The 57,671-nt window shown below is 40.2% G+C and carries 50 protein-coding genes, 6 tRNA genes, 1 other RNA gene and 1 pseudogene (1 of these 58 running past the window's edge); 28 read left to right on the forward strand and 30 right to left on the reverse strand.

Features of this window, described 5'->3' with window-relative positions; genetic code table 11:
- Positions 1-198: 198 nt before the first annotated feature.
- The 3 genes from FTV27_RS13750 (at position 199) to FTV27_RS13760 (ending at position 1,979) form a co-directional block, all read left to right on the forward strand.
- Positions 199-945: a hypothetical protein gene (locus tag FTV27_RS13750; RefSeq protein ID WP_180079016.1), complete on the forward strand. Its 747-nt coding sequence runs from the start codon at positions 199-201 to the stop codon at positions 943-945.
- Positions 946-1,162: 217 nt separating this feature from the next.
- Positions 1,163-1,519 carry a hypothetical protein gene (locus FTV27_RS13755; protein WP_180079017.1) on the forward strand — a complete coding sequence of 119 codons (357 nt, stop codon included), beginning with the start codon at positions 1,163-1,165 and terminating at the stop codon, positions 1,517-1,519.
- A 166-nt stretch (positions 1,520-1,685) separates the two neighbouring features.
- Positions 1,686-1,979 (forward strand): hypothetical protein, encoded by a 294-nt coding sequence (locus FTV27_RS13760; RefSeq protein WP_180079018.1) that lies wholly within the window; start codon positions 1,686-1,688, stop codon positions 1,977-1,979.
- A 59-nt stretch (positions 1,980-2,038) separates the two neighbouring features.
- Here FTV27_RS13760 and FTV27_RS13765 read toward each other — a convergent pair whose 3' ends face one another.
- The 7 genes from FTV27_RS13765 to lldP form a co-directional block, all read right to left on the reverse strand.
- The gene (locus tag FTV27_RS13765) at positions 2,039-2,251 is read right to left on the reverse strand and encodes a hypothetical protein (protein ID WP_111885766.1); all 213 of its coding nucleotides are present in this window, start codon (positions 2,249-2,251) and stop codon (positions 2,039-2,041) included.
- A 702-nt stretch (positions 2,252-2,953) separates the two neighbouring features.
- A tRNA-Ser gene (locus FTV27_RS13770) sits at positions 2,954-3,043 on the reverse strand.
- A gap of 87 nt (positions 3,044-3,130) precedes the next feature.
- The gene (locus tag FTV27_RS13775; protein WP_180079019.1) at positions 3,131-5,167 is read right to left on the reverse strand and encodes an NADPH-dependent 2,4-dienoyl-CoA reductase; all 2,037 of its coding nucleotides are present in this window, start codon (positions 5,165-5,167) and stop codon (positions 3,131-3,133) included.
- Positions 5,168-5,349: 182 nt separating this feature from the next.
- Positions 5,350-7,041 (reverse strand): D-lactate dehydrogenase, encoded by a 1,692-nt coding sequence (gene dld, locus FTV27_RS13780; protein ID WP_180079072.1) that lies wholly within the window; start codon positions 7,039-7,041, stop codon positions 5,350-5,352.
- A 320-nt stretch (positions 7,042-7,361) separates the two neighbouring features.
- Positions 7,362-8,516: an FMN-dependent L-lactate dehydrogenase LldD gene (lldD, locus tag FTV27_RS13785; protein WP_078192909.1), complete on the reverse strand. Its 1,155-nt coding sequence runs from the start codon at positions 8,514-8,516 to the stop codon at positions 7,362-7,364.
- 2 nt (positions 8,517-8,518) lie between these two features.
- Entirely contained in the window at positions 8,519-9,262 is a 744-nt protein-coding gene (lldR, locus tag FTV27_RS13790; RefSeq protein WP_078189144.1) for a transcriptional regulator LldR, read from the reverse strand.
- Positions 9,263-9,294: 32 nt separating this feature from the next.
- Positions 9,295-10,962 carry an L-lactate permease gene (lldP, locus tag FTV27_RS13795; protein WP_180079020.1) on the reverse strand — a complete coding sequence of 556 codons (1,668 nt, stop codon included), beginning with the start codon at positions 10,960-10,962 and terminating at the stop codon, positions 9,295-9,297.
- Between the two features lie 618 nt (positions 10,963-11,580).
- Here lldP and argG point away from each other — a divergent pair.
- A complete protein-coding gene (argG, locus tag FTV27_RS13800) occupies positions 11,581-12,924 on the forward strand; it encodes an argininosuccinate synthase (RefSeq protein WP_078192912.1) in 1,344 nt (447 codons plus the stop codon).
- 84 nt (positions 12,925-13,008) lie between these two features.
- Here the strand turns inward: argG and FTV27_RS13805 are convergent, their stop codons facing one another.
- Positions 13,009-14,265 carry a diguanylate cyclase gene (locus FTV27_RS13805; protein ID WP_180079021.1) on the reverse strand — a complete coding sequence of 419 codons (1,257 nt, stop codon included), beginning with the start codon at positions 14,263-14,265 and terminating at the stop codon, positions 13,009-13,011.
- 151 nt (positions 14,266-14,416) lie between these two features.
- Between FTV27_RS13805 and pyrC the strand changes: the two genes are divergently transcribed.
- The 9 genes from pyrC to FTV27_RS13850 all read left to right on the forward strand — a co-directional run bounded on the left by pyrC (position 14,417) and on the right by FTV27_RS13850 (position 22,364).
- Positions 14,417-15,451 (forward strand): dihydroorotase, encoded by a 1,035-nt coding sequence (gene pyrC / locus FTV27_RS13810; RefSeq protein ID WP_111885770.1) that lies wholly within the window; start codon positions 14,417-14,419, stop codon positions 15,449-15,451.
- The gene (gene rnt / locus FTV27_RS13815; RefSeq protein ID WP_078192915.1) at positions 15,436-16,095 is read left to right on the forward strand and encodes a ribonuclease T; all 660 of its coding nucleotides are present in this window, start codon (positions 15,436-15,438) and stop codon (positions 16,093-16,095) included. Before pyrC ends, rnt begins: the two co-directional genes overlap by 16 nt.
- A 20-nt stretch (positions 16,096-16,115) precedes the next feature.
- Positions 16,116-16,191, forward strand: a tRNA-Glu gene (locus FTV27_RS13820).
- A gap of 201 nt (positions 16,192-16,392) precedes the next feature.
- Positions 16,393-18,930 (forward strand): TonB-dependent receptor plug domain-containing protein, encoded by a 2,538-nt coding sequence (locus tag FTV27_RS13825; RefSeq protein WP_180079022.1) that lies wholly within the window; start codon positions 16,393-16,395, stop codon positions 18,928-18,930.
- Between the two features lie 59 nt (positions 18,931-18,989).
- On the forward strand, positions 18,990-19,184 hold the full coding sequence (locus FTV27_RS13830; protein WP_180079023.1) for a hypothetical protein: 195 nt from the start codon (positions 18,990-18,992) through the stop codon (positions 19,182-19,184).
- Between the two features lie 24 nt (positions 19,185-19,208).
- Positions 19,209-19,826 carry a hypothetical protein gene (locus tag FTV27_RS13835; RefSeq protein ID WP_180079024.1) on the forward strand — a complete coding sequence of 206 codons (618 nt, stop codon included), beginning with the start codon at positions 19,209-19,211 and terminating at the stop codon, positions 19,824-19,826.
- The gene (locus FTV27_RS13840) at positions 19,823-20,590 is read left to right on the forward strand and encodes a hypothetical protein (RefSeq protein WP_180079025.1); all 768 of its coding nucleotides are present in this window, start codon (positions 19,823-19,825) and stop codon (positions 20,588-20,590) included. Before FTV27_RS13835 ends, FTV27_RS13840 begins: the two co-directional genes overlap by 4 nt.
- A 65-nt stretch (positions 20,591-20,655) precedes the next feature.
- Positions 20,656-20,808: a hypothetical protein gene (locus FTV27_RS13845; protein ID WP_168379378.1), complete on the forward strand. Its 153-nt coding sequence runs from the start codon at positions 20,656-20,658 to the stop codon at positions 20,806-20,808.
- 128 nt (positions 20,809-20,936) lie between these two features.
- A complete protein-coding gene (locus FTV27_RS13850; protein WP_078192919.1) occupies positions 20,937-22,364 on the forward strand; it encodes an amino acid permease in 1,428 nt (475 codons plus the stop codon).
- Positions 22,365-22,520: 156 nt separating this feature from the next.
- Here FTV27_RS13850 and FTV27_RS13855 read toward each other — a convergent pair whose 3' ends face one another.
- Positions 22,521-23,213 (reverse strand): hypothetical protein, encoded by a 693-nt coding sequence (locus FTV27_RS13855; protein ID WP_180079026.1) that lies wholly within the window; start codon positions 23,211-23,213, stop codon positions 22,521-22,523.
- 106 nt (positions 23,214-23,319) lie between these two features.
- Between FTV27_RS13855 and FTV27_RS13860 the strand changes: the two genes are divergently transcribed.
- The 6 genes from FTV27_RS13860 to FTV27_RS13885 all read left to right on the forward strand — a co-directional run bounded on the left by FTV27_RS13860 (position 23,320) and on the right by FTV27_RS13885 (position 26,394).
- Positions 23,320-23,395 (forward strand) — tRNA-Glu (locus FTV27_RS13860).
- A gap of 123 nt (positions 23,396-23,518) precedes the next feature.
- Positions 23,519-24,937, forward strand: a complete 1,419-nt coding sequence (locus tag FTV27_RS13865) for an amino acid permease (RefSeq protein ID WP_180024170.1) — start codon at positions 23,519-23,521, stop codon at positions 24,935-24,937.
- Positions 24,938-25,046: 109 nt separating this feature from the next.
- Positions 25,047-25,952, forward strand: coding sequence for an alpha/beta fold hydrolase (locus tag FTV27_RS13870; RefSeq protein WP_111885776.1), 906 nt, complete (start codon positions 25,047-25,049; stop codon positions 25,950-25,952).
- 132 nt (positions 25,953-26,084) lie between these two features.
- Positions 26,085-26,160, forward strand: a tRNA-Glu gene (locus tag FTV27_RS13875).
- 24 nt (positions 26,161-26,184) lie between these two features.
- Positions 26,185-26,260, forward strand: a tRNA-Glu gene (locus tag FTV27_RS13880).
- Positions 26,261-26,318: 58 nt separating this feature from the next.
- A tRNA-Glu gene (locus FTV27_RS13885) sits at positions 26,319-26,394 on the forward strand.
- Between the two features lie 66 nt (positions 26,395-26,460).
- On the opposite strand, the gene FTV27_RS13890 is transcribed toward FTV27_RS13885, so the two are convergent.
- From FTV27_RS13890 to FTV27_RS13920, 7 genes are all read right to left on the reverse strand, one after another.
- Entirely contained in the window at positions 26,461-27,105 is a 645-nt protein-coding gene (locus FTV27_RS13890; protein WP_306669975.1) for a YiiX family permuted papain-like enzyme, read from the reverse strand.
- A gap of 43 nt (positions 27,106-27,148) precedes the next feature.
- On the reverse strand, positions 27,149-28,393 hold the full coding sequence (locus FTV27_RS13895) for an NADH:flavin oxidoreductase/NADH oxidase family protein (RefSeq protein ID WP_111885862.1): 1,245 nt from the start codon (positions 28,391-28,393) through the stop codon (positions 27,149-27,151).
- 112 nt (positions 28,394-28,505) lie between these two features.
- The gene (locus FTV27_RS13900) at positions 28,506-30,107 is read right to left on the reverse strand and encodes an ABC transporter ATP-binding protein (protein WP_180024209.1); all 1,602 of its coding nucleotides are present in this window, start codon (positions 30,105-30,107) and stop codon (positions 28,506-28,508) included.
- Complete coding sequence (locus FTV27_RS13905) at positions 30,082-31,095, reverse strand: ABC transporter permease (RefSeq protein ID WP_180079028.1); 1,014 nt, start codon at positions 31,093-31,095, stop codon at positions 30,082-30,084. Before FTV27_RS13905 ends, FTV27_RS13900 begins: the two co-directional genes overlap by 26 nt.
- Positions 31,095-32,162, reverse strand: coding sequence for a microcin C ABC transporter permease YejB (locus FTV27_RS13910; RefSeq protein ID WP_180079029.1), 1,068 nt, complete (start codon positions 32,160-32,162; stop codon positions 31,095-31,097). The genes FTV27_RS13905 and FTV27_RS13910 overlap by 1 nt, the downstream gene beginning before the upstream one ends.
- A 33-nt stretch (positions 32,163-32,195) precedes the next feature.
- The gene (locus tag FTV27_RS13915; RefSeq protein WP_180079030.1) at positions 32,196-34,034 is read right to left on the reverse strand and encodes an extracellular solute-binding protein; all 1,839 of its coding nucleotides are present in this window, start codon (positions 34,032-34,034) and stop codon (positions 32,196-32,198) included.
- Between the two features lie 26 nt (positions 34,035-34,060).
- A complete protein-coding gene (locus tag FTV27_RS13920) occupies positions 34,061-37,387 on the reverse strand; it encodes a LysM peptidoglycan-binding domain-containing protein (RefSeq protein ID WP_180079031.1) in 3,327 nt (1,108 codons plus the stop codon).
- 206 nt (positions 37,388-37,593) lie between these two features.
- On the opposite strand from FTV27_RS13920, the gene dnaQ reads away from it, so the two are divergent.
- The 3 genes from dnaQ to nudC all read left to right on the forward strand — a co-directional run bounded on the left by dnaQ (position 37,594) and on the right by nudC (position 41,545).
- Positions 37,594-38,997: a DNA polymerase III subunit epsilon gene (dnaQ, locus tag FTV27_RS13925; RefSeq protein ID WP_180024163.1), complete on the forward strand. Its 1,404-nt coding sequence runs from the start codon at positions 37,594-37,596 to the stop codon at positions 38,995-38,997.
- Positions 38,998-39,125: 128 nt separating this feature from the next.
- Positions 39,126-40,772, forward strand: a complete 1,647-nt coding sequence (locus tag FTV27_RS13930) for a chemotaxis protein (protein ID WP_180079032.1) — start codon at positions 39,126-39,128, stop codon at positions 40,770-40,772.
- A complete protein-coding gene (gene nudC, locus FTV27_RS13935) occupies positions 40,772-41,545 on the forward strand; it encodes an NAD(+) diphosphatase (RefSeq protein WP_180011997.1) in 774 nt (257 codons plus the stop codon). Before FTV27_RS13930 ends, nudC begins: the two co-directional genes overlap by 1 nt.
- Before the next feature lie 85 nt (positions 41,546-41,630).
- Here the strand turns inward: nudC and FTV27_RS13940 are convergent, their stop codons facing one another.
- The 4 genes from FTV27_RS13940 to FTV27_RS13955 are packed head-to-tail and all read right to left on the reverse strand — an operon-like array spanning position 41,631 to position 44,686.
- Positions 41,631-42,503 carry an alpha/beta hydrolase gene (locus FTV27_RS13940; protein WP_180024161.1) on the reverse strand — a complete coding sequence of 291 codons (873 nt, stop codon included), beginning with the start codon at positions 42,501-42,503 and terminating at the stop codon, positions 41,631-41,633.
- Positions 42,504-42,528: 25 nt separating this feature from the next.
- A complete protein-coding gene (locus FTV27_RS13945; protein WP_180079033.1) occupies positions 42,529-43,227 on the reverse strand; it encodes a BON domain-containing protein in 699 nt (232 codons plus the stop codon).
- A gap of 60 nt (positions 43,228-43,287) precedes the next feature.
- On the reverse strand, positions 43,288-43,695 hold the full coding sequence (locus FTV27_RS13950; RefSeq protein ID WP_180079073.1) for a YraN family protein: 408 nt from the start codon (positions 43,693-43,695) through the stop codon (positions 43,288-43,290).
- A 46-nt stretch (positions 43,696-43,741) separates the two neighbouring features.
- On the reverse strand, positions 43,742-44,686 hold the full coding sequence (locus tag FTV27_RS13955) for a penicillin-binding protein activator (protein WP_180079034.1): 945 nt from the start codon (positions 44,684-44,686) through the stop codon (positions 43,742-43,744).
- Between the two features lie 10 nt (positions 44,687-44,696).
- On the opposite strand from FTV27_RS13955, the gene rsmI reads away from it, so the two are divergent.
- Both rsmI and FTV27_RS13965 read left to right on the forward strand, forming a co-directional pair.
- Complete coding sequence (rsmI, locus tag FTV27_RS13960; protein WP_078189168.1) at positions 44,697-45,539, forward strand: 16S rRNA (cytidine(1402)-2'-O)-methyltransferase; 843 nt, start codon at positions 44,697-44,699, stop codon at positions 45,537-45,539.
- 105 nt (positions 45,540-45,644) lie between these two features.
- A complete protein-coding gene (locus tag FTV27_RS13965) occupies positions 45,645-46,067 on the forward strand; it encodes a hypothetical protein (RefSeq protein ID WP_180079035.1) in 423 nt (140 codons plus the stop codon).
- Between the two features lie 133 nt (positions 46,068-46,200).
- Here the strand turns inward: FTV27_RS13965 and FTV27_RS13970 are convergent, their stop codons facing one another.
- From FTV27_RS13970 to FTV27_RS13980, 3 genes are all read right to left on the reverse strand, one after another.
- Positions 46,201-46,449: a hypothetical protein gene (locus FTV27_RS13970; protein ID WP_180079036.1), complete on the reverse strand. Its 249-nt coding sequence runs from the start codon at positions 46,447-46,449 to the stop codon at positions 46,201-46,203.
- A 174-nt stretch (positions 46,450-46,623) separates the two neighbouring features.
- On the reverse strand, positions 46,624-47,868 hold the full coding sequence (locus tag FTV27_RS13975) for an FAD-dependent monooxygenase (RefSeq protein ID WP_180079037.1): 1,245 nt from the start codon (positions 47,866-47,868) through the stop codon (positions 46,624-46,626).
- Positions 47,865-49,073: an FAD-dependent oxidoreductase gene (locus FTV27_RS13980; RefSeq protein ID WP_180079038.1), complete on the reverse strand. Its 1,209-nt coding sequence runs from the start codon at positions 49,071-49,073 to the stop codon at positions 47,865-47,867. Before FTV27_RS13980 ends, FTV27_RS13975 begins: the two co-directional genes overlap by 4 nt.
- Before the next feature lie 348 nt (positions 49,074-49,421).
- On the opposite strand from FTV27_RS13980, the gene FTV27_RS13985 reads away from it, so the two are divergent.
- Complete coding sequence (locus FTV27_RS13985; protein WP_180079039.1) at positions 49,422-49,586, forward strand: hypothetical protein; 165 nt, start codon at positions 49,422-49,424, stop codon at positions 49,584-49,586.
- Positions 49,587-50,152: 566 nt separating this feature from the next.
- Here the strand turns inward: FTV27_RS13985 and FTV27_RS13990 are convergent.
- From FTV27_RS13990 to FTV27_RS14000, 3 genes are all read right to left on the reverse strand, one after another.
- Entirely contained in the window at positions 50,153-51,328 is a 1,176-nt protein-coding gene (locus tag FTV27_RS13990) for a tetratricopeptide repeat protein (protein WP_180079040.1), read from the reverse strand.
- Positions 51,329-51,514: 186 nt separating this feature from the next.
- Positions 51,515-52,837 (reverse strand): Xaa-Pro aminopeptidase, encoded by a 1,323-nt coding sequence (gene pepP / locus FTV27_RS13995; RefSeq protein ID WP_180079041.1) that lies wholly within the window; start codon positions 52,835-52,837, stop codon positions 51,515-51,517.
- Positions 52,838-52,968: 131 nt separating this feature from the next.
- Entirely contained in the window at positions 52,969-53,586 is a 618-nt protein-coding gene (locus FTV27_RS14000) for a UPF0149 family protein (protein ID WP_111885849.1), read from the reverse strand.
- A 64-nt stretch (positions 53,587-53,650) separates the two neighbouring features.
- Between FTV27_RS14000 and FTV27_RS14005 the strand changes: the two genes are divergently transcribed.
- The 3 genes from FTV27_RS14005 (at position 53,651) to ssrS (ending at position 54,774) form a co-directional block, all read left to right on the forward strand.
- Entirely contained in the window at positions 53,651-54,202 is a 552-nt protein-coding gene (locus FTV27_RS14005; protein WP_111885848.1) for a hypothetical protein, read from the forward strand.
- A 2-nt stretch (positions 54,203-54,204) separates the two neighbouring features.
- The gene (locus FTV27_RS14010) at positions 54,205-54,492 is read left to right on the forward strand and encodes a cell division protein ZapA (RefSeq protein WP_168378082.1); all 288 of its coding nucleotides are present in this window, start codon (positions 54,205-54,207) and stop codon (positions 54,490-54,492) included.
- A 99-nt stretch (positions 54,493-54,591) separates the two neighbouring features.
- Positions 54,592-54,774: non-coding RNA, 6S RNA (gene ssrS / locus FTV27_RS14015), on the forward strand.
- A 154-nt stretch (positions 54,775-54,928) separates the two neighbouring features.
- On the opposite strand, the gene FTV27_RS14020 is transcribed toward ssrS, so the two are convergent.
- The 4 genes and pseudogenes from FTV27_RS14020 to FTV27_RS14035 all read right to left on the reverse strand — a co-directional run.
- Positions 54,929-55,393 carry a hypothetical protein gene (locus FTV27_RS14020; protein WP_180079042.1) on the reverse strand — a complete coding sequence of 155 codons (465 nt, stop codon included), beginning with the start codon at positions 55,391-55,393 and terminating at the stop codon, positions 54,929-54,931.
- Positions 55,394-55,479: 86 nt separating this feature from the next.
- Positions 55,480-56,712 (reverse strand): YncE family protein, encoded by a 1,233-nt coding sequence (locus tag FTV27_RS14025; RefSeq protein WP_180079043.1) that lies wholly within the window; start codon positions 56,710-56,712, stop codon positions 55,480-55,482.
- Positions 56,713-56,937: 225 nt separating this feature from the next.
- Positions 56,938-57,303 (reverse strand): type I secretion C-terminal target domain-containing protein, encoded by a 366-nt coding sequence (locus tag FTV27_RS14030; protein ID WP_180079044.1) that lies wholly within the window; start codon positions 57,301-57,303, stop codon positions 56,938-56,940.
- A gap of 66 nt (positions 57,304-57,369) precedes the next feature.
- Positions 57,370-57,671 (reverse strand): annotated as a pseudogene (locus FTV27_RS14035) (IS3 family transposase); it runs 917 nt beyond the window's last position.

Here is a 57,671-nt window from a genome sequence, read left to right on the forward strand (position 1 = left end):
TCAAATGGCGATTCAGCGTTTAATTGGTTTTGGGAAAAAAGAAGAGTTTAAGGAAATTTTGGCAATTTTAAGAAAGCAGAATCCTGATAGGATAAGGGTTCTGTGAAATTTGTCGTGTACAGAGAATATTTTCTTAATATTACTGTCATTATCACTGCATAGGATTGCCTTAATTCTTTTGAGCTATGGAATTAAGGCATGTTCAACTATCAAAAAACTGAGCTGGGTTTTCAAACTTTAAAAGACCGACAGCTCGCATTAAATGCAAGACAACGTCGTCTGCTACTCTTAATTGGTAGTGATGACTTTAACCAAATGCCATTGCATTATCAGCAGCGGATTGCTGAAGAGACATTGCTCGAGCAACTAATGGAACTTGGGCTGATTCAGCCAATTACAGCACATGATCATCAACGCCTTCAAAACTCCGATTTTTCTGCTTTTAATACTCCTAAAATAGCGCCTAGCAAAACGCCCGATCTCAATAACCTTAGCCCTGCATCTGATCTCACAGCGCAAGAACATGTGACTTTTAATGAAGTTTCAATGCCAACGATGGAAGTTCCTCAGATTCATTCACAGCACGAAATAACTGACTCCCTGCCAATGGATGCAATTGGCTTTATACCCCATCAACTCCCACAAGCCACACCTGAAACTACGACAACGAACGACCCTGTATTAGCAGAACAAATCATTGATTTCATCGAGCATGATTTTGATGAGTTACAGAATTTTATGTGCAGTTACTTACAGCGTTATTGTGGACTGATGGCAAAAAAATTAATGCTTAATATTCAACAGGCCACGGACATTGCAGAATTAAAAGCCTGTCAGATGCAATGGATCACCTGTCTAAATGAATCCAATATTCAACCTAAACTCTTACAACATGCATTACAGCAAATTAATTACAGTATAAAAAATCTGCAACAACTGGTTTGACTTAGAGACTTTTCCTCACTTCTCATTCAAAAAACAACTTAATGAGGTGAGTTATTCCTCACACATATCAATATAAGAAATTGAATTTTATTAACTTTATCGATTCACTTATTTCTTTTATAGTTTTAACTGCTGTTTTATACGACCTTCCCCTAATGTCAATCAACAGTAAAAAATCGCAAGAATAAAACCGATCTCCTAGCGTTTGAGCATGTCAATGTCACAACAGTTTTGTCTAGAATTTGATTCTTTCGATAATCCTATGCAACTCAGCAAAATTGGCAATTGGGTATTTACCTTCTTAACCTCACAAGACGAATTGCCTAATGTTCAATTGGCCATTACCTATGTCATGCCACGAAAAATTAGTGATGAATTACAGCCTAGACGTGTGGTCATTCAAAATACAGCCATTGAAACAGTTTGGCGTATAGAACAAATTGAATGCTTCAACAGCCAAACGAACCAAGAACTCACTTTTACAGCAGCGGAACCTCAAGCTCAATTGGTTTTAAACAGTATCATTGAAGAATTTGCCCGTTATGATGTCCCATTGGTATTCAAGCCGCTTTAATTTAAAGCGAATTCCAACTTATTTTTCATAAAGATTTAAGCTGTCTCAATGATTTAACCAAAGTCACCTAGATAGACATTAAATGATAAATAATCCATACAGATTATTGTTGCTCAATTCGTATACACTATTCCTGCTCAATAATTTTTGACCATGGATAATAAAAATGAATTTAGCCAATTATTCTAATGATCAGGCACTCATCCTTTTCAACCTATATGGCAGCCTTGAACAATGTCTAGATGCGATTGGACATCTGCACCTTGGACCAAAACTAGTGCTGGCCGACCATGATGTATCGAAAGATCATATGATCGTGCAACGTTTTCAAGCTGGAGTTTTAATTCAAGAAATTCAAGTGCGTAAACAAGATGTTGAACTGTCTTCTAGCAACCCGATGACACGCTATCAGTTACTGTCTTATATCTTGAATCAATTTAAAGCAGATCAAACAGCTTAAAGTTCTATCTCTAAAAATAAAAAACTCACCATTAAGGTGAGTTTTTTTATTCATTCAATTTAAGCTTCTAAAAGCTTGTAAATACTGTCCGATTTTTGACTTTCAAAAAGTAGTTCGATACTGGGTAGGATGATTTCACCAGCAATAATGATATGTTCAATGCGATGAAACAGCCCTCTTGAATCTTCTTCTGAAGGATTACGCACCAAAGCTTGTGCTTCATAAACCTGACTAAATTGGTCCTTTACCTTTATGTCAATCATCTGTGTCATGGTAACGTCTCTACTTGTTTTAATAATTGCATTTTTTATATCACACCTTTACGCAACAACCTGCTTTGTAAATGTTAGATTTCATGGCAATGTAAACTTATTTTACTTTAGTAATTATATATCAATAACATAGGTTGACTATTTAATTATTGTTTGACAAAAGCACTATATTTTCAAATCTAAAATGGCATTAAAAATGCCCGCATCGCTGCGGGCTCTATGTTGGAAGGCTAGTGCTGATTTATTGTCTGCAATATCTTAAGACTAAAATATTACGAAACTCAACGAGCTGTCATTGATCCGTCCAACTTATTGGTAGCGTCGTTTTATGACCTACCGTGATTTAAATATAGCACTTTCAATTCTCTTGCCAAGCCTTGCTAACACTTCAAAACAATTGATCAAATAAAATACAATTGATATTTTTTCAAAATAAGCGATCATAGCTCTGCCCAATGCTTGTGAAAGATTTAAATAAATAGGCCATTAAAAATAAATTCTACACTATCAATCTATAAACATTCTTTTCTCTTACTTTTAATTCTACCTTTGACAACCCTTGTATTAATTTCTGACTTGAATTTTAAGTCTGATATCCATTTTTAGCATTGCTTAAAAATACTAATGAATAAGATTGCCGTCTCAAATTAAAATCTAAAACAAAAAAAAGCCTCTGTATCACTACAGAGGCTTTTTTGAATATGGCGGAAGCGGTGAGATTCGAACTCACGGAGGACTCGCGCCCTCGTCGGTTTTCAAGACCGGTGCATTAAACCGCTCTGCCACGCTTCCATGTGCGCCATAATACGGAGGTTTTATTCATCTGACAAGTAAAAATTACAACTAAACCATTCAAATGAATATTGTTTCGCCAAATCCTTAAAGTTTAGCCGCAAGCTCCGCACCTTCACGTATTGCGCGTTTCGCATCTAACTCTGCTGCTAGTTTTGCACCACCAATAATATGGTAATTGGCAAGGGTTTTCTCACCCTGTTCTGGCATCAAATGCTTTACCGATTCCTGACCTGCACAAACGACAATCGTATCTACACGTAATAATTGATCATGCCCTTCATATTCAACCCAAAGACCTTCATCAGTAATGGCTTTGTATTGAACACCACGCAGCATACGAACCGCATTTTTCTTTAATTGTGCACGGTGTACCCAGCCTGATGTTTTACCTAACCCAGCACCAAGTGCAGTTGTTTTACGTTGTAATAAATAGATTTCACGAAAAGGAGGTTCGAGCTCAGCAGCCTGCATACCACCTTCTGTTATGTAGTTTGGATTTGGATCAACACCCCACTCCCGCTGCCAATCCGCTAAAGGCATTGGTTGTGGCTGATGTGGTGGTTTGAGTAAAAATTCAGATACATCAAAGCCAATGCCGCCTGCACCAATTACAGCAACTTTACCCCCCACAGCTGCGCCTTTCAGCACTTCTGCATAAGACAAAACATTCGGTGCATCACTACCTTCGATTTTCAAGCTGCGAGGAACTACACCTGTTGCAATAACCACTTCCTCAAACCCTTCACGTTCAAGCTGTTCACGGTTAACGCGTGTATTTAAACGCAAATCCACCCCTGTTTTTTCGATTTGAACTTTAAAGTAGCGAATCGTTTCGTGAAATTCTTCTTTGCCGGGAACGACTTTCGCCAAATTAAATTGACCACCCACCTCTGCACCAGCTTCAAATAATGTCACCGCATGGCCTCGGCTTGCCGCAACCGTAGCTGCAGACATGCCTGCCACGCCACCACCGACGACTGCAATACGCTTCGGTTTTTTGGTCTTTAAATAAACCAATTCAGTTTCATATGCCGCTCGTGGGTTGACCAAACACGTCGCACGCTGATTTTTAAAAGTATGATCTAAGCAGGCTTGGTTACAGGCAATACAGGTATTAATTTCATCGACACGGTTGGTCGCCGTTTTATTTACCCAAAATGGGTCTGCCAAGAATGGACGCGCCATTTGCACCATATCTGCCTTGCCTGAAGCCAAAATTTCTTCAGCTGTATCTGGCATATTGATACGGTTGGACGCAATGACAGGGATCGCAACATGTTTTTTGACTTCAGCGGTATAGTCCACAAACGCTGCGCGAGGCACTGAGGTCACAATTGTCGGAATACGTGCTTCATGCCAACCAATCCCCGTGTTCAATAACGTCACACCTGCAGCTTCCAATGCTTTAGCAACAGTAATGACTTCTGCCATAGTGTTCCCATCATGAACCAAATCGAGCAATGACAAACGGAAGCAGATAATAAATTTCTCACCCACTTCAGCACGTATCGATTTCACAATATCAACCGCAAGGCGCATACGATTTTCAATTTCACCGCCCCAACGGTCTGTCCGTTGGTTGACATGACGGCTTAAAAACTGATTCAGCAAGTAGCCTTCTGAACCCATGATTTCAACACCATCATAGCCGGCCTTATGTGCAAGGCTTGCCGTTTTGACATAATCATCAATGGTTGAAAGAATTTGTTTGTCCGTTAATTGACGTGGTTTAAAAGGTGAAATCGGAGATTTAATCGGACTTGCTGACACTGCAAAAGGCTGATAGCCATAACGCCCAGCATGCAAGATTTGCATTAAAATTTTGGCACCATGTTTATGTACTGCATGGGTCACCAAGCGATGCGGAGCAATATCACCTAAAGTATTCATGGTACCGCCAGCAGGTAACAGCCAACCTTGACGGTTTGGCGAAATACCGCCTGTAATAATCAGGCCGACACCACCTTTCGCACGCTCACCAAAATAAGCCGCAAGCTTAGGATAATTATAAAAACGATCTTCCAGCCCACTATGCATGGACCCCATCACGACACGGTTTTTAATCGTGGTAAAACCCAAATGTAAAGGCTTTAAAATATTTGCATAGCTAGTCGTTGTCATGCTGAATCCTTATTTTGGCTTTGCAACTTGTTGCATAACACTTTAGCGGTTTTTTTATATTTTGGGATGACAATTTAGAAAATATTCTTCGCCTTTACGGTCAATACCTCCTGATATATAAATTCTCGAACCATAAAAAAAGCCGTGAAGTTTCACATCACGGCATGTTGTTTTTTAAAGCATTATTTCCAGTTTTTCAGCTTGCTGGTTTGTCCAATTCCGACATTAAAACTATTAGTCGGATCCAGTTTTTGATAATGATTTTTTAATGCAGGCTTCGCCACATACAAATGCCCAACATTGTGTTCCGCAGGATATTCAGCGCCACGATCATCGAGTAAATGCCACATTGCATGTTCCATTGCCAAAGGATCTACACCTTTTTTCACAATATAATCTTGATGAAACACATGGCAGAGGAAATGACCATAATAGAGTTTATGGATAATTTGCTCATCCATGGCTTTCGGTAAAGTTTCCACCCATTCTCGATCATTGCGACGTAATGCAATATCCAGTGCAACAATGTCTTCCACTTCTGAACGATGCGTGTCACGATATCGAATGGCAGCACCTGCCACCGCAAAGCGATGTAAAAAAGCCTTACGTCCTTCTTCATCCGTACATTTAAAATAATTGCCTGAGGTTTTGTCTAAAAAATACGTTTTCAAATACGCATCAACTTGATCAACATCCTGATTTTCAATACGAATCATCAAATGATGTTCATATAAATCACGGAATTCATTCATCCGTTTTGGCAGATGATTCGGCATAAATTTAGTAACGAGTTGTAAAATTTTATCTGACAAACCTCGAAAGCCCAGTTTTTCTAAATAGCCATCGACTTTATCTTTCATGGCAAAAGCAGCAGGAACTTTTGCGGTGCCGAATTTTTCAATAAATACAAAAGAATCTTTGCCATATTCAGCCCCAATATCGTATGCCTTGCGATGAATGTACTCACCTGCAATCGGGAGGCGTGCAAGATCTTTTAATAGAAAACGACGAATTTCTGTTAAATCATCTTGCGAATTGGTTCCCACATAAAACACCTGACTAGGAATTTTTTCAAAGGTATCTAAACGTACTGCAAAGACGCAGACCTTACCCGCTGAACCTGATGCTTCAAATAGTCGACTCGGATCTGCATTAAAACGTGCAGGTGTATTTTCATCGACTTGTTTAACATCATGTGAGTAGCGTTGATCTGATGCACAGCAACTTGAATTATTCACAATATCATTGATTTGATAATTTTTATTTTCCAGCGCTGTGAGGATTTCTTCAGGCGTATTGCCAAGATTGACACCTAGATGATTGACCAACTCTAACTCACCTGACTCATTCACTTGTGCATACAGTGCAAGCTCTGTATAGGCAGGACCGCGGCGTACCAAAGCACCCCCTGAGTTATTGCATACGCCGCCCAAAACCGATGCCCCAATACAAGAAGAACCAATCACCGAATGAGGTTCACGATTAAATGGCAGCAAATCTTTTTCAAGTTTGTCTAATGTCGCCCCCGGTAGGCAAATGACTTGCTTGCCTTCATTAATCACTTGGATGCCAACCAAACGACGTGTACTTATCAGCACCACAGGACGGTCATAGTCATCACCAAACGGCGTTGAACCACCTGTCAGACCTGTATTGGCGGCTTGCATAATCACAATACAATTTGCATCCACAGCCGCTTGCAGCACTTGCCATTGCTCAAGCAAAGAGCCCGGTGTAACCACAGCCAATACTTTTCCTGCACCGTAACGGCGACCTTGGCGGTATAAACGTGTGTCTTTATCTTCAGTTAAAACGTGTTGCTTACCGACGATGTTGATAAGGTTTTGAATGGTTTGTAATGATTGAGTTTGCATGCTCGTAGAATTTTCCATTTTCATTATTTTCTCTCCTCGCTAAAGAGGAATTGCATTGTTATGCAATAAAAAAAATATTGATTTAAATAATTTTAAACAACGTAGGTTTATTTGCACATATCAAAAGTTTTTAGTCATTGTTATTAAAATCTATAATGAATATCCCTTCTCCCTTTGGGATGAGTAGCAACGCTAAGCAAGAGGGTTAGGAGAATTATTCAATAAACACCTCTCCCTAACCCTCTCCTGCAAAGAGAGGGAACTTTCATTGCTAATTTTTTTGATGACGAATAACTTTCCCGAGAGATCGATTCAAAAAATCACCCAGCCAACTCTTTCTCTAACTTCACCAAACAATCAGATGTAATATCCGCAATGGTTTTTGCACCTGTTAAGGTCATCGCAACACGCATTTCTTTATCAATCAGTTCTAGAAGATTAGAAACACCTTCACCACCCGCTGCACCGAGCGCATAAACAAAGGCGCGACCGAGCATACAGGTATCCGCACCCAAAGCCAGCATACGCACCACATCTAAACCATTTCGAATACCAGAGTCCGCAAGGATTTTAATATCGCCTTTTACTGCATCTGCAATTGGCGGCAATGCACGCGCTGATGATAAAACCCCATCGAGCTGACGGCCACCATGGTTTGACACCACAATGCCATCTGCACCAAAACGCACTGCATCTTTGGCATCTTCAGGGTCAAGTATGCCTTTAATGACCATCGGGCCATCCCAAAATTCACGAATCCACTCAAGGTCTTTCCATGAAATTGATGGGTCAAAGTTATTGCCCAACCAGCCGATATAATCTTCCAAACCTGTTGGTTTGCCCAAGTATTTAGAAATATTCCCTAAGTCATGCGGACGACCTAATAAACCCACATTCCACGCCCAGTGTGGGTGGAAACACGACTGCATATAACGGCGCATGGCAGCATTTGGGCCGCTCATCCCCGAGTGTGCATCACGGTAACGTGCGCCCGGAACAGGCATATCCACGGTAAACACCAGAGTTGAACAGCCTGCTGCTTTGGCACGTTCTAAGGCATTTTTCATAAAGCCACGGTCACGTAGCACATATAACTGAAACCACATGGGACGCTGAATCGCTGGCGCCACTTCTTCAATTGGACAAACTGAAACGGTAGACAGCGTAAATGGAATGCCCTTTTTATCTGCAGCAACGGCTGCTTGAACTTCGCCGCGGCGTGCATACATCCCTGTTAAACCCACAGGTGATAAAGCCACAGGCATCGATAAGGTTTCATTAAACAGTTGGGTTTCTAGACTCAGCTGTGACATGTCATTCAGCACACGTTGACGCAACGCTATTTTTGATAAATCTTCTACATTACGCTTTAAGGTATATTCGGCATACGCCCCGCCATCGATGTAATGAAATAAAAATGGCGGTAAACGACGACGTGCCGCTTCACGGTAGTCATTGGCAGAAGAAATAATCATGCTTATATCCTGTTTAATCGACTGGCACGCTGACGTCGAGCTTCTTCTTCATCAATCATACGCACCTGTTGTACTACAAACTCAATGTGTCCACAGACTGCTTTACGTGCAGCTTCAGGATCACGACGTTCAATTGCATTCATGACTTGGAAGTGCTGATCATGCAATTGATCAAATCGGTGTGCTTCGCTATAAACTTTTCGACGACCTAAAACGACATTAAATTGCAACAGATCAAATAGACCACGCATCATCTGAATCAACACTAAATTATGTGATGCTTCAGCAATTGCTAAATGAAATTTGGCATCTGCACGCGCTGCTTCATCGTCATTGCCTAAAGCCTGAAAATGATTGATCTGATCATAATAATGTCGGATATGTGCCAAGTCCTCTGCTGTAGCACGTTGTGCCGCATACCATGCAGTACCACCTTCTAAAATAATGCGCGCCTCTTGCACATCAAAACGGTAGGCAGGGTCTTCACTAATCAAACTGCTAATGGGCTGCACAATTTGATAACTCGACCAAGTCGCAGGTAATTGCTTTAAAAAAGTCCCCGCACCGACTTTACTGACCAACACGCCCATGCTGGTCAATTGAGAAATCGCTTCGCGTAAAGAGGTGCGTGAGACGCCAAGTTGTTCACACAGTTTCCGTTCAGCAGGCAGACGATCTCCAACTTGCATATTGCTTTCTTCAATCAATACACGAAGACTTTGAACAGTTTTATCAGAGACTTTCATCTGCTTTCCTTAACGTTGTTACACAATGCGTGTTATGGAATCATCCAAGGGAACACATAAGCTTGTAGGGTGATTAAAATCCCCATCATGATTGTGAACGTTATACTGTGTTTTACGGTAAAACGGAATAAATCAGACTCTTTACCTACTAAGCCAACTGCCGCACATGCAATTGCAATGGATTGGGGTGAAATCATTTTTCCAGTCACACCACCACTGGTATTGGCAGCAACGAGTAATACTTCTGGCACACCAATTTGCTGTGCAGTAGTTGCCTGTAATGCAGCAAATAGCGCATTGGCTGACGTATCTGAACCCGTAAGGAAGACACCAAGCCATCCTAAAAATGGTGAGAAGAAGGTAAAGGCTTGACCTGTATGCGCAAGTGCCAATGCCAATGTTGCCGACATCCCTGAATAGTTGGCTATAAATGCAAAAGCCAAGACCATCCCAATCGAATAAATTGGAATTTTTAATTCATTAATGGTTTCACCAAAGGTCACTATCGCGTCTTTCGGCTTCATTTTTAAGAAAATAATGGTAATGATCGCAGCAATGACAATTGCCGTACCTGTTGCCGAAAACCAATCAAATTTATAGATGGCATCGTAGTCCTTCATTTCAGGTACGACAGGTGGCATCTTTTGAACCAATTGATGTAAAAATGGCACTTTGATCGAAATAACCATGTCATGCAGCGCGCCATCTTTGGTAAATAAATCCTTAAACGGTTTAATACTCCAGATCGTAACCATCACCGTTAAGATCGCAAATGGCGACCACGCTTTTGCAATTTGACCTAAGCTATATTTTTGCTGTTTTTGTGAAGCAACATCTTCACTCATCGTCGCATCTTGATCTGCAAAGCGGAAAATATGTTTAGGCTGCCAATATTTAAATAAAATCGTTAATGACACTAAAGAGGCAATCGCCGCGGTAATATCGGGTAATTCAGGACCGACAAAGTTCGAGGTTAGGTACTGTGCAATCGCAAAGCTACTCGCGCCAACCACAACTGCAGGCCAAGTTTCCTTCACACCGCGCCAGCCATCCATAATCGCCATAATCCAAAACAGTACAATCGGTACCATAAATGGCAGCTGTCGACCAACCATCTGACTGATTTCCATCGTATCAACACCAGACACTTGCCCAGCAACGATAATTGGAATACCCATCGCACCAAAAGCCACTGGCGCAGTATTGACGATCAGACAAAGACCTGCCGCATATAAAGGCTTAAAGCCTAAACCTACCAATAGTGCTGCAGTAATCGCCACAGGGGCACCAAAGCCCGCCGCACCTTCGAGGAAAGTACCGAAAGCAAAGCCAACTAACAGCATCTGTAATCGTTGATCTTCAGTAATGGAAAGAATCGAAGAACGGATGATGTCAAACTGCCCTGTTTTGACTGAAATTTTATACAGGAACACCGCACCAATAATGATCCATGCAATCGGCCATAAACCATAGAAGAAACCGTAGACCATCGAAGCCAATGCCATAAGCGCAGGCATGTCATAGGCAAATAAAGACACCAAAAGTGCCAGTACAACGGTGATCGTACCTGCCACACTGCCTTTTAAACGAAATACAGCAAGCGCCAAGAAAAAAAAGATAATCGGAATGAGCGCAATTAAACTTGATATCCATATATTCCCCATTGGGTCATATATTTGCTGCCATTGAAGCATTGTCATCTCCTTGAAATGCTTACTAAGATTTAATTATTGAGCAATATCAGCATGTGGTCTTTTCTCATTGGTATGACCAATATAAGAATCAAAGACATAAAAACTCATACTATTGCTGAAATACTCCGCAATTTTTAAATATTTCAACTCAATCATTCAAGCTTTTCTTGTTTTTGGTATGACCAATAATCAATGCGAAAACATTATTTTCCAGTTTGAATTTTTAACAACAATTTTTTAAATATCTGTTTTATAATTATTATTTATGAATAAATTCTATAAAATATACTTTAGTCTAATAACCAAGCTTTGTTTGACATCAGTCTCATTTCAATGAAAAGTATAAAAACCAAATCAACCCAATATTGGTATGACCATTTATTTAAATCAAATAGATTTCTTTATATTTGTATTCTATTCCATTCAGAAAACGCATTTTCTGCCCGCAAAAACTAGATGAAGTATTCAACAATAGATTTCAACGATCATTTTTTTCCACCTCATCGCTTGTATCTCATGATTTTTTAGAAAAACCGTGCAGAAAAGTGCTACAATCGCGCACATATATGTATTCTTTCAGGCCACCCATTCTCGGTGCCTATATTTATATCGTTAGGATTAACAATGACTGATAATGCAACTATCTTGCAGAATGTCCCAGTTGGCAAAAAAGTTGGTATTGCCTTCTCTGGTGGTCTAGATACTTCAGCTGCGCTTTTGTGGATGAAACAAAAAGGTGCGGAACCTTATGCTTACACAGCAAACTTAGGTCAACCTGATGAAGATGACTACGATGCGATTCCAAAAAAAGCGGAAGCGTATGGCGCAGTTAAAGCTCGCTTAGTTGATTGTCGTTTACAACTTGCTTTAGAAGGTATTGCGGCTATTCAATGTGGCGCTTTCCACATTTCAACTGGTGGTATGCCTTATTTCAACACGACTCCTCTTGGTCGTGCAGTTACAGGTACGATGCTTGTAACCGCAATGAAAGAAGATGACGTAAACATCTGGGGTGACGGTTCGACTTATAAAGGTAACGACATTGAACGTTTCTACCGTTATGGTCTATTGACTAACCCAGCACTTAAAATTTACAAACCGTGGTTAGACCAAACCTTTATTGACGAATTAGGTGGCCGTGCAGAAATGTCACAGTTCCTAATCGACAATGGTTTTGACTACAAAATGTCAAAAGAGAAAGCGTACTCAACTGACTCAAACATGTTAGGTGCGACTCACGAAGCAAAAGATCTTGAATACCTTAATGCGGGTATCAAAATCGTAGACCCAATCATGGGCGTTGCTTTCTGGAAAGATGACGTAGAAGTTAAAGCTGAAGAAGTTTCTGTAACTTTCGAAGAAGGCTTCCCTGTTGCATTAAATGGCAAACGTATCGAAAACCCTGTTGAATTCATTCTTGAAGCCAACCGTATCGGTGGTCGTCACGGTCTAGGTATGTCAGACCAAATCGAAAACCGTATTATCGAAGCAAAATCTCGTGGTATTTACGAAGCTCCGGGTATGGCGCTTCTTCACATCGCTTATGAGCGTCTTGTGACTGGTATTCATAACGAAGACACCATCGAACAATACCGCATTAACGGTCTGCGTTTAGGTCGTCTTCTTTACCAAGGTCGTTGGTTCGATTCTCAATCATTAATGCTTCGTGAAACTGCGCAGCGTTGGGTTGCTAAAGCAATCACTGGTACTGTGACTTTAGAACTTCGTCGTGGTAATGACTACACTATTCTAAACACTGAATCTCCTAACCTCACTTATGAAGCTGAGCGTTTAACTATGGAGAAAGGTGACTCTATGTTTAGTCCTGCTGACCGTATCGGTCAATTGACTATGCGTAACTTGGATATCACAGATACTCGCGCTAAATTAGGCATCTACACAAACTCTGGCTTACTTGCAGTAGGTACAGGTTCTGCAGTGCCTCAATTAAAAGACAAAAACAAATAAGATTTGTTGAGTCATAAAAAAACCGCGTAGCTTGCGCGGTTTTTTTATTGCCGATTTCAAAGAATTTCTCAATTTTATTAAACATTAAGCCACATGCGCTGAACGAATCGATTGATAGTAAATTTGATTCCGGCCTAATTGTTTCGCACGATACAACGCCTGATCGGCAATATTTAACAGTTCATCCTTCGTCATATTTTCAGCACGATATACCGTAATACCCAAACTAATAGTGACGTGATTTGAAACCTGTGATTTGGCATGTGGAATTTCTAAACGATCGATTGCTTTATAAATATTTGACGCTACCGCATAAGCACCATGCGCATCGGTTTCAGGCAATAAAACCACAAATTCTTCACCACCATATCGCGCTACAAAATCCATATGTCGAATGGCATTTTTAATGGTTTTGGCAATGGTTGAAATTACATCATCGCCTTTTTGATGACCGTAGAAATCGTTATAGTTTTTAAAATGATCAACATCGATAAATAGCACAGCAAGCGAGGTGTTATTACGTCGAGATTGCTCATAAAAGGTATCAAGCATTTCATCAAAAGTACGTCGGTTTGAAATCTTGGTTAATTCATCATGCTGACTTAAATGTAAAAGCTCTGTGGTATGAATACGATGGATTTTTTCACTAATATCCGCGCGCAGCATATTCAAAAATATCATCCGTTCACGTGCACAAAGCATCTTACTGATTGCAAAACCCAATACACAGCTTCCAATCAGTACACGCCCCAACACCATCACATCAAATTTCACTTCTAATGAAAAAAGCATCAACATGGTGACCACAGCAGCCAACAAGCCAGACATCAACATTTGGACTGGTTTAACCCCCGTCAAAATATAGCTCAAGATGTAAATCATACAAAGGATCATCATGGCCTGATGTTTAAGTGCTTCGGTATACACGGTCATGGTGAGCCAAGACATTGAAATAACAGCCCAAAACACTACAAACATACTGGCATGTGAAAAATAAGGCTTCAGACGGTCATAACGGGCAAAGGTATATAAAGCCAAAAGACACAGCGCACCATTGAGCTGACCAACCAAACAACGAATAAAATCATGCACAAAATGCTGTTGATCAATAATCCAGTAATCGCCGGGAATGATCAGCATCGTGAGCACAAAGTAGATCAACACTCCCATCCAGAAAAAATGACGTATGTTGGTTTGCGCACGATCGAGGTTTAAAGTCCAAAATTGTGTTTCCAGTTTTTTAGGAAACATTTCCCCTACACGACGGGTTTGCCGTGTAATCAGTTCCTCTATTTTTTCTTTATCGTATTGCAACTTTGCAAGGTTATACTTGTATTCCATTTCCAAGCATTTATCTAATTCTTTTAGTCATTTAAAAATACCACAGTTTTATTCTTTATTTATATCTGTTCAGTCATTTGTACATAAATCTCGTTACCATTTTCACATTATTTGCATTATCATTTGTTTTATTTCCAAGCTTGGAATCGCTGTGAATACGATTACTCTTCTTCAGCCAGATGATTGGCATGCACATTTACGTGACGGTCTAGCCCTAAAGCGTACAGTTCCTGATTTAGCACAACAATTCTCTCGTGCGATTTGTATGCCAAACACCGTACCACCGGTAAAAACCGTTGAAGAAGCAAATGCATACCGTGAACGTATCATGGCACATGTTCCTGAAGGCGTTCACTTTGACCCGCGTATGGTGCTCTATTTCACAGACAACACCCCTGCAAGTGAAGTTAAAAAAATTAAAGAGTCTGAGCATGTTAATGCCATTAAGCTCTATCCAGCGGGTGCAACCACGAACTCAGACAGTGGTGTCAGTGATATTAGTAAAGTCTATGGTGTGATTGAGCAACTCGAAGAACACCAAGTGCCGTTACTGTTACATGGTGAAGTGACGCATAACCATGTCGATATTTTTGACCGTGAAAAACGTTTCCTTGATGAAGTGCTTTCTCCACTGTTAAAACAGTTCCCTAAATTAAAATTGGTGCTAGAACACATCACTACTAGTGAAGCTGCGCATTTTGTATTAGAACAAGACCGTAATGTGGCTGCGACAATCACACCGCAACATTTATTGTTTAACCGTAATGACATGTTGGTGGGTGGCATTAAACCGCATTTCTATTGCCTACCGATATTAAAACGTCAAACCCATCAGCAAACTTTGCTCGAAGTTGCGACCAGTGCGAACCCTAAATTTTTCTTAGGTACAGACAGTGCGCCGCACTCAAAAAATGCTAAAGAAAATGCATGTGGCTGTGCAGGATGTTATAGTGCACCAACAGCAATTGAGCTATACGCTCAAGCATTTGATCAAGTCGGTAAAATCGACCGTTTAGAAGGTTTTGCAAGCCACTTTGGTGCAGACTTCTACGGACTCCCTCGAAATACCAATACCATTACTTTGGTAAAAGAAGATCAAGTGATCCCTGAAAGTTTAGACTACTTGGATGGCGAAAAAATTATTCCGTTGTATGCGGGTAAGACCATCCAATGGAGAAAAGTGTGACAGATGAAACTCGACCAGTCATTGGTCAACGTTTCCGTGGATTCCTACCTGTTGTTGTCGATGTCGAAACAGCAGGTTTTAATTCACAGACCGATGCCTTACTGGAAATTGCAGCTATTCCTATTGTGTATGATGCAGAAGGTAACTTTGTACCGGGTGAAGCCCACCATGCACATATCAATCCATTTGAAGGTGCCAACCTTGACCGTCGTTCACTGGATTTTATTGGTGTAGATCCATTTAATCCGATGCGTATGGCCATGGCTGAAGATGAAAAATCAGCATTAAAACGTATTTTTAAGTCAGTGAATGAAGTACGTCGTCAACAAAACTGCACTCATGCTGTTTTAGTTGGTCACAATGCCCATTTTGATTTAGGGTTTGTACAGGCAGCTATTGCACGTACAGGAACAAAAAATCAAAATCCTTTCCATAGTTTTTCCGTATTCGATACAGTGACTTTGAGCGCTGTAATGTTTGGACAAACTGTGCTGGCAAAATCATGTATTCAAGCTGGTATTGAGTTTGATGGTAAAGAAGCACACTCTGCACTTTACGATACTCAGAAGACCGCTGAACTGTTCTGTTATATTTTGAACAAACTCGGCCCTCACCTACTTGACACTATGATGGCGGATCAATAAGATACCGCCATCTTCTAAACGTCCCTATCGTCTAGAGGCCTAGGACATCGCCCTTTCACGGCGGTAACCGGGGTTCGAATCCCCGTAGGGACGCCAATTCTTATTCAGACTTTCTCCAAGCTGAATATTCAAGTCTATTGAATACACATCACCATTTCTCCTAATTATTCAAAATTTTCATTGAATTTGTTGTGTATTAAAAAATCACTTATTGCAAATAATTCTCATTTCTATTGATTATTCTTGTAAAGTTAATGATAATCGCTATCGTTTTTATCTGCATAATTTTTGACAGCCATGCGCTTTGCCTATTCTCCCCTCAATATCGCAATTTTGACTGCTTTAGCATCTCAAGCTTATGCAAATGAAAGCCAGATCTCCGAAGAAATCAAAACCAATACGGTGTCGATGACACCTATTGAGGTTGAAGTCAAAGTCAAGCAAGAAGTAGGTAAAACCATCTACACCAAAGAAGATTTAGAAAAAACGCCGAATAGCTCAAAAAATATCACAGACTTTTTAAAAGTTAATCCAAATGTGCAGTTTAGCCGTGAACAACGTTCTGCAGATTCACAGGCTGAGCTACGACCATCCGAGATTTCTATTAATGGCGCGCAAACTTACCGAAATAAATTTGTAATTAACGGCGTCAATACCACCAATAACCTTGACCCTCTGGCAAGCGGCAACTCCTATTCAGGCAAGCTTGATGGTGGCTCACAAGGGATTGCCCTAAATACCGATTTAATTTGTAAATTAGAATTGATCGATAGTAATGTTTCTGCAGCATACGGCGAATTTACAGGTGGTGTAGTTAATGCTGAAACTTGTACCCCAAATACTGAAATTGGCAAAATCCACGGCTCCCTTACTTACGACTACACGGAAAGTGATTGGTCACGTTATCATTTTACCGATGAAGAAGAAGCTGCAGAGTTTGAAGATCCAACATCATCAAATAATAAAGAATATAAAAAACACGGCCTAAGCCTGAATCTATACAGCAAACTCTCTGAACAATGGGGCATCAATAGTTATGCCTCTAAACGTGAATCCATCGTTCCAGTAATGAGTGGTTTAGAAGATCTCAGTAAAGTCAAAAGCGAGCGTAATAATATCAACTTAGGGACTACCCTTTTTTACACACCTTCGGACACAACCAAAGCGAAGTTTGGCTTTGATTTAGGGGATTTGGACAGTCTAAATTTCGTTGATAAGCGAATAAATTCAAAAAGTATTAGCAATACAGAAACGCTGACATTTTTTGGTGAATTAGAAAGTAAACTCAATAATTCAACATTAAAACAAAATATTAGCTATCAAACGCTAAGCCAAGCACGTGAAAATGATTCAACTACCGGCATTCTTTGGAAGCAAACACCAACTAAAAACTGGAGTTCCAATCCTGGTGAAGGTGCCACAAGTAGTGATATTGAATTACACCAAGATACATTTTCGTATAGTCTAAAAAATGCGTTTGATACCATTCAGATTGGCAACAGCATGCAACAATTAAGCTTTGGTATGGGCTATGACTATTCTAAAGTTGCATGGGAACGGCCTAACGATGCCTATATGTATAATCAGCCTAAGACTTTTACATCTAGTTCAGGCATTAGCTGTACGGCAGGTGATATTCTTTGTGATGAAGCAACGGATGAAAATAACTATCAAGGCCAATATCAAACAAATGGCAAGTATTATCAAAAAGGTAAAGTTAATATTGACCAACAACGTGTGCATACCTTCATTGAAAACACATCGACTTGGGATAATTTTTCAGCGCGTTTAGGTTTACGTGCAGATTATGATAGCTTATCGAAAAATTTAAATATTGCACCTCGTACTGCCTTTAACTATAAACCGCTAAAAAATGATCTTCTGTCCTTCACTACGGGATGGAATCGATATTATGCAAACTATACCTTAGCCACTGAACTGCAAGATCAACTTGCATTTTTGGAATACAATTTAAAACGCACAAAAAATCAAACTGAAGATTATTGGATTCAAACTGGGTTATCAGATTTAATATTAGCTAATTCCAATGTTCAACGTGCCAATTTAAAGACCCCTTATGCTGACGAAATTGTGTTTGCCATTAATAGCCAAGTTAAAAACTGGAACCTTGGTCTGAAATGGGTGAATCGCGATAGCAAAGATGAAATCACAAAAAATCGTTTTATTGATCCAACCACCAGCAATACCATCGATCATTTTGAATATAGTAATAGTGGTAAAGCAAAAGCTGACATTTACACACTCACACTCAGAAATACGCTGCCAGTCGTATATAAAAACTCTCTGCACGGGTTTAACTTTGGCTTTGATTACACTGAATCAGAAAAAAATTATTTAGACTATTCTGAGTCATATAACGTTAACAGTAATACGGCTGCTGAAGATCGCGATATTATCTTTAACGGCAGCCTCATCCAATTTAATGAACGTCCTGTTGAAAATTTCAATCAGCCGTGGACTGCTCGTTTTGGTTGGGACATTGAGTTTTCAAATTTACCATTAAAGATTAATAACTTTTTAAGCTACAAATCTGAATATAAAGATACGTATAAACTAAAAAACAAAGTTGAACATGATGGTGTCCTGTTGGAAGCCTATGCTACAGATACGATTAGACCTCGATTTAGTTGGGATATGCGTACCACTTATGATTTCAATTTCGCTAAAGACTACAAAGCAATATTCGGTTTAACCATTAACAATATTACCAATCGACATAATATCTATACCACCCCAGGTATTAGTGAGTCGACCAACAGACTTAGATCTGAAATTGGGCGACAGTTCATTGCTGATGTCACATTTAAATTTTAAACTTCCCCTATCAAGAGCGCCTAAAAACGCTCTTGATTCATTTTCAAATAGAATAAAACATGAAAAAAATAATCTTACTCTTTGGCCTGTGCATAGTATGTCTCGGTATCTTCATCTACATTTTTAGACCCGAAGCCAGCCTACCGACAAATCCTTCAAATACTGTTGAGCACGATGCCAATCAGACAAATCAAACAGCATTGAATGATGACCAAGAATCTTTTATTCCCAAAACCAACGATCGTGACACTTAAATACAAGCGAAAAAACCAAAAAAATTGAGCGAAGAAGCAATACAGTATTATCGAACAGCAACCAAATACGGTTGGGAGTCAATCGTTCGTGATTTTGAAAATGGAACCATTCTAAAAAGCAAAATGCCTAAAGAGGAAAAAGAAAAACTTTGTGAAATTGCACTGAGTTCTTCTAAAGTAGATCAAACTAAACGCTTGTTCAAATCAAATTGCAAACCGCTGAATGCTCAATCATCTTTAATGATCATTAATGCAAAATTAACAAATGCTGAAGGTGAAATTGATCAAAATGAAATCATTGAAAAATTAAAATTCTACAAATCCGAAAATGTATTACAAACAAAGGTTACTTATAAAATTGGCCCGTATGAAGAAAAAAGCTCTTTGCAATCTAAAGCAATTGGTTGGGGGCTTGAAGACGTTTCTGATTATTTGCTGAGTATTGGTGTCGATTACACGGGCGTGGATGGTAATTTAATTTTAAACAATATCAAAGGCCGGAACCCTTCTGTGAGTTTGGTTCAAAAACTACTGAATGCAGGAATCGAGCCCAATAGTAGCGTCTATAAACAAATAGAACAGAATGACTTTTCCACCAAACATCCTGACGTTTACAATTTATTAAAAACATATAAACCATGAAAAACATCGTTATTACCAGCTGCCTGCTAATGAGTATGCATTGCTTTGCAAATGCTCCAGTGCCACAAAATCACGCTACCAATGCACCATCAGTGAAAAACATTCACGACTTTAAAAAGATCAAAGGGATGACAAGTGATGCATCTCGTTATTATAAATTTATAAACATATATGGTTGGTCAGCCATAGTGCAGGAATTTGAAAATAAAAATATTCAAAGCAGTAAAATGAAAAATAAAGAAATTAAAAAAATGTGTGACACAGCACATCTTATACTTCCACTTCAAGATATCAAGCGACTGATTGCTGCTGATTGCAAACCCAGCTCAAACGATGTGACTTTTAACACCATCAATAGGATTTTAAAAAATGGTGATGGTTCTATTAATGAACAAGAAATTATTGCTAAATTAGAATTTTATAATGCATTAGGATTATTAAAAACACATCAAACATACGGCCGTGGCTATCGTGCAGAAACATATAATTTACTCTACAAAGCTGCCGGTTTTGGTTTGCCTGATGTTTTTGATTATCTCCTGAATATCGGACTCACAGTAAAATATACCGATGGTAACTTAGTGAATACACATTTTGATGGTCGCTCCCCTCAACTCGCTTTAACCCAAAAAATTTTAAAACTGGGTGTCGAGCCAAATGCCTCAACCATTACGATCATGCAACAACGGAACTTTAAACAACACTACCCTGACATCTACCAAGTCATCCTGTCCAATCTAGAACAGAAAAACCGTAAACTTTAATTAATTACAGCCTGACTGGTTTTGTTTATACTTCAGCTTGATCTATTTTGATGTAAGAATACCCTATGTTTAAAAAGTTGCTCTTGGTTTTAGCCATCTTATTTCCATCTGCACTCTATCTGTATATTGTGAGCCGCGATGACAACAAAGCCCCTGTAGCTGAACAAACTCAAGTACCTGCAACTTCTGAAGCTGAGTATCAAACTCCTGACCATTAATCCAATGGTCAGTGCTAAAGATTTAAATTTTAGATCAGTATTATTACATTATAAGAAAAATTCGATTTATCAATCATTTCACTGCATTCAATCATAAAATATACCTTTCGTTCAATTTTCTTTTCACTATGCAATCTCCCTCTGAACCTTCGCAACACTCGTCTGCTGAAGGTAAAAGTCCATCGCTTAAACGTGCGATGACGACTCGACACCTTGTGATGCTCTCACTTGGTGGTGCAATTGGTACTGGTTTGTTTATGGGTTCAGGTGAAGTTATTTCACAAGCTGGGCCTTTGGGCGCTGTACTTGCCTACATTATTGGCGGTCTAATTGCCTACATGGTTATGCTCTGTTTGGGTGAGCTTGCCGTACATTTACCTGTTTCTGGCTCTTTTGGTGCTTTTGCGACAAATTATATTGGCCCTGGTACCGGTTATATGGTGTCTTGGATGTACTGGTTGGGCTGGTCTGCCACCTTAGGTACAGAATTTACTGCGGCGGCTATTTTGATGCAGGAATGGTTTCCACAAACCTCTATTTGGTTATGGACACTGATCTTTGCAGCTGGCGTACTGATCTCTAATTTAAGTTCTACACGTGCGTTTGCAGAGTCAGAATTTTGGTTATCAATGGTGAAAGTTGCAACAGTGTTGATTTTCATCATCCTTGGTTTTGCCTGCATCTTTGGTTTCGTACCTTTCCAAGGCTATGAATCAGCTCCAATGTTCCACAATTTGACAGAACATGGTTGGCTGCCAAATGGTTTGTTCCCTCTGTTTGCCACGCTATTGATCGTGAACTTTGCCTTTAATGGTACGGAGATGATTGGTATCGCTGCAGGTGAAACTGAAAACCCTGAAAAGAATGTGCCTAAAGCCATTCATGCTGCGGTATGGCGCTTAATCATTTTCTTTGTCGGCACTATTATCGTCATCAGTTCACTGTTGACCTATACCGATGCAGGTTTAAATGTCGGCGGACATGGCGGCTTAAGTAGTAGCCCATTCGTTTCCGTATTTAACCTGATGGGCATTCCCTATGCAGAAGACTTAATTCGTTTCGTCATTATTACGGCTTTACTGTCTACAGCTAACTCTGGTTTATATGCTGCATCACGTATGATGTGGGCGCTGTCCGCACAAAAACAATTACCACGTGCTTTCGGCAAATTAAGCAAAACTGGTGTGCCTTATATTGCTGTATTGGTCACTATGATCGGTGGTTTACCGGGTCTATTATCAGAACAATTTGGCGCAGATGTCATCTTCAAAAACTTGATGGGGGTTGCTGCCTTCACCATGGTGATCGTGTGGATGAGTATTTGTTGGAGTCAATTTAACTTCCGTCGCCAATGGCTGAAACAAGGTCATAGCGTGTCAGAACTTAAATTCCGTACACCATGGTTCCCACTGGTTCCAATCCTTGGCTTTGTCTGCTGTACCGCAACAGGTTTAAGTATGGCTGCAGATCCTGAAATGCTTTCTGGCTTTATTGGCTGTCTGATCTTTATGGCAGCGTGTTATGCAGGTTATTATTGGTTATATCACGATAAATAAAATAGTTAAGGTGGCTCATTAGCCACCTTTTTTTATGAAACTATTTCTCTTCCCTATGAGAGAAAAATTAGGGTTCCCATATAAATTCAAAAATGATTTGTGGGAGCAGTTTAATCCACAAAAACCACTGTACAAATTATAATTTAAGGAAATAGTTCAACTGCTTTTCGTCAATGAGTTTTTATCCTCGCTCAACACCAAGATATAATCCCATACTTTCAACTCTAATGAGTCCTTTTCGGATTTTGCCCCCTTAGAAACATTAGCTAAAAGACACGCAGCTACTATTGCTAGAAATATTTGGATAGATACTCTCAAACTTGTATTAGATATTAATTCAACAAAAGTAAAGTTAAAAACTATTAATGAAAGTGGCAAAAGCACCCGACTTGAATTCATCTGTTTTTTAAATTCAGGAAAATCACGATTAATAACCAATAAATTTTGTTTGTCTTTACTCCACAACATTGGCTCAAAACATACATCCAATTTTTTTTCTAATTTTTCAAGTTCTACATCATCACTAGACAACTGATATCTTCGAACCTTTAAGATTAAATATAATTTAAAAAAGCTCTGTATATCTAAAAAATAATGAGAATCATCTAAAGATTTGAGGTGATTATACGTAATTCTACTTTCCCCATCTAAATCCCTAAATAAAAGTTCATCAATAATTCTTTCAAACTCTGATTTACTGATATACGAAGAAAAATTATTTGGATAAACTTCAAACCAATGCAAATAATTCAATAAAACTATATAGAATCTTTCATGGACTTTGCCCACATTAAATTGATTGATTTCAAATAAAATTCCAGAAATAAACTCATTAAAATTATTTTTCATTAAAAAAATTCTGTTTTTGTTTCATTTATATACATTTAGAATATAACAATGAAACTCTATTTTGACAAATATAGATGGGCTATGTACTATACACCCACCTCAAAACGTCCCTATCGTCTAGAGGCCTAGGACATCGCCCTTTCACGGCGGTAACCGGGGTTCGAATCCCCGTAGGGACGCCAATTCTTCTGTCAGCTCTGACAAACTTAAAGTTTATTTATCTATAATTTATATTAATTGATTGCATCATCATTGCATTCTTCTCTACAATTACTCGCTTCATTATTTGATTCTCCTTTTTCTCTATGCAGTCATCACATTCTCCGAATGATGCTTCGCATCAGGGCAATTCTGCGCCGTTAAAACGCGCTATGAGTACTCGACATCTGGTGATGATTTCGCTTGGCGGCGCAATCGGTACTGGTTTATTTCTTGGTTCGGGTGAAGTCATTGCACAAACGGGGCCTGTAGGTGCCATTATTTCGTATTTTTTAGGCGGTATTATCGCCTATATGGTGATGCTTTGCTTAGGCGAGCTCGCGGTACATATGCCAGAATCTGGTTCATTTGGCGCTTATGCTAAACGCTATATCGGACCGGGTACGGGTTATACCATCACTTGGCTGTATTGGCTGACATGGTCAGTAACGCTAGGAACTGAATTTACTGCTGCTGCACTTTTAATGCAGGAATGGTTCCCAGACAGCTCTATGTGGATGTGGACCTTAATCTTTGGTGCTTTTGTATTCTGCTTGAATATGATTTCAACTAAATGGTTTGCTGAATCTGAATTTTGGCTAGCCTTAGTCAAAGTGATTACCGTTGTAGCCTTTATTATTTTAGGTCTATTGGCCATTTTTGGTGTTTTAGGCTATCAAGGCTATGAAGCTGCACCGCTGTTTAGCAACCTCACTGCACAAGGCTGGTTCCCTGAAGGTTTGTTCCCAATCTTCGCTACAATGTTGATTGTTAACTTTGCATTCTCAGGTACTGAACTGATTGGTGTTGCTGCGGGTGAAACCAAAGATCCAGCGAAAAATGTGCCTAAAGCCATTAACACGGCGATTTTCCGCTTATTGATTTTCTTTGTGGGTACCATTGTTGTTATTACTGCACTATTACCACACCAAGAGGCCGGCTTATCTGCCGAAGGTGTAAGTAGTTCACCTTTCGTAACGGTATTCCAGCACATTGGTATTCCTTATGCAGAAGACATCATCCGCTTTGTGATTATCACAGCGCTACTTTCTGCTGCAAACTCTGGTTTATTTGCTGCATCTCGAATGATGTGGTCATTGTCCTATAGTAAGCAATTACCTGCAGTGTTCTCTAAAGTGAACTCACGTGGTACTCCTTATGTTGCAGTAATTGTGACCATGATCGGTGGTATGCCGGGCTTACTTTCTGAGCAATTTGCACCAGAAACCATCTTCAAAAACTTGTTAGGTGTTGCGGCATTTACCATGGTGGTGGTGTGGATGAGTATTTGTTTAAGCCAATTTAACTTCCGTCGTCAGTGGTATAAAGAAGGCAAAACTGCAAAAGATTTAGCTTTTGCTGCACCACTCTTCCCAATCGTGCCGATACTCGGTTTTGTATTCTGTCTGATTACCTGTATTAGTATGGTATTTGACCCAGAAATGTTGACTGGCTTTATCTGCTGTATGATCTTCATTGTGGCGTGTTATATCAGCTACTACACCTTGTATCACAACAAAGATTGATCTGCGTTGTCATACAAAACACGATAAAAGAGTAACTTCGGTTGCTCTTTTTTTATGGCTATATTTTAATAAAAGTAGAATAAAAACTGGTCCGTCGATGAGGTGCAATATGCAGATCATCTTTATCCATGGCATGAATCAACAGCAACAAACTGCACGTTCGCTTGAACAGCATTGGCTTGCACTGTTGTCTCAAGGCTTAAAGCAAAGCCATCAAGAGACTTTTTTATCGTATATACAGCACCATATGCGCATGCCTTTTTATGGAGACTTACTCACGCGTTATCATTTGCAGAATATGCTTCAAGCCAGCACCTTGACACCTCAAACGTGGCCACATTTTCCGTTTATCCATCGCACTGAACTCCCAGAAAAATCACCAAAAGTACTTGAGCATCATGCCGTACAAAACAATCTACCTGACATCACCCTCAATGATGCTATTGGATTGAGCCAGTCATTCAAATCGATCACCGCACTCGGCAAAGATCTTGCCCTACGCGATTTTGCAGTTTTAATGAATTATTTCCCAAAATTACATGCCACACTTTTGCATAAATTTTTGGTCGAAACTTATCTCTATTTATCCAATCCACACTTTATTCAGGCAGTTCACACTCGTCTGCATGAGCAATTACATCAAACGAAACCCACCCTTTTGATTGCACATTCATTAGGTAGCGTGATTGCGTATCATTTTTTACTGTTACATCCTGAACTCAATATACAGCGCTTTATCACCTTGGGCTCACCTTTGGCTTTTCGTGTCATCCAAGCCCACTTACCTCAGCCTTTACAGCGGCCTGATGCAATTTCAGGCGATTGGTTAAACTTTTATTCACATGATGATTTTCTCAGCGCTTTTCCACTGAGTCAGGCACCATTTGATTTTCAACCCGCCATTATTAACCAGCAAATTCAGACATCGATTGAACACCCACACGATATTGCTGGATATTTAACGCATCCAGAAGTTATTGCTACAATCTTACAAGTGTTGAAAAAACCGACATAAATAATGTATTTTTCAAACATTTTTAGCAAATTGTTTTAATTTTATGCACTCAACAACAAAAACTGAATTTATTTATAGAAAAGCGTTTGACACCCCCCGATTTTCACCCTAATATACGCCCACCTCTGAAACGTCCCTATCGTCTAGAGGCCTAGGACATCGCCCTTTCACGGCGGTAACCGGGGTTCGAATCCCCGTAGGGACGCCAATTTTCAGAAGTACATTTTATTAAGTCCCTATCGTCTAGAGGCCTAGGACATCGCCCTTTCACGGCGGTAACCGGGGTTCGAATCCCCGTAGGGACGCCATTATTTAGTCTAAAAACTTAGACTGAAATAAACGGTTTTAAAATTTGCTTTCTGTACTGTCCCTATCGTCTAGAGGCCTAGGACATCGCCCTTTCACGGCGGTAACCGGGGTTCGAATCCCCGTAGGGACGCCATATTCGAGTTGGTTTTAACCACTCATTAAAAAGCTCAAGCATTGCGACTTGGGCTTTTTTATTGCCTTAATTTCTAAATATTTCTTTTAAAAGTTTTGAATCATAAATGGCCTTAGGGGCAATCACCTGCTCATTTAGCGGAATATTTTGACCATAGCGCTGCCGCATTAGGCGCTGCACTTCATATTGTTTTAAATCAAATTGTTTCAGTTGTTGTAATGGAGAAAGTTCGATTCCTAAAGCATGCTGATAAGCTTTCCAAACAATTTCAGAACAGTAAATTGCACGATCATCCCATTCAAAATAAATATCATAGGGTTTGCCCAAGTACTTTTCCGCATGTTGCACCAGCTTCGTTTTCTGCTGCACATTTAAGGGTTGTTTGAGCCTTTTCACCACATAGTGAGCATTCTCCCCACGTGCGATCCATTGATTTAAAGCGGTATATTGCACAGGTTGAATAGCTTCAAGCACCCAGGTTTGGTTATTTTTATTTACGATCATGCCCATGTGACTATAGGGCGAATGTGTGGCCTTTTGAATGCTTAAACTTTGCTTTGACTTTGAGATATGAAAAATAATATCTCCCGTCTGAAATACGGACTGGGCATAGAGGGCAGAACTGAGCCCCGAAAGAATGACTATTAATATTAAAATTTTAGACATTTTTATTGTAAGCAATATTGATATGAATGAAGGCAACCATAACATGGATGTATGCCGATTGCCCTGATTCTAATAATTCAATGATTGATTAAGCCGACTTACGTGAATTGACTTGCCCTTTAATGACCGCTGTTAAATTTCCTTTAAGATATTTAAAAAACACTTTTAACGGTGAAAGTTTAGGATTTGGCTGTTTGCCTTCACCAATCGATTTAAACTGAGCGGCATACCAAATAATTTCCATAATCGCCATTTTATCAATCATTGGTATGCCAGTTTTAATTTTGTCCACACCGTAACGAACATCCTGCCCCGCCAATAAACGATCAGCCAAATCGACTTCTACAGCGAAAGGACGTGCAATACCAATAAAATCACAAGCTCCACTGTCTAGTGCAGCATTCATGCCTTGCACGGTTCTAAACCCGCCGGTAACCATTAACGCGCATTTCACTTCTTTACGGATATTGTCCGCAAAATCGAGGAAATAAGCTTCACGAGCAATGGTACTGGCTTTACGTTTTTCTTCTTTAGCACCCGCCATCGCTGGCGCTTCATAGGAACCGCCCGAGATTTCAATCATATCAATCCCTGCGGCATCTATTGCTTTAAAGACCTCGATCACATCTGCTTCGCTAATTCCGCCGCGTTGGAAATCAGCAGAGTTGAGTTTGACCGAAATGATAAAATCATCGGTCGTCGCTGCACGAACTGCCTTATAGATTTCAAGCAAAAAGCGCATGCGATTTTCATTTGAACCACCCCACTGATCTTGACGTTTATTGGTCAATGGCGACAAAAACTGACTAATTAAATAACCATGCGCACCATGCAATTGCACGCCTTCAAAGCCTGCCTTTTCACAAATGTGTGCGGCACGTGCAAAACGCTGAATGATATCCAAAATTTCATCTTCACGAAGTTCGCGCGGTGTTCCAAACGTTGTGGCTAGCATGGGACTAAATGGTACAGCGGACGGAGCAACCGTTTCCTTATTTAAACCTTTAGGACATTGACGGCCCGGATGTGAAAGTTGAACCAATTGCACCATGCCGTGCTTTTTCCCTAGCTCAGCCCACTGTGTTAATTGCGCTAAATCTCGCTCTGTTTCAGCGACAACAACCCCCGGCTCATTTTTAGCACGAAAATCCACCATGACATTACCGGTAATGGCACAGCCTAAACCACCCTTCGCCCAAGCTTCATATAATCCAAAATGTAAGTGATTGGGTTGGCCTGCGGTATTGGCCAATGCTTCACTCATTGCACCTTTGATGATGCGATTTTTAAATGTGGTATTACGAATTTTAAAGCTTTCAGCTAAATGGCTCATGGCAATGTCCAAAATGAAATAACAAGTCCTGAGTATTTACTCTAATTATTATTTTCTAAAGGTCAAGGATATTTTGACAATGACACTTGTCAAAATATCCATAAGTTTGATTTTAGTATTGGCTGGCTTCAATTAATTTACGGGTATAGTCCGTTTGTGGTCGCGCAAATAGATCTGCGGTGTCTTGAAATTCCATGACTTTGGCATGACGCAGTACCAACACTTTTTGACACAAGGCTTTGACCACGTGTAAATCGTGACTAATAAATAAATAACTCATATTAAATTCTTGCTGCAAACGCCGTAGTAGCTTCACGATGGCTTTTTGTGTCGTCCGATCTAGTGCAGATGTGGGTTCATCGAGTATCAATAATTTAGGACGTAATACCAACGCACGTGCTAAGGCGACTCTCTGCCGTTGCCCACCGGATAACTCATGTGGATAACGCTGCTTAAATGAGCTGGCTAATTCGACTTTCTGCAAAGCTTCATCTATACGCTGTACAATTTCATTTGCAGATAAATGCTGTAAGGCCAGACCTTCGCCAATGGTTTGCTCTACATTGAGCCGTGGATTTAAACTACTGAATGGATCTTGAAAGACGATTTGAAATTCACGACGTAAAGGTCTGAGCTGTTTTTCTGAAAGTTGATTGATGGCGTGTTGATTTAACATAATTTCACCATCACTTTCTATGAGCCGAGCAATAGCCAGTGCTAAAGAGCTTTTCCCTGAACCACTCTCACCAACAATACCGATCGACTCACCTTCAGCCACTGTTAAATCCAAAGCTTCTACAGCAACGACATAATTTTTGATGCGGTTCAATAAGCCTTGTTTGACTGGGAACTTCACTCCTAACTGGCGTAATTCTAAAAGTGTCTGCGTTTGCGAAACCTGTATTGCTTTACCAAAATCATGGTCTAATAAATTTTGGGTATACGCCTGCTTCGGTTGCTCAAAAATTTCCTGAACACCACCTTGCTCCACCACTTGCCCACGATTCATCACAATCACATGTTCTGCATAGCGCTTAACCAAATTCAGGTCATGGCTAATTAATATCATCGCCATATTGCGCTGCTGTTGTAGCGACTTTAATAAATTTAAGATTTGCGCTTGCAAGGTGACATCTAAAGCCGTGGTTGGCTCATCAGCGATTAAAATATCAGGATCTAAGGCCAATGCCATGGCAATCATGACACGTTGACGCTGCCCGCCTGATAACTCATGTGGATAGCGTCTTAATTTATCTTCAGCATCCGGAATACCCACATCATTTAATAATTCTATAACCCGCTGTCGTGTTTTTGCCTTCGACCAACCCTGTAACAACAGTGACTCACCAACAATCTTTTCAACCCGATGTAAGGGATTTAAGGCCGTCATCGGCTCTTGAAAAATCATGGCAATTTTCTGTCCACGAATGTTTCGGTGCTGCTCAGGACTCAGTCCAAGAATATTTTGTCCATTCAGGCTGACGCTGCCTGTGACCTGCAGATCACTTGGCAACAAACCGAGTATAGCTAGGCTGCTAATCGATTTACCTGAACCGCTTTCTCCAACAATGGCTAACGTTTCACCTGCATGCAATTTAAAATTCAGGTCTTCAACCAAGACCTGTGCTGCATGTGAAATATGTAAATGTTCAACCGCTAATACGATGGGAGGTACATTAACTTGATGATTATTGACGTCTAGGATCGAATGCATCACGTGTCGCCTCCCCAATGTAAATCAATAAAGACAGCACGATCGCTAAGGTAAAAAACCCCGATAAGGCAAGCCAAGGTGCATTCAGGTTGTTTTTCCCTTGAAGCAATAACTCACCTAATGACGCTGCATCAGGCGGTAAGCCATAACCTAAGAAATCTAAGGCTGTGAGTGCCGTAATATTTGCCGTAAGCATGAAAGGTAGCTGTGACAAACTAGAACTCATCGCATTTGGTAAGATATGCCGAAACATAATCGTACTATCTATAACACCAAGACTCCGTGCTGCACGTACATAGTCAAAATTACGCGCCCGTAAAAACTCTGCACGAACCAAGCCAACTAAAGTGGGCCAACCAAACAACAGCATAATGACAAAGAGCCAATACACACTCGGCGTAAACATGCTGACCAAAATCATCACCATGAATAGCATCGGTAGTCCACCCCAGACTTCTAAAATCCGTTGACCAATGAGGTCTACCCAGCCACCATAATAGCCCTGTATCGCCCCAACGATGATGCCCAATATGGCTGAAGCGAAGGTTAATGCAAAGCCAAACAGGAGCGACACACGTAGTCCATATAAAATACGCGCGAGCACATCACGCCCTTGGTCATCGGTACCGAGCCAATTTTGTGCAGTTGGTGCAGATGGTACGGGCACAGCCAGTTCTAAATTCGGTGTTTGATAGGAAAATTTAATCAGTGGCCAAACCGCCCAGCCTTTATCTTCTATCAGTTGCTGAACAACAGGATCTTTATAATCTGCCTCAGTTTCAAATACCCCACCGAAAGCGGTTTCTGGATAACTTTTCAATACGGGCACATATAAAGAATCATCGTATTTGACCAAGAGCGGTTTATCATTGGCAATAAACTCGACAGCTAGGGACAATATAAAAATCAGGGCAAAGCTGATAAAGCATGTAAAGCCTAATTTATTTTCTTTAAAACGTTGAAAACGCGCTTGCATGATCGGAGACATTATTTTGCCCCCTGCGAATCAAAATTAATTCGTGGATCAATCATTTGATACATGACATCGCTGATTAATCTTAAGATCAGCCCCATCAAGGTAAAAATAAACAAGGTGCCAAAAATCACTGGATAATCGCGCTGTACGATGGCTTCAAACCCCAACAATCCCAGACCATCTAAATTGAAAATAATTTCAATAAATAGATTTCCCACAAAGAAGATGCCGATCAAGGCTTCTGGCAGACCAGCAATGACAATGAGCATTGCATTACGAAATACATGCCCATACAGCACACGTGATTCGGTCAAACCTTTAGAACGAGCAGCAAGAACATATTGCTTATTTAATTCTTCCATAAAAGAGTATTTGGTCAGATAAGTTAAGCCAGCGAAACCACCAATTACCATAGCAAACAAAGGCAACACCATATGCCAAAAATAATCTGCAATTTTGCCAAATACACTTAACTCAGCAAAATTCTCTGAAACTAAACCTTGTAGAGGAAACCACTGAAAATATGAACCACCTGCAAAAAATACAATAAGTAAAATGGCAAAGGCAAAAGCAGGAATGGCGTAGCCGATAGCCAATAAAATAGACGTACTTTTATCAAATAACAGACCATGTTGACGGGCTTTTTTAATGCCTAATGGAATAGACACCATATAGATCAGCAAGATACTCCACAAGCCAAGGGATAAGGATACAGGCAGCTTTTCCCAAAGCAGCTGAGTCACAGGCTTATCTTTAAAAAAACTGGTACCAAAATCTAGCGTTACATAGCCCTTTAACATGAGCCAAAAACGTTCGAATAATGGTTTATCGAAACCATATTGCGCTTCGATTTTTGCCACCATTTCTTCACTGAGGCCTTTAGCACCTTGGTATTTACTGCCTGTCGTCGCAGTTTCACCACCACCTGTGTTTCCCATACCTTGAAAGGACTCAGCTTGCTGTATGGCTTGTTCAACAGGTCCTCCCGGTGCAATCTGAATCACGACAAAGTTAATCAGTAAAATGAAAAACAATGTTGGAATAATCAGGAGCAATCTTTTTAAAATATATGTGCCCATGTTGCTTTCACATTCCTAGTCATTCAGGTGTATTTATTGCTGCCGTAGATATTGTGTTATTTGCTTGGCTTTAGCTGCATCACTCCACCAATAGTCAATCCCTACAGAAAGTTTAGGTTTGACATAAGGTTGCTTATACATATGCCAATAGGCAAACCAGTTTTCACTTTGCCCAAACATTGGAATTTGATAATAACCCGCTCTGAGCAGGCGGTCTAAAACACGCGTACGAATAATCAATTCTTCCCGATTTGGAGCATTGATCACCTGTTGAATGAGCTGATCTATTACAGGATTTTTAATCCCTGCGTAATTATAATTACCCACTTGGTCAGCTGCTTGACTGCCCCAAAGTTGAGCTTGCTCACCCGCTGGAGTGAGCGATTGAGGCATTTCATCCACGATCATATCAAAGTCAATATTTCGCATCCGCTCGGTGTATTGCGGTCCATCTACTTGTCGCAATAGCACCTGAATACCTAAACGTTTCAAATTTCGTATAAATGGCATTAAGGTTCGCTGCAAATCTTGTTGCTGAATCAAGATTTCGAATTTCACAGGCCGAGATTTTGCATCCACCAATCGGCCGTCTTGATAAAGATAACCCGCATTCAATAACAGTTGGCGTGCATGCAGCAGATTTTTTCGATTAAATCCACTGCCATCAGAAACGGGATATTGCCAATTGGATAAGACCCCCTGTCTTTGAATAGGATCAAGTTGCGATAACATCGGTTTTAAAATATCCAACTCTTGGATAGAGGGTTTCCCCTTCGCTTCTAGCACACTATTACTAAAATAACTCTGCAAACGCTGATACTGCCCATAAAATAATGCTTTATTTTGCCATTCAAAATCATAAGCATAGGTTAACGCTTGTCGAAAACGAATATCACTAAATGGCGCACGACGGGTATTAAATACGAGACTTTTTGTGGGAATCGGTCGTTCATGTTTAAAGCGATATTTGACAATTTTACCGTCTTTAAAAGCAGGAAAATTGTACGCTCCCACCCAATTACGTGCGGTCTTTTCCTCATATAACGTAAATTGACCTGCTTTAAAGCCTTCAAAGGCTATGTCTGGGCTGCGATAATATACATATTTCAGATGGTTAAAATTATAGCGACCACGATTGACGGCTAAGTTCTGCCCCCAATACTCAGGATTGCGCTTGTAGCGAATACTCCTACCTGCATCGATCGTCTCAATCGTGTAAGGGCCTGAGCCTAATATGGGCTGCAATGTAATTTGAGTAAAATCTTTTTTTTCCCAATCTCGTTTGGAATAAATCGGCATTTGCGCCAAAATCATGGGCATATCAGTGTTGTGTCCAGATTTAAAATTCATCCTTACCTGATATTTAGATAAAACATCTGTTTTGTCCAAATCCGCTAAATACATTTGCAAACCTGGATTTGACTTGGTCTGAAAAGTATCAAAACTAAATTTAACGTCTTCAGCAGTGAGTTCAGAACCATCACTAAACCGTGCTTTTGGGTTTAAATGAAAAATAACAAAATTAGTTTTTTTCGGGTCAAATGTCACCTTTTCGGCAAGCAATGGATACATCACACCCGGTTCATCTAAAGATGAACTCATCAAGCTATCAAAAAGATAATTGATACCTTCAACAGAACGCCCTTTTCCATTCATGCTGTTTAAATTATCAAAACTCCCAATACTCGAGGTCGTGATATATCCCCCTTTATTGGCAAGAGGATTGGCATAGGGCATTGCCTGTAATTGATGATATTGAGGGCTACTATGTATGGCAAGAAAAGGCGTGGTCTGCAACGCAGCCCACGCCCCTGTTGAAAGTATGCTCAAAGTCACACCAAACACGTAACGCGAAGTTGAAGCAGAATACATTCAACTTAACTCCTTAATGTTTGGACTCAGTTTGGTACTTTAATGACTTCACCAATACGTAACTGAGCAGACGGTTGTATATCATTCATTTCAGCAAGTTTTGATGTATCAAGTCCATAACGGCTTGCTAAACCAATCAATGTATCGCCGCGTTTAATACGGTATTCACTGATAGTTTTAGGGACTTGTAAATTTTGACCGACACGCAGTCCTGCACGCGGGTTCAAGTTATTTAATTCAGCCAATGCTGCCACAGTTAAACCTGTCCGACTAGCAATCGAATTTAAAGACTCGCCTGATTTCACAGTATAGATTTCAGTATTTGCTGGTTTCACATTGCTCGTAGAGGATTTAGCTTCCGTTTTTTTGGTTTCAGTTGCTTTACTAGCTACATCAGCAGGGAGTTCACCATCCACTTTTAAACGCTGTCCTACACGAATCGCACTATTGGTATTTAGGCCATTTAATTCAGCTAAATAACGTAATTGAAGATGATATTTCTTCGCAATCACACCCAATGTTTCACCTGATTTCACCACATGAATATCGGTCGCATCAACAGAATTCGTTCGTGTATTGGTTTTGCTTTCAATTTTGGTCGCCTCAGCTTTGGTTTCTACTTTAACCGGTGCGACATCACCTGTTAATTTTAATTTCTGCCCAACGCGTAGACCAGAACTACGCTCTATACCATTTAAATTTGCGACATAGTCCATGCCTAAATCATAGCGACTAGCAATGCCTGTCAGTGTATCGCCAGACTGCACCACATATGTATCCGGAACAGTTGAACTAGCAGGAACTTTAATGCTTTGCCCAGCCATCAGCCCACTATTTACCGACATATCATTTAGACTCGCCAATTCTGACAAACTGATTTTTGACCGCGTCGCAATACTGTAAAGCGTATCACCACGCTGCACTTTGTAGCTTTCAACTTTATACGCAGGATCAACTTTGACATTTTCAATGCGATTCACGACTTTGCTTTCGAGCTTCTCAACTTCTGCTACAGCTTGTAATGGCACATTAATTTTTTGCCCCACCATCAAGCTACTGCCAGCCGTTAAGCCAGTTGTTAAATCTGCCAACTCTTGATTTGACAGCGCATAACGATCTGCAATGAGTTTTAGATATTCACCACGTTTTACCGTGTAGGATTTGGTTTGAACTTTTGCAGGTTTTTCGACAACTTGAGCGGCTTTCTTGTCAGCTTCCAATTTTGCTTTCGATGCAGGCGTTTCTTTTAGGGATAATTTCTGTCCAACATATAAACCACTCGTGGTGGTTAAACCATTGTAGTCGGCGAGTTGCTTCGTACTTAAACCAAATTGACTCGCAACAGCTGTAAGACTGTCATTTGCTTTCACCACATAGCTATCTGCGATAGGCTTAGCTTTCGATTCTTCATTATTTTGCACAACCGGTTTCGCATCATATAAATAGATGGTCGTACCGACATACAAGGTCGAATCTGGCGAAATTTGGTTCCAAGCTGCAATATCACGCCAATTCACGCCATTTTTCATCGCAATCAACGCTAATGTGTCGCCCGCCAAAACTGTATAAGTACTGCGTTTACCTTTAGGTGGTACAACTACAATTTCAGAATCTGTACGAATGACATTTTTACCTTGGTTGCGTTTGGCTTCTTCGGAATCTGCACCTGTATTTTCAGCCACGCTTTTCGGGTAAGAGAACCCTTTCGTCAGTTCTTTACCTTGTTGATCCGCAATCGACTGGCTAGTCTGAATCGCAGTTAACTTAATTTTGCCATCGTAAGGATCGACAATTTCAGTGCCCTTCGGCGCAATAGCTTTAATTTCCTGAACGACTTCTTCTTGTTCTGCTTTAGTCGCTACTGGTTTTAATACCTCATCTATTGTTTTGGTCTCACCTTCAGCTTTAATAGCCGCCATGATTTGCTCACGCTCATTTGCGCTGAGTGGTGGCTCGACAGACACGGCTTTCACAGGCGTCGAAGGTGTTACAGCGACTGGAATACGCGGCGCACTTGGAATATCACTATTCGATGCAAAAGCAGCCAAAGCAGATGATCCTATTGGCGTTTTGCCTTTCGTTCCTGATGGAACACTCGGCGTTACCGTTGCAGCGACTACAGGTGGTTTGGCAGAAGCTGTCACTGTCGGCTGTGTTTTAAGCGTAGGTGGCGTCACTTTAGCGGGCTGAATAGTTTTACTATTTAATTCCGGCGGAGTAACACGTGACGGTGTTATTTCAACATTATTTTTTGGTAAGTTATAAGTTGAATTACTTGCCCAATAACCTGATGAACCACCTGATTGTAATTTCTTCAAACGTGCATCGACTGATGGACTCACATCCGCAGGAATTAAAATCCGCATTGGGCTGCTGCTATCAATCACATCGCCACGATGACCAGGGTTTAGTGCATAGAGTTCTGCACGGCTTAAACCGGTAATAGATGCAATTTCATTTAAATTTGCAGGCCCTACAGCCACTTCACGAAAGTGTGGACGGTTGGCAATTGGCGGTAAACTTACGCCATAAGCACTTGGATTTTTAATAATTTGAGCAACAGCCAAGAAACGTGGGACATAGTTCATGGTTTCTTGGGGCAGTTTTAGTGACCAATAATCCGTTGGCAAACCTGCCGCACGGTTACGGTTAATCGCCTGTTGAATGCGGCCCGGCCCTGCATTATATGCAGCCAAAGCCAATTCCCACGAACCGAACTGGTTATGTAGCGCACCTAAAAACTCATAAGCTGCACGCGTTGATTCCACTACGTCACGACGACCATCATACATTGAGGTTTGTTTTAAGCCGTAAATACGTCCAGTACTTGGAATAAATTGCCATAAGCCTGCTGCGGCTGCACTTGAGGTTGCTGCTGGGTCATAAGAACTTTCAATCACTGGTAATAACGCCAACTCAGTCGGCAAACCACGACGTTCTGCTTCTTTAACCGTGTGATATAAATAACGGGACGCACGCGCACTTAAACGATCAATATATGGTTGACGTGAAATAAACCAACCACGCTGCGCTTCAATTCGCGTATCCCAGTGGTTCAAATCCATTTTGAAACCCACAGTCATACGCTTCCAGACATCACCATGCTTCAGTACTAAAAGGCGATCGCCTTCTACGGCACGCATGTCTGTTGCAGAAAGTAAATCTTCGAGTGAATCTAAACTATTGGCATCGAGAAAGTTTGAGCCAACTTGTTTACTTGCTGAGTTCTGCTTAGTCGTTTGCGATGAAGAACAGCCCGTCAGACCAAGAGCTGCGAGCGCAGAACCCAAGACTGTAAATTTAAAAATTTGTGGTAACGTAGGCTGCCAGACAGTCGCAGTTGATTTATACATAAAAAAATCCAGACAACTCATATAAAATTTATTTTTTAGATATGCCATTGTAGTGAAGCAGAACACAGACACAAGGCGTTAATTTAACGCTATTTCAGTATAAATGTTACAAGAAATTAAAAAAATCGCCAGAAATGGATTTCTCTCTGTCATTTGCGTTATACAATATACGGTTCTGAATGCTTGTTTTTCTCCGGATTTGATTTATGTCTCAAACAATCACGCTTTATGTTGATGGTGCATGTAAAGGCAACCCTGGCTTAGGGGGTTGGGGGGCCTATATCATCCGTGAAACTGGAGAAGAAAAACTCTGCGGCGGCGAAGCTGAAACCACCAATAACCGTATGGAATTGACTGCGGCAATTGAAGGCATTCAACACTGTCCGACCGATGCAAAACTGATCATTTGGACAGACTCTAATTATGTCAAACAAGGCATTACCGAGTGGATACATGGTTGGAAAAAGAAAAACTGGAAAGATGTTAAAAATCCTGATCTGTGGAAATTACTGGATGCAACTTGTCAGGGTCGGGAAATTGAATGGAACTGGATTAAAGGGCATGCAGGCCATCCGGGAAATGAAATGGCCGATCAATTGGCCAATCTAGGCGCAGAAAAAACCCTCGAACACATCAAACAAGCGGCATCATCTACAGCTGAAGTACCTAAAAAAAAAGCTGAACCTGACTGGCTATTAAATGATCCATTTGGACTTGAATTTGCTGATAGCGAGGATGAAGCAGAAGAAATCTCAGCCGAGTCAGCTATTGACGCAGAGCAGATTGATGACATTACGATAGAACAACAAGCAACAAACACGGCATCAACGTTGAATGAAGCTGCCCCTATACAGTCTAAGCAAGCTGCTGAAATCCATCCAATGATTGTCATTACACCAGCAACCGTCGATGTATCTGGCCCACGACAATTAATTTTGGATACGGAAACCACAGGTTTCTATTTCCAAGATGGCGACCGTATTATTGAAGTCGGTGCAGTGGAAATGATTAACCGCAAACTGACCGGTAGCTCAATTCATATTTATATCAACCCGCAAAAACCTGTCGGTGAATCTGAAAATATTCACGGAATCAGTGATGACTTTCTAAAAGACAAACCACTGTATGCTGAAATTGCTGATGTATTATTTGACTATCTAAAAGGCGCAGAAATCATTGCGCATAACGCAACCTTCGATATGAACTTCCTAGATATGGAGTTTAAACGTGCAGGTTTTGTTGCCTTATCGGAGGTATGTGAAGTCACCGATACCTTGGCTATGGCCAAAGCCAAGCATCCAGGCCAGAAAAACTCACTCGATGCATTAGTGCGTCGTTACGAAATTCCACAACGTGACCGTACCTTCCATGGTGCGTTACTCGATGCGGAAATTCTGTCTGACGTATACCTAGCAATGACGGGCGGTCAGGTTTCCTTTGATATCGATGCCCTGACCCACTCGCAAAATGAAGATGGTTCGCAAACCCGCGCCGCTGTTGAAATAGAATTACCTGTGATTTTACCTTCAGCAGATGAACTTGAAGCCCATGAGACATGGGTCAAACAATTTGAAGAAAAACATGGTACACCTTGCCTTTTTGCGAAATAAAATCTAAATTTCGTGTTACTTTTTGTATATAAACAATTCTTACATACGCTATAGTAAAACCATAAACATGGACCGCCTTAAGGGGCGGTTAATAAACAAGATAAAACATCTAGGAAAGGTGCAGATACATGTCTTACCAAACCTCTATCCATTTTGATCCAACGGCTTTGCTGATAATAAAAAATGAGGTTGATAACTCAATCAAGTTAGTCGAATCAGCAGTCAGCACCTTAGTTGAAGATCAAACTTTACCTTTCGGGATTGATGATGCACTGATTCAATTTGAACAATGTGCTCAAGTACTAGCTTTAGTTGATATGCCAAGTTTGGCAAAAATCGCTCAATATTCAGCAGAGTTAATGCGCAAGATCATGGGGAATCCTGCGCAAATTAACACTCAAGAGGTCATCGCACTGAGCGAAGGCATGACCATGCTGAAACGCTACATCGAATTTATCTGCCTACGTGAAGTTAAAATTCCACAATTCCTGCTGGACAGTCTTAATCGTCTAGAACTATCTTTAGGTAAACCTCTAACGTCGGAAGGCCAACACATTGAGTCCCTACTCGATTGTATTACTCCTGACTTTGACTTACCTCAAGCTCCTGCACTTGAAAAATCAAAATACGTTCACCGTCTGTATAAGTTGGCGTTGAATAAATTGATTAAACAAGAAGAAACTGAGCTGGATTTGCAAGCGATTAAATTGGTCGGTGCGTATTTAGCAGGCCTTTCAGACAAACATCCAAGTAAACAATATTGGAACTTGGTTTTTGTTGCGTTTAATCAAATTGATCAAATCTTAATTACCGATGCTCGTTTACGTACCTTGGTAAGCATTGAACGCAATATGGCTCAATATTTTGCAGGAACTGAGCGCTTTAAAGCATCCATTTCTGATTTAGCCAATGTCTTAAGTCTAAACATTAGCCAAGAAGATGACATTTCTTATCATATTCGTGGCAAATTAAATATCGGTGAAGACCTTCTTACCGACACCCAATTGCAAGTTTTCAGTCGTCATTTATATGGTCCTGACTTCGACACCATGCATACCATTGGTGAATTGGTTACGACTGAAATGACGCAAATTCGTAATGATATTGAATTTAACTATCAAAATATGACGCCTGAAAAAACCCAAGAACTTCAAGCGAAATTAAACGAATTGGCAAATATTTTCAAAGTCTTGAACTTAAATGAAGCGTATAACGACCTGTCGCGTCAAGCTGCGTCATTAGGTAATGCTGAGATTTTACAAGATGAAAGCTTTGCCCAGCAGTTGATGAACAATATCTTGTCTGCCATGAACTCGATTGGTGTGCTTGAGCGTCATCACACTTCTAGCCGCTTACAACTTCGTGTGAATAATATGAATATTTCACTCGACCGTTTAGATGAAGCACACGCTGCTCTGTTAAATGAGACCAAGGTTTTAATTGATGCTGCTAGCCAATCTTTGGTTCAGTATTTACAAAACCAAGATTTGACACAACTTGAAGCGACTGCAACTCAATTCCGTGAAATTGGTGGTGCGATGTTGTTCCTCAATGCAGATGCAGCTCAAAATGCGCTGAATTCAACAGCTCAATTCATTTTGAAACGAGTTGAATCTTCAACAGCGATTGAAGCAAACGAAGTGAATCAAGCATTAGATTCATTGGCAAGCGCAGATATGTTGATTGACAATTTAAAGAACAAACAACCTGTTTTACAGGGCATGTTTAAGGTAGCATTGGACAGTAGCGAAAAACTGAAATCAGCAGCAGCCTAATGTCTAAATTGTCACTTGCGTATATCTTCAAACAACAGCAATTGCTGGTCGATGAAAACTTTCAACTTCCCGAAGTTGAGCAACTCGCAAGTGATTTAAATATTGGCACGGGTGATCAAGTGATTGCCCGTGATCTACTTGAAAATGAGCCAATTCCTGAGGGCTTACAACTCATCCCTATTCGTCAGCTTCTACAACTTTGGAATGTTCAGCAATTTGAACAAGCCAGCCGTGCTATTCAACTCTTAGAATGGCGCCGTAATCATAAATTTTGTAGCCACTGCGGTACTGCAACTCAAGTCCACGCCACAGAATATGCTATGGTTTGCCCTGCTTGCGGTTATCACCAATACCCTCGTGTCAATCCTTGTGTCATTACCGTCATTACCCGTGGCGAAGATGAAATTTTATTGGCAAAAAATGCAAAAAATGTCCGGGCAATGTATGGACTGATCGCAGGTTTTGTTGAAGTGGGTGAAACTCTAGAAGAAGCAGTTCGTCGTGAAACTGAAGAAGAAGTTGGGCTGAAGGTCAAAAATATTCAATATTTGGCAAGCCAACCTTGGCCTTTCCCAAGTAATTTAATGATCGCCTTTAAAGCAGAATATGCTTCAGGTGAGCTTCAATTACAAGAAGAAGAAATAAGTGATGCGGCTTTCTTTAAATTTGATGCATTACCTGAAATTCCGTTCAAAGGAAGTATCGCCCATTCGATGATTATGCATGTCATCCATGGGTCTGCTGTTGCAGATGACACCGAAGCATGGTTATAAGTAGCTATTTTTAGTAAATAAATCATGCAATAAAAAAACCGCCATACTTGGCGGTTTTTTATTTTCAATCATTTAACCAAAGACATTAAGGTGGACTAATTTCATCGAGTACACGCATGATTTCAGCTTTGGTTTTAAAGAAACGACTAAATAGACTCGAAACTGAACCAATCATCGTGATGTGCCCAACACGAGGGATTTGAATCAATTGACTATGGTTGCCTGAGGCTTTTAATCGACGATCAAAATCTTCACTATTGCTATGGCCAACGATATTGTCTTTATCCGCAGTGAATAGATAATGCTTCACTTGATTGTGCTCAACAAAATAATATGGCATCACTTGTTGATACGGTACATTTTGATCAAAGGCATCTGCACAAATCGGATCACCTTTATAATCAAAATGATATGGCCCTGCCAATCCCACAATTGCACGAATATTCTCTTTCACTTGTAGCTGATAAGGCGTCGGATGATACAGTGCAGACATGACATTAAATGCCCCTGCCGAATGTCCCATTAACACTACATTTTCCACTTCAATCTGCAACTTATGCTGAGACTGCGTCAAATAGTTTAATGCAAGGCTAAGATCATCAATTGAAGCCGGAAAAATATACTCAGGTGCGAGATGGTAATTGATGACAGCAACATCGAAGCCTTCTTTTGCAAAAGCTTCACCAATGAATCCATAGTCCTTTTTGTCACCATGCATCCACGCCCCACCATGTACAAACACGATGAGTGGACGTTGCTGACGAGGTGCTGACGTGCGATACAAATCTAGGCGATGGCGCGCTTTTAGACCATAAGGGATATTGTTTTGAACATGATATCCTTGTTTGGGTGTCAGTCGATTTAATGCATAACTGCCAAAATCATATAACCGAAAATTTCGGTATAAAGATTTAGCCAAATCCATTTTTTGCTGAAGCCGCAGAGACCATTGATTCATATTTTACAGCATCATTTCCGACATTTTATTGAGCATTTGGATCGACAGCATCCGGATCTATCGCTACAGGCGTTTGTACTTCAGGTTGCACATTGCCTACAGCAGGTGTGGTGTAACTTGAGTTAATTGAACGTGCCTGTGGATTTGGGTTCTGATCAATATTATCGATTAAAGTGACAATTCGCGTTACATTACCCACTTGTTGCAAGATTTGATTTAAGTCTGTGATTTCCGCACTGTTTAAACGGCCCATCACATAAAGAACAGCATCTTCAGTATGAATGTGTACTTTGCTGTCAGATACCACAGGCGCTTTCATAATCAAACCACGGGTATTCGCAGTAACCGCAGTATCTTGCATGATGGTGCTATAGCTGATCTGATTACCCACTGTAATATAGTTATGTACAGTTTTGACATCACTCATTGAACGGACATTTTCTTCTGCCAATTCTTTTAAATGATTATCCGGCACTTGCCCAGTCAATAAGACATTGCCATGAAAACTTTCAATATTGACACGTGACTGTTTAAAACGAGTATCTAATTTATATAAATTAATTTTTGCTGTTCGAACAATGGAAGAGTCAATAAAAACTTGTCCCAATGAGCGTGCGCCGCTTACAGTTCCTACAGGTGCTGATCCTGTTCCATTCGAAATAAAACTCGCACAGCCAGATAAACTTGCGACACAAAGCATCGTTATTGCAATACGCTTAACCACTCAGCACGACTCCTCAAATTTCCACACGTATTTTTCTATGCGTTTACACAGTTTGTTTTATCAAAGATTAATCAACTCTTGATCAAAAGTAAAAGCATTTTCAATCCATTGCTGATGATACGGGTATTTAGAAAAGTCTTGCTGTAGTGTTTTTGCAAAGTGTTGATAAAAATCAAAACAAATTGCATCAAAGCGACAATAATAATTTTGAAAATGTGAATGTTCATTTAAAAAATGCAACGCAGTCTTCATCATCTTACGTTGTTTGTGAATTGAGATACTTTCGATGGCTTGGGCATAGCGGGTATTCGAACGGGCTTTAACTTCGATAAACACCAATTCTTGACCACGTGCAACGATCAAATCAATTTCACCATAACGACTATGATAATTCTGTTGCACCTGTACATAGCCTTGCTGCTTAACCAAACGCAGCGCTTGCCGTTCTGCCCACTGCCCCAGATTCATCTGTCCCAAATTCATCTGCTCTAAGTTTAGCTGCATCGTTTCATCCCTATAGTGAGATCGCTACGATGCCTTTTTTACTTCGCTCATAGCAGTGAGGAACACGCTGAATATTGTTTTGACTAATTTTGATTAGCCCTGTTCGCCCCTGAAACTCAATGCTTTTTAATTTCGGTTCTTGCAAATATTGTTTTGCGATATGCCATGTGTCTCCGCCAAAAGCTAAAAGACGTTGATATGGCATATCTACTGGGTTTTGCTCATAAGCTCGGATCAGGTCAGGCCAACGCGCGTCATGCAATGCAGGTGCATCACAAAATTTCAGCCCTACAGGAATGGGCTTTGTGGCTTCAATCGCATTGGCAACGGTATATAGTTTTGCTTTAGGTAGTTTTTTTTGACTGTTTAACCATTCATTATTGCCCAGCAACAGCACCCCTTGATTTTTGTCCAGCTTCGTTGGGAGCTGTTCAACCACTTGTATCGGCACTGAACTTTGACTAATTAAGGACATGAGCAATAATTCATGTTCTGCCTCAGTTGCGGGCTGACGTAACACTAACACTTGCGCTAATTTGTCTTTTTCAAAAACTTTTTGGAGTGCTAAAGCATCATCACGTTTTGATAGACTGTACTGCCAGACGTTTGGAATTTGGCTTGTCGTTTCATTTAAAGCCAACACGCGGACTTTCGGCTTTGCTTTTACAAGTGCTTCAACATCTTGGCGTGCTAAAGGGCCAATCACCAATTGAGTTTTTTTATTTACCTGTTGCTTCAATATCGCAGCAATTTGCTTTTGATTTGAATCTACAAACTTAATGGGTACTTTATAGTCTGATGATTGATATGCACTATTGAAACCTTGCTTAATACTGGATGCGGCTCGCGCCATAGGGCCAGATTCAGGTAGAATGACCAAGACGTCTGCCTGTGCAGCAGTAAACAGACTGCTTAAAAGGCAAAGACCCAAAATTTTGTTCTTATTATCCAACATGGAGAAACCTATGAGTGCTCAGTTATTTGTTGTTGCAACTCCAATCGGGCACTTAGATGATATTAGTTATCGTGCAATTGAGGTATTGAAGTCGGTTAAAATTATTGCCGCCGAGGATACACGAACTTCCGCACAATTACTTAAACATTTTAGTATCAATACGCCTTTAACTGCCTGCCACGACCATAACGAAAGCAACAAAATCGACCAGCTGATTGAACGCCTAGAAAAGGGTGAAAATATGGCGCTGATCAGTGATGCAGGCACGCCATTAATCAGTGACCCTGGCTTTAAACTGGTTCGTGCTGCACAAGAAAAAAATATTCGTGTCATTCCTGTACCGGGTGCCTGTGCTGCTATTGCAGCTCTCAGTGCTGTCGGCCTACCCAGTGACCGTTTTAGTTTCGAAGGCTTTTTACCTTCTAAACAGTCACAACGTCTTTTAGCACTCGAAAAACTGAAAGACGAAACTCAAACCATGATTATTTATGAAGCGCCGCACCGTATTGTGGATTGCCTAAAAGATATGTCGAATGTCTTTGGTGCCGATCGTCCCGTGGGCTTTGCACGTGAAATTACCAAAACATTTGAAACCATTAAAAAAATGTCGTTGGGTGAATTGGTTCATTTTGTCGAATCTGATCATAATCAGCAAAAAGGCGAAATCGTTTTGGTTATTGGTGGTGCGACCGAAGAAAAAGACCTAGAGCAAGAAAAGTTAGACAAATTGCTGACACGTTTACTTCAAGATTTGTCCGTTAAAGCTGCCTCTCAGTTGGCTGCAGATTTAACTGGGATTAAAAAGAAAGTGGCCTATCAACGTGCTTTAGAGTTAACCCAAGCGAACGATTAAGCTTAATTTTTTTTTATTTTTAATTTGAACCGCTTATGGGACCTACGGGTTCCATAAGCAATCCCATACAATAATTTAAATAGAATGAAAAAAGTTGCTTATAACATGTCCATAAATCTGTCTGTCAAAAAACCGCTGGTGTTCATTCTCTTTAATCTGGTTTGGCTCACGGCCCTTGCACATATTATTTATACTGGCATTCAACCCTATCCGCACTATATTAGTGGCGAGCAAATGACGGCCGATCATAGCGCGATTGCGATGGTCTGTGGATATTGTTCCCTCTATTTTATAGTCGGTAATTTACTGAAACTGAGCCAATTTGGGGATAGGCATCGCTATTGGGCTTATGTCGTTTTGAGTGCGGTATTACTTTTTCAATCTTTTGTCGCTGCTGTGGCGGCCATGCATGCACCGCCGTATATTGCTGCATTCATTATCAATTGTATGTTTTTGCTTTTACTGCATTTTGTGTTTTATCCTATTTTCGCGATCAGTCGTAAATATATGAAGCCAAAGACGGCTTGAAGCGACTTCACATCTTATTAACGACTTAACTTCTTGAGCAAACAAGCTCCAGAGTTAAAAAATGAATGACGTTCATCATCGCACAAGCGAATGAAGCAAAAAAAACACCACATGACGTGGTGTTTTTTCACTTTTAATCTTTTGCCGATTCGTCTGGAGGGACTTCGATAATACGACCACCACGCGCTAAGAACGCCGCAACTTCATCTTCAAGCGCCTGACGTTGTTTTAGTTTTGCAGTCACTGTTAATGTTTCAGCTTCAGAGGTGTCACCATCAGAGGCAGAATCAGCTGCGTCACCTGCACCTTTTTCAGCTGCTTGTGCTTCATCTTCATCAACTACTGAATCTTCTGGATCATCATAATCGTTCATATCAGTCATTGTGTTCTCCCCGCGAATGACTTCTGTTTGCCAGCGAATGGCTGGTTTTAAATTAACAGAAATTTAGCAATCTCTGAGCATTTCGACTAGTACCCACAATCAAAAAATCGTATCTTTTTTAATCAAAATCGTAACCTTGTTTATACGACTGTCTAAAAAATATCTGACTTTGACCTAAGCTGCGTAGATTGTATCTTTTAAAATACTCAGACCATTGGCTTGAGCCATAAACGCATCTTTTAGAACAGTCTGATTTTCCACTTGTTTTAAACCAAAGTTTCGCGCCCACACCACAGGTGAAAAAGTGGTGGTTTCTAACCAACCAATCGCGGACATACTATGCATCATGGCATCGTTTTGCCCTTTACGGCGGTGCTCATAGCGCTTCAAACTTTGTTCATGTGCCCACACACCTCGTTTTTTATCGGTCAAAAGCACATCGCAAAGCACCGCTGCATCTAAACAACCAATATTCACGCCTTGTCCTGCAAGCGGATGAATCACATGGGCCGCATCTCCAATCAGCGCTAGACCATCATGAACATATTGCTGTGCAGCTCGTGCCTTCAATGGAAATTTAGCACGTGGCGTTGCTTCTAAGACTTCGCCGAGCATGTAATGACTTTCTCGAGTGAGCAACGCAGTAAATTCAACATCGGATAAAGCCACATATTCATCGGCATAATCATCTGGTAAGGTCCACACAATCGATTGCCAATAACCGCTTTCTTCTTTTTTCAGACTCGCCATCGGCAAAAATGCTAAAGGCCCAGTTTCTAAGAAAATTTGGCGCGCTACATGCTGATGCGGTTGGGCGGTTTTAATTGCACAGCTTACACCGGCTTGTCTATAGTCCAGCACATCTAGATCGATGAAAGCTTGCTCACGAACAAATGAGTTTGCACCATCTGCACCTATCACCAGTTTTGTTTTGAGCTGGGTACCATCTGCGAGGTGAATGATCCACACACCAACGCCACGCTCAACTCGACTGACCTTAACTTGGGTTCGGTAGTCTTCAAGCTGTTCTAGCATTTTTTCTTGAATGGCTAAATTCAATACACTTGGTTCAACCATTGAACCTAAAGCTTGCTCAACTGATGGTGTTTGATCTGCAACATGACCAAAATTGATTTCTCCATAGCCATTTTTATTCCACACCTGCATACCAGTATAAGGCTGCTGACGGGCAAGCTTTTCCCAAACGCCCACAGTCTTGAGTAAATGAATGGTGGCTTGACTGAGCGCCAAAACTCGAGGATTCGCAACACTTTTGGTTTTTTCTGCATCCAAAATAGGTGCTGCATCCAATACCGTAGCCTGCACACCGCCTTGCGCCAATAACAATGCCGTTAAGCCACCGACCAAGCCACCGCCTACAATCACGGCATCCAGTACATTTGTTTGATTTAAACTCATGCTTTTAGCCCCATTGCATAATTCGCGACCAAAGGCTTAATCCCCGGAATGGTGTCAAAGGCAACTAATCCAGTATTGCGAATCAATTTTAAAAATGGGTTCTGGTTGCTAAAACCACGAACAACTGAATCACAGAATTTAATCACCCGCTGCTGATCGGTCAGGCGCGATTTTTCATAATCAAGCAACATATCTGCATCACCCAGATCTGCATTTTTTTCAACTTGCTCTTTTAAATAACGGCGTAGTACATAGGCATCGCGCATACAAAGATTGAAGCCCTGACCTGCCACTGGATGAATAGTATGTGCTGCATTACCCATCAACACTACACGTCCAACTGCTTGTTTCTCTGCAAGTACTTGCGACAATGGGAAGCTGAAACGTTTACCAGTTTTTTGGAATTTACCTGCACGGTCGCCATAGGTTTCTTGTAAAGCATCTAAGAAGTGCTGATCATTTTCATCACCCATCCACTCGCCTTCAGTTCCTTTAGGAACAGGCCAAACCACTGAGCGACGGTATTCACCTGGAAGTGGCAGCAGCGCTAGCGGACCAAGCGGACTAAAACGCTCGAAACCGACATGACCATGCGGTTTAGAGGTTTGTACTGTAGTGACAATCGCCACTTGGTCATAATCATGCACCGATGCGCCAATACCTAAGGCTTTACGGCAGAATGAATCACGGCCATCTGCTGCAATCACAATTTTAGATTGTAGTTTGAGCTGTTCTTCAGCACGCTGTGCTTCGATAAAAGCATGATTAGCATCTTGATTCAGAGCGGTCACTTGCACGCCATCAATCAATTCAATCAGGGATTCTTTTTTGACTTCTGCGAGCAACACACGACCTAACCATGCATTTTCAATCACCTGCCCAAAGCTTTCGACTTTTTCTTGTTCTGCTTTGAGTCTTGCCTTACCAAAACTGCCTTGCTCTGTAATATTCACTTCTAAAATAGGTGTGGCGTGTTCCTGCAAAGCATCCCAGAGACCTAGTTCTTGATAAATTTGCACCGTACGGCGTGACAAGGCGCTGTTTCGTGCATCAAAACTCGAGTGATAAAGCTCAAGGTTTGCATCATCATAATTGGGGTATTTAATGGCTTCTAAAAGTTTTACGCCAATTTTGTCTTTGGCCAACATGAGTGCCAGACTTAAACCGACCATACCACCACCAACTATGATGACTTCTTGCTGCATGCTTGTTTCCTTTTTTATCAAGTATTCGAATTTAGGACATTCACTCGAAATACATATAATCTGTAATGAATTTTATCTTACATCAAGGGCATGATTTTTTATAATGAAATACAAATTAGTTGCAGGTATTTGCACTGATTAAATACAAAATTAATCATCTCTTGCCGTAAATATTGATCTTTAAAAAAGAGAAAATCACAATAAAAATGGCTGAGTCCATCAGTATGAGCCATCATTTGCGTAAATCAGCGTCATTTGAACATGTCATGTTTTGATGCATTCAAAAGGACGATATCAAGCTAACTACCTGATGATCAGCCTTTAGCCATTGTTCAATTAGTTGAATAAGTGATTGCAGCTGCAAAACCCAATTATGTTACACCATTCGGTTTAATGAGCTTTTCATTACACAACATTTTCTGGATATATTCCGCAGCAGAATATCCAGAAGATGTAATTTTTGTTGTGTTATTGGCGCCTTATCCTAAAGTTGATGCACGTACCAAGCTTTAATTTGAGTTAGGTACAGAGCAACTCTAAAGCGATGTCGAGCACTATTATTCAAACAGGTTTTAGAGCCAACTTTACCTTGGCATGGTGTAAAAATACTAGGGCGCAAACCTTAGAAAATACGCTGCAAGCCAATAATTGAGAAAGATTTACCCACCAAGCTGAGTTGTAGATTCATACCGATATGACTGAGCCACCGAAAAAAAATCAACAAACAAACAAACATTAGTGAATGGCTGTAATTATGAGTATATGCCCCCGAGTGTATTGGTCAAATATGCTATAGATCTGATTTCACATGCTGAACTGGCAACCGGACATTTGGCCGTATATGAAAAACCGGAAGAGTTTTTAAAATTAGCGACTGAGTTTTTACAAAAAACTTAATGTTTGAATGAAGTTAAAAAGCCGATCTAATGATCGGTTTTTTATACTTATTTAATATTTTCCATGATTTGGTCAAAATATTGCGCTCATGCATTCAATTTATTTTCATAGCTATAGATAAAGATATAGAACACAAAAGACAGAAACGATCTCCTTAATACGGAATAATTTAAATGAATGGCTTAAGTATTAAAATGCTGGATTAATTTCTTCAATCGAATTTCTGCATCTTGATTAAAAGCATTCGCCGCTTGGTGATACCAGCGTTTCGCCATCTTTAAATCTTGAGCTGCGCCATTGCCTAGCTCATACATTAAGCCAATTTTATAGGGAGCAATTGCACAGCCTTGTTTTGCCGATTGCTTGTACAAGCTCATTGCTACATTATAATCTTGATCAAGAATTTCGCCCTTTTCATATATTTCAGCAAGAGTCGTTCTTGCGTTTATATTTCCCTTTTCCACTGACTGATTCAGTAGATCTAAAGCGATATGAATATCTGTTTTAAATGGCTTTTTGAACAACAGCACGGCTAACTTCAGCATCGCTGCATCATCACCCTGATCAGCCGCTTTTTGATACCATCCTTGTGCTGTAACATCATTTTTTTCGACGCCGCATCCCGTTTCATACATTTCACCCAATTTAATTTGGGCTGCAATATCCCCTCTTGAGGCTAAACTCAAATAATCATCATAAGTAGGCTGATTGTTATACTTAAACTTTATTTTCTTTACTGGATTATAATCACTATCAAAGATTTCAAAACCGACATAGTTTTTAAAGAGTTCAATCAATAACTGCCGAACCAATTGAGTATGATAAATTAAATGATCCTTTTCGCTAAAATAATAATACTGATAATAGCTTTCCAAATCTTCATTGATTTCTTCTTTTAAACTGTTTAAATCAGTCGTCCATTTTTTTTGAACTTTGCCATTTTCAACATATTCGTATAAATACCTTGTTGAAAAGTTTAACCATTCCTTTTCAAAATCTTGTCTTTCTCCATCCATGTAAAGTTCCTCTTCTTCCGCTTGAATGACACATCTGATTTCTACACCCTCTTTATAAAGCGCATAGCTATAGCTTGAATTTGTGTCTGCAAAATCAAAGAAGATCATCCATTTCATCGGCAACTGACTGCTTAGCAAACTGCTCCATTTTTCAGGTTCAGTAAAAGCAAAATGTGCTAATCCGGCACTATTGATACAAACAATATGATCCGTCAGCCACTCTATATCTAATGCAGATTTTGAGTTTTCTTCAAAATAAACCAGCCAATCATTTACCAGTCTTTCAATATCCTGTTGATTGCCATTAAAGGGAATAACCACTCCAGCTTTTCTAACACCCATAATTATGATTAAAATAAAAAATTTATACGATTAATTTAAAAAGACTTATATCTAATTTTTGTAAAAACTTAACATCATAAAATCAACTCCATTGTTAATTACCCTTGTCTATATGACTAGTATTTATAAGACTGCTTGTAGATAAAAAAAGCCGATCATCTGACCGGCTTATTCTCTTACAGTAAATTACTTCGCCATCAAGGCTTCAATGTCTTCCACCGACTTGACCACTGCAGCTGTTAAAACACGTGGACCTGCTTTAGTTACAGCCACATCATCTTCAATACGAATACCGATACCACGCCATTTTACATCCACTGTTTCATCATCTGGCGCAATATAAAGACCAGGCTCAACAGTCACAACCATACCTTCTTCATAGGCACGCCATTCACCGTCTTGTTTGTATGAACCGACGTCATGCACATCCATACCAAGCCAATGACCCGTACCATGCATATAGAATTGGCGGTAACTTTCATTTGCGATGATTTCGTCAATATCTCCTTGCATAATGCCAAGATCCAATAAACCTTGAACTAAAATACGCACTGCAACGTTATGTGGTTCTTTATAAGAGTTGCCGATACGCACCGCATCAATCGCCGCAATTTGCGCATCGAGTACGATATTATAAAGTGCTTTTTGTTCAGGGCTGAATTTACCGTTGACTGGGAAAGTACGGGTAATATCTGAGGCATACAGCTGATATTCACATGCTGCATCAATCAGTACCAAATCACCATCTTTGAGTTCTTTGTCATTTTCCACATAGTGCAAAATACAGCCATTTTCACCGCCGCCGACAATGCTGTTATAGGAAGGCACACAGCCATTTTTACCAAAGACATAATTCAGTTCAGCCTCTAAAGCGTACTCCATCATGCCCGGTTTAACCGTTTGCATGGCACGAGTATGTGCTTCTGCTGAAATATCCGAAGCAATCTGCATCAATTCAAGTTCGTCTTCAGATTTGTGCAGACGCATTTCATCAATAATACGATCAAGCTGAATCACTTGTGCAGGCGCACTCGCACCTTTGCGTGATTCACCACTCGCTGTTGCAATCCACTTAGCAACACGTGCATCGAAATCAGCTTGCTGACCTATTCGATAGAACAATTTATCTTTATTTTGTAATTTTTCTAAAATTTCTTCGTCTAATAAATCAATGACATAAGCTTCATCGGCTTCATAATCATCTACTGCCCCATCTACACCCGCACGGTAGCCATTCCAAATTTCCATTTCACGGTCACGTTCACGGCAGAACAAACTATAGCTATAACCTTCTTCTTCGCTATCAAAGGTTTCAATCACTGCGACCGCTTCAGGTTCAGCAAAACCTGTTAAATAAAAGAAACTACTATCAGCTCGAAATTTATAATCTGCGTCGCGATTACGCATGGCTTCTTTGCTCGTGGCAATAATTGCAATACTACGTAGTCCCATTTCACCCGCAAGGATGTCTCGACGTTCTTGAAAATCCGCTTGAGTTAATTTCTTCATTTAAATACTTCTTATACCTGCTGGCTGATATTGTTTAAATTTTGATTCAATTGAATATGAATCTCTCATTCTATGTGAGGCATGTATAAAAACACGTAATACCTCACATAGATATAAGCAAAATTAATGCCTTAGCTTGGACGATGTGGGGTGAACATTTCAACCACATTCCCCACTTGAGCCGATGAATTTTTAGCGCTCAGTTGTAGCAACGGTGTTTCTGAAACATCAACTTTGGTACGTCCCATAGACAGGCTCACTGGGATTAAACGAACAAATTCGTATAATTCCTGATAGCTTTCTTCACCTTCTTCATCATCATCTGAATCTTCAAATTCTACTGAAGCGACATCCTGTAAATGCTCAATCAATTCTTGTTCATTGGTGCGCAGATGACCTGCCGCCAAGCCAAAACCAAGAACAACACCTGCACACCAATCTGCCAAGGCTTGCACACGCTCACCTAGCAAGTGATCATCATCTGGTAATAAAGGAAGATAGTCGAGTTCATCATCTGAAAGTGAATGAGCTACATCTTCTGCTTCTTCAGTCAACAATGCCACCGCATCTTCGTCTAATTCAGCTACATCAAGCGTTGCTAAAATTTGTTGCCACTCTTCACGACTCGGGGGTTGTGACACACAAACTATACCAGTGAGTAGACCATGTAACTCACTTGGGCTTGAAATTTCTTCAATTTTAGAAAAATTCTGGGACCAATCTGACCAACCTGAAATATCGTCTTGCATTCGCTTATCCAATCTCTATACTTCGTATATATTACCTTTGTTTGCAAGACTGTGCGACTACGTTATGTTAGAAGAATTACAGCGTCTCCAAGCGCATATTAGCGTTTTAAAAAAGCGACTGGCGCAATTTGAAAGCGAAAATAATGCCCTACAAGATGAGAAAAACTCGTCTGATGAGCACCACCATGCTCAAATTGTACATAAGAACGGTATTATCACCTCCAAACAAGAAGAAATTGATGCGCTGAATGAGCAATTAACTGATTCACGTGCTCAACTTCAACAGCTGAATACTGATGCAACTGCTTTGGCTGACCGATATAGCCGTCTTGAAAAAAGCTGTACTGATCTAAAAAATCGTTTTCAAGAAATTTTGGCAGAACGTAATGAGCTACGTATCGTTAAAGAAAAGATGCAAAATGAACAGCGTCATGCTCAACAAGAAATTCAAGGTTTGCAGCAAGAACGTGAACGTTTATTACAAAAAAATGAACATGCCAAAGCAAAAGTTGAAGCGATTATTCAACGTTTAGCTATTTTAGGTACAGCTCAAGATCAACATGCGCAAGAAATTCAACAATTGGCACATCCGACTGAAAGTAATGAGGAAGTTTGATCATGAGTGAACAAATTGCAGTTGATTTAAAAGTTCTAGGTCATAGTTTCCGTTTAGCAACGACTTCTGACCAACAAGCCGATTTAGAACGCGCAGCACAATTACTGAATGACAAATACGATGAATTTCGTCGTAAAGCACCACGTATGGAACCGAGTAAGCTGATCATTATGGTCGCACTTGAATTAATGCAAGAAGTCCTGTCAATGAATAAGAGTTTGCAAGAATATGCAAACTGCGAACTTTTGTTGCAAAATATTTTGGAACAAGTTGAAGAATTGACTGATTAATCGGTGGTTTAGTGATTATACTTTGCCCGATTGCTTCATTTTAAACACTTTGTCAGTGTTTGGTGATTTGCCAATAACGCTGAATTCGTTATACTGAGCACATCTCTGAGGTGTTCGCCAGCTAGGTCTAATCCCCTGCCGATACTTAAACTTATGGATGTGTTCTGTATATTCTGAGCGTATGCCCTCCTCGAGTGGGAAACCCAGCGAGTGTACGTCGCGTCCACCTTGAACTCATCGGGTTCAGGGTCACGACATTTGCAGCGGCATCTTCGGAGTGTTTATTTTCTAAATCCTTATTTAAATTACAAGAATTTGATTTAAAAAAACATTTTTTAATTTACTATTCTATTTCCGTGCCCCTCTACTTTTGTTCTTCACCATAATTATTTCATTTAAGTTTGGTTAGTTTAAAAGTTTATTTATTCAAGTTAATTCATTTTTTTAGTTGTTCCAGTTTAGCTAACTGTCTATCCAAAGCTCTGTCCATTTCAGGAAGTATTTGTCGTAAATATTGAATTGATGAAATGGCTTCATCCAATTTCACGACGCCTTTTTTAACCAAGTTATATTGTTGCTCGAGTAGAGCGAGTACTTGATTTTGATTCGGCTGCTGTCCCTGACTCATCAGCGTGTTTATTTGCTGAAATTGTTGATATACCTGTTCACGTTGCTGTAATAGCTCAGAGTGCGTTTCACTGTCGAGTATTAATTGTTTGGAATTAGAACTTGAATGCTGCAATACATTTTCTATAGTTCGCTCTGAACGTGTTTCAGACACTTTTTGTTGATCTAACGGTAGCTGTTCATGAACCTCCTGCTGCTTTGGTTTTAATAACTGAATCATCAACAATAAAATCAAGCCAACCACTAACCCGATAACAATCCATTTCTTATACATGATTCAATCTCTAAATGTTCTTCAATTAAAAATTCAGAGCCGATTTGGCTCTGAATTTACCTTTTTATTTAATCTTATCTAAATTATTAGTTGCCCCATCCTGCTGGCGCATAACCTAAACGAACACGCTGTGGGTGATTGCCAACTGGAACTGTGATGACTTTTTCACCTGTCGCGAAATCAATCACGGTTACTGCATCTGTCGCACTTTCAGAAATCACACATCGTTTTCCATCTGGGCTTTGCGTTGCCCAATACGGTTTACCTGCAGCAATCAATTTTGCTGCGATCAAAGTTTTACGATCGACGATGGTGGCATAATCATCCATGGTTCCTGCGACACATAGTTTTTCACCATCTCCACTGATTGAAAGCCCATGATGGCGTGAGTCATTTACCCATTTCGTGCGATCAGAGGGAATAGTTGTACTTCCCGGAAGCTGTGCAATGCGTGTGACTTTGCCTTGATTGAGATCATATTCGACCAAGCCATTAAAAAATGAGACTTGTGCATAGATTTTGGATTCATCTTTGCTAAACACAATTGGACGCACAGCGTTTGATAGGTCTTTACGGCCAAAGGCATCCAATGCAGGACGAAAATCAATTTTCTTCAAGACTTTAAAATTATTAGCATCGGCAATGGTGATGTAGCGTTTGCCTTTGGTAAAGTCTTGCCAAGATGCATCCATGGCTGTTTCGACATTACCAATGGCTGAATTTAAGATTTTAGTACCGTTGGCAAAATAGATATTTTCATGTGGCTTATCTCCTGTGGCAAAGCGCCCGAGCTCCTTGCCTGTGTTGATATCGAGTACATGTACGACGTTCCCCGAAGATGCTGAAACAGCAACTTGTTGCCCATCGGGTGAAACCGCCATATGGTCTGCTCGGAAACCTTCAACTGGTGTGCGCCAATTGATTTTTCCTGTTGCTATGTTAATCGAGACTACATCTGCATAACTTGGGCGTGATGCAACTACCGATTTGCCATCTGGTGTGGAATACATGTCATCGACCAATTGATCATTTCCCTCTCCTGCTGTATTACGAATATAGCTATAGGCGATCAATTTTACTGGGTTAAGGTAAATTTCAGTGAGCCGTTCTTTTTTGTCGGGCACCATATTGATGACACCAACTTTCTGATAGTTTTTTGCAGGATTGATGACTGTAACCGTACCATCCCAGTTATTGCCGACAAAAAAGACTTGCTGGCTATTGGGTGGAACGGGTGCAGTGGTTGTCGCTGCGAAAGTCAGTGGAGACACTATGACCGTCACACAAAGAAGTGTCCTGATCCAGAGATTCTTTTTCATTTTTATTGTCCATTAATTTGTTTTTATGCATACCTTTTGAGTTACGTCATCAGATAAGTGTCGCTTTTTAAGCGCAAAGAAAGCTTATTCAATATACAAGTGTAGATATAGCGTATTTGTTTTAATTCCGATGAGTTGTTGATTAAAACAAAGTCTTCAATCTGCATTCACTTTTTGGGAAGCAAAAAAAAGCACCTTCGGGTGCTTTTTTAGTTCATCAAATGATTAGTAAATAATTTGATTATTGTTGATTAGGTCATCTAGTTCGACTTTGCTCGTTTGATTGAGCAAGACTACAAGATCTTGTGATTCATATTCCGTACCTGATGTGCCATCACGGTCAATTGAAATCACAGCTGAATCAGTTTCTTCGTCATATGCTACTGTTACAAACTCTGCGAGATTCGCTTCAGTTGCATCGTCAGAAAGTAATGATGAGATGTCGATTAAATCTGATGAATCACCAACAGTGAAACCACTTACTTCAATCACACTTTCAGTCGTTGATGAATATTCTTGGTCAAGTACTTTAAATATAGAATTTTCATCAGTTCCTGCTGTATCAGCAAAATCATCACATGACATTAACATCAATGAAGTTGCTGAAACATCAGATACTGAACCGTACCGGGTTTGTCGGAGACTTTTTTATTTAAGTTAGGCCACCTGACCTAACGGGTTAATCTTATCATAGTACATTGCTTCAAACTCAAAAGGCGATACATAACCCAGTACACTGTGTACACGCTTTTTATTGAACCAATCTACCCAGTTTAGTGTCGCAAGTTGTACATCTGCTAAACCTTGCCAATCTGCTTTTAAATATTCAATCACCTCTGTTTTGTATAAGCCATTCACCGTTTCAGCCAGAGCATTATCGTATGAATCACCAGTTGTACCGACTGATGCTCGTAAATTTGCAGCTTCTAAACGATTGGTATAGCGAATAGAAAGATATT

Source organism: Acinetobacter sp. YH12251, assembly GCF_013417465.1.
Classification (GTDB): domain Bacteria; phylum Pseudomonadota; class Gammaproteobacteria; order Pseudomonadales; family Moraxellaceae; genus Acinetobacter; species Acinetobacter amyesii.

Bases quoted from the DNA above. Each gene is read 5' to 3' on its own strand.
- FTV27_RS13750 (WP_180079016.1), top strand. From the start codon at position 199: ATGTTCAACTATCAAAAAACTGAGCTGGGTTTTCAAACTTTAAAAGAC.
- FTV27_RS13755 (WP_180079017.1), top strand. From the start codon at position 1,163: ATGTCACAACAGTTTTGTCTAGAATTTGATTCTTTCGATAATCCTATG.
- FTV27_RS13760 (WP_180079018.1), top strand. From the start codon at position 1,686: ATGAATTTAGCCAATTATTCTAATGATCAGGCACTCATCCTTTTCAAC.
- FTV27_RS13765 (WP_111885766.1), bottom strand. From the start codon at position 2,251: ATGACACAGATGATTGACATAAAGGTAAAGGACCAATTTAGTCAGGTT.
- FTV27_RS13775 (WP_180079019.1), bottom strand. From the start codon at position 5,167: ATGACAACGACTAGCTATGCAAATATTTTAAAGCCTTTACATTTGGGT.
- dld (WP_180079072.1), bottom strand. From the start codon at position 7,041: ATGCAAACTCAATCATTACAAACCATTCAAAACCTTATCAACATCGTC.
- lldD (WP_078192909.1), bottom strand. From the start codon at position 8,516: ATGATTATTTCTTCTGCCAATGACTACCGTGAAGCGGCACGTCGTCGT.
- lldR (WP_078189144.1), bottom strand. From the start codon at position 9,262: ATGAAAGTCTCTGATAAAACTGTTCAAAGTCTTCGTGTATTGATTGAA.
- lldP (WP_180079020.1), bottom strand. From the start codon at position 10,962: ATGACAATGCTTCAATGGCAGCAAATATATGACCCAATGGGGAATATA.
- argG (WP_078192912.1), top strand. From the start codon at position 11,581: ATGACTGATAATGCAACTATCTTGCAGAATGTCCCAGTTGGCAAAAAA.
- FTV27_RS13805 (WP_180079021.1), bottom strand. From the start codon at position 14,265: ATGGAATACAAGTATAACCTTGCAAAGTTGCAATACGATAAAGAAAAA.
- rnt (WP_078192915.1), top strand. From the start codon at position 15,436: ATGGAGAAAAGTGTGACAGATGAAACTCGACCAGTCATTGGTCAACGT.
- FTV27_RS13825 (WP_180079022.1), top strand. From the start codon at position 16,393: ATGCGCTTTGCCTATTCTCCCCTCAATATCGCAATTTTGACTGCTTTA.
- FTV27_RS13830 (WP_180079023.1), top strand. From the start codon at position 18,990: ATGAAAAAAATAATCTTACTCTTTGGCCTGTGCATAGTATGTCTCGGT.
- FTV27_RS13840 (WP_180079025.1), top strand. From the start codon at position 19,823: ATGAAAAACATCGTTATTACCAGCTGCCTGCTAATGAGTATGCATTGC.
- FTV27_RS13845 (WP_168379378.1), top strand. From the start codon at position 20,656: ATGTTTAAAAAGTTGCTCTTGGTTTTAGCCATCTTATTTCCATCTGCA.
- FTV27_RS13850 (WP_078192919.1), top strand. From the start codon at position 20,937: ATGCAATCTCCCTCTGAACCTTCGCAACACTCGTCTGCTGAAGGTAAA.
- FTV27_RS13855 (WP_180079026.1), bottom strand. From the start codon at position 23,213: ATGAAAAATAATTTTAATGAGTTTATTTCTGGAATTTTATTTGAAATC.
- FTV27_RS13865 (WP_180024170.1), top strand. From the start codon at position 23,519: ATGCAGTCATCACATTCTCCGAATGATGCTTCGCATCAGGGCAATTCT.
- FTV27_RS13870 (WP_111885776.1), top strand. From the start codon at position 25,047: ATGCAGATCATCTTTATCCATGGCATGAATCAACAGCAACAAACTGCA.
- FTV27_RS13890 (WP_306669975.1), bottom strand. From the start codon at position 27,105: ATGTTATGGTTGCCTTCATTCATATCAATATTGCTTACAATAAAAATG.
- FTV27_RS13895 (WP_111885862.1), bottom strand. From the start codon at position 28,393: ATGAGCCATTTAGCTGAAAGCTTTAAAATTCGTAATACCACATTTAAA.
- FTV27_RS13900 (WP_180024209.1), bottom strand. From the start codon at position 30,107: ATGCATTCGATCCTAGACGTCAATAATCATCAAGTTAATGTACCTCCC.
- FTV27_RS13905 (WP_180079028.1), bottom strand. From the start codon at position 31,095: ATGTCTCCGATCATGCAAGCGCGTTTTCAACGTTTTAAAGAAAATAAA.
- FTV27_RS13910 (WP_180079029.1), bottom strand. From the start codon at position 32,162: ATGGGCACATATATTTTAAAAAGATTGCTCCTGATTATTCCAACATTG.
- FTV27_RS13915 (WP_180079030.1), bottom strand. From the start codon at position 34,034: ATGTATTCTGCTTCAACTTCGCGTTACGTGTTTGGTGTGACTTTGAGC.
- FTV27_RS13920 (WP_180079031.1), bottom strand. From the start codon at position 37,387: ATGTATAAATCAACTGCGACTGTCTGGCAGCCTACGTTACCACAAATT.
- dnaQ (WP_180024163.1), top strand. From the start codon at position 37,594: ATGTCTCAAACAATCACGCTTTATGTTGATGGTGCATGTAAAGGCAAC.
- FTV27_RS13930 (WP_180079032.1), top strand. From the start codon at position 39,126: ATGTCTTACCAAACCTCTATCCATTTTGATCCAACGGCTTTGCTGATA.
- nudC (WP_180011997.1), top strand. From the start codon at position 40,772: ATGTCTAAATTGTCACTTGCGTATATCTTCAAACAACAGCAATTGCTG.
- FTV27_RS13940 (WP_180024161.1), bottom strand. From the start codon at position 42,503: ATGAATCAATGGTCTCTGCGGCTTCAGCAAAAAATGGATTTGGCTAAA.
- FTV27_RS13950 (WP_180079073.1), bottom strand. From the start codon at position 43,695: ATGAATCTGGGGCAGTGGGCAGAACGGCAAGCGCTGCGTTTGGTTAAG.
- FTV27_RS13955 (WP_180079034.1), bottom strand. From the start codon at position 44,686: ATGTTGGATAATAAGAACAAAATTTTGGGTCTTTGCCTTTTAAGCAGT.
- rsmI (WP_078189168.1), top strand. From the start codon at position 44,697: ATGAGTGCTCAGTTATTTGTTGTTGCAACTCCAATCGGGCACTTAGAT.
- FTV27_RS13965 (WP_180079035.1), top strand. From the start codon at position 45,645: ATGTCCATAAATCTGTCTGTCAAAAAACCGCTGGTGTTCATTCTCTTT.
- FTV27_RS13970 (WP_180079036.1), bottom strand. From the start codon at position 46,449: ATGACTGATATGAACGATTATGATGATCCAGAAGATTCAGTAGTTGAT.
- FTV27_RS13975 (WP_180079037.1), bottom strand. From the start codon at position 47,868: ATGAGTTTAAATCAAACAAATGTACTGGATGCCGTGATTGTAGGCGGT.
- FTV27_RS13980 (WP_180079038.1), bottom strand. From the start codon at position 49,073: ATGCAGCAAGAAGTCATCATAGTTGGTGGTGGTATGGTCGGTTTAAGT.
- FTV27_RS13990 (WP_180079040.1), bottom strand. From the start codon at position 51,328: ATGGGTGTTAGAAAAGCTGGAGTGGTTATTCCCTTTAATGGCAATCAA.
- pepP (WP_180079041.1), bottom strand. From the start codon at position 52,837: ATGAAGAAATTAACTCAAGCGGATTTTCAAGAACGTCGAGACATCCTT.
- FTV27_RS14000 (WP_111885849.1), bottom strand. From the start codon at position 53,586: ATGCAAGACGATATTTCAGGTTGGTCAGATTGGTCCCAGAATTTTTCT.
- FTV27_RS14005 (WP_111885848.1), top strand. From the start codon at position 53,651: ATGTTAGAAGAATTACAGCGTCTCCAAGCGCATATTAGCGTTTTAAAA.
- FTV27_RS14010 (WP_168378082.1), top strand. From the start codon at position 54,205: ATGAGTGAACAAATTGCAGTTGATTTAAAAGTTCTAGGTCATAGTTTC.
- FTV27_RS14020 (WP_180079042.1), bottom strand. From the start codon at position 55,393: ATGTATAAGAAATGGATTGTTATCGGGTTAGTGGTTGGCTTGATTTTA.
- FTV27_RS14025 (WP_180079043.1), bottom strand. From the start codon at position 56,712: ATGAAAAAGAATCTCTGGATCAGGACACTTCTTTGTGTGACGGTCATA.
- FTV27_RS14030 (WP_180079044.1), bottom strand. From the start codon at position 57,303: ATGTTAATGTCATGTGATGATTTTGCTGATACAGCAGGAACTGATGAA.